Origin of the sequence: Nocardioides pelophilus, assembly GCF_014180685.1 — a bacterium.
Lineage (GTDB): Bacteria > Actinomycetota > Actinomycetes > Propionibacteriales > Nocardioidaceae > Nocardioides > Nocardioides pelophilus.
In genome coordinates this window covers 1-56,203 of sequence record NZ_JACEHF010000008.1, presented here as the reverse complement: position 1 = coordinate 56,203, position 56,203 = coordinate 1, and the positions used below count along the sequence as shown (strand labels likewise).

At 71.9% G+C, this 56,203-nt stretch carries 57 protein-coding genes (1 of these 57 cut by a window edge); 32 read left to right on the top strand and 25 right to left on the bottom strand.

Going from position 1 to position 56,203, the window contains the following annotated elements; translation table 11 throughout:
* Window positions 1-213, bottom strand: partial view of an ABC transporter ATP-binding protein gene (locus H0488_RS03620; RefSeq protein ID WP_246371409.1) — the start only. The gene continues 690 nt to the left of window position 1, outside the view; only the first 213 of its 903 coding nucleotides appear in the window; it begins with the start codon at window positions 211-213; its stop codon lies beyond the left edge, outside the window.
* Window positions 214-303: 90 nt separating this feature from the next.
* Between H0488_RS03620 and H0488_RS03615 the strand changes: the two genes are divergently transcribed.
* The 6 genes from H0488_RS03615 to H0488_RS03590 all read left to right on the top strand — a co-directional run bounded on the left by H0488_RS03615 (window position 304) and on the right by H0488_RS03590 (window position 4,456).
* On the top strand, window positions 304-489 hold the full coding sequence (locus H0488_RS03615; RefSeq protein WP_183097911.1) for a DUF1918 domain-containing protein: 186 nt from the start codon (window positions 304-306) through the stop codon (window positions 487-489).
* Between the two features lie 165 nt (window positions 490-654).
* Complete coding sequence (gap, locus tag H0488_RS03610) at window positions 655-1,653, top strand: type I glyceraldehyde-3-phosphate dehydrogenase (RefSeq protein ID WP_183097910.1); 999 nt, start codon at window positions 655-657, stop codon at window positions 1,651-1,653.
* 5 nt (window positions 1,654-1,658) lie between these two features.
* The gene (locus tag H0488_RS03605) at window positions 1,659-2,867 is read left to right on the top strand and encodes a phosphoglycerate kinase (protein ID WP_183097909.1); all 1,209 of its coding nucleotides are present in this window, start codon (window positions 1,659-1,661) and stop codon (window positions 2,865-2,867) included.
* A gap of 7 nt (window positions 2,868-2,874) precedes the next feature.
* Window positions 2,875-3,699: a triose-phosphate isomerase gene (gene tpiA, locus H0488_RS03600; protein WP_246371407.1), complete on the top strand. Its 825-nt coding sequence runs from the start codon at window positions 2,875-2,877 to the stop codon at window positions 3,697-3,699.
* Window positions 3,700-3,795: 96 nt separating this feature from the next.
* Window positions 3,796-4,035 (top strand): preprotein translocase subunit SecG, encoded by a 240-nt coding sequence (gene secG / locus H0488_RS03595; RefSeq protein ID WP_183097908.1) that lies wholly within the window; start codon window positions 3,796-3,798, stop codon window positions 4,033-4,035.
* A 61-nt stretch (window positions 4,036-4,096) separates the two neighbouring features.
* Window positions 4,097-4,456: an RNA polymerase-binding protein RbpA gene (locus H0488_RS03590; protein ID WP_183097907.1), complete on the top strand. Its 360-nt coding sequence runs from the start codon at window positions 4,097-4,099 to the stop codon at window positions 4,454-4,456.
* A gap of 307 nt (window positions 4,457-4,763) precedes the next feature.
* On the opposite strand, the gene pgl is transcribed toward H0488_RS03590, so the two are convergent.
* The 4 genes from pgl to tkt are packed head-to-tail and all read right to left on the bottom strand — an operon-like array spanning window position 4,764 to window position 10,408.
* A complete protein-coding gene (gene pgl, locus H0488_RS03585; protein WP_183097906.1) occupies window positions 4,764-5,495 on the bottom strand; it encodes a 6-phosphogluconolactonase in 732 nt (243 codons plus the stop codon).
* 5 nt (window positions 5,496-5,500) lie between these two features.
* Entirely contained in the window at window positions 5,501-7,150 is a 1,650-nt protein-coding gene (gene pgi / locus H0488_RS03580; protein ID WP_183097920.1) for a glucose-6-phosphate isomerase, read from the bottom strand.
* Window positions 7,147-8,253 (bottom strand): transaldolase, encoded by a 1,107-nt coding sequence (gene tal, locus H0488_RS03575; protein ID WP_183097905.1) that lies wholly within the window; start codon window positions 8,251-8,253, stop codon window positions 7,147-7,149. The genes pgi and tal overlap by 4 nt, the downstream gene beginning before the upstream one ends.
* 43 nt (window positions 8,254-8,296) lie before the next feature.
* Window positions 8,297-10,408 carry a transketolase gene (gene tkt / locus H0488_RS03570; protein WP_183097904.1) on the bottom strand — a complete coding sequence of 704 codons (2,112 nt, stop codon included), beginning with the start codon at window positions 10,406-10,408 and terminating at the stop codon, window positions 8,297-8,299.
* A 104-nt stretch (window positions 10,409-10,512) separates the two neighbouring features.
* Here tkt and H0488_RS03565 point away from each other — a divergent pair, with 104 nt between their 5' ends.
* Window positions 10,513-11,496 carry a heme o synthase gene (locus H0488_RS03565; RefSeq protein WP_376768447.1) on the top strand — a complete coding sequence of 328 codons (984 nt, stop codon included), beginning with the start codon at window positions 10,513-10,515 and terminating at the stop codon, window positions 11,494-11,496.
* Here H0488_RS03565 and H0488_RS03560 read toward each other — a convergent pair.
* From H0488_RS03560 to H0488_RS03550, 3 genes are read right to left on the bottom strand one after another with little or no spacing between them, the layout of a single operon-like run.
* A complete protein-coding gene (locus H0488_RS03560; protein ID WP_312856200.1) occupies window positions 11,474-12,415 on the bottom strand; it encodes a COX15/CtaA family protein in 942 nt (313 codons plus the stop codon). The genes H0488_RS03565 and H0488_RS03560 overlap by 23 nt on opposite strands.
* Window positions 12,397-13,161: an ABC transporter permease gene (locus H0488_RS03555; RefSeq protein WP_183097902.1), complete on the bottom strand. Its 765-nt coding sequence runs from the start codon at window positions 13,159-13,161 to the stop codon at window positions 12,397-12,399. Before H0488_RS03555 ends, H0488_RS03560 begins: the two co-directional genes overlap by 19 nt.
* A complete protein-coding gene (locus H0488_RS03550; protein ID WP_312856199.1) occupies window positions 13,158-14,114 on the bottom strand; it encodes an ABC transporter ATP-binding protein in 957 nt (318 codons plus the stop codon). Before H0488_RS03550 ends, H0488_RS03555 begins: the two co-directional genes overlap by 4 nt.
* A gap of 29 nt (window positions 14,115-14,143) precedes the next feature.
* On the opposite strand from H0488_RS03550, the gene H0488_RS03545 reads away from it, so the two are divergent.
* From H0488_RS03545 to H0488_RS03500, 10 genes are read left to right on the top strand one after another with little or no spacing between them, the layout of a single operon-like run.
* Window positions 14,144-14,506, top strand: a complete 363-nt coding sequence (locus H0488_RS03545; protein WP_183097901.1) for a hypothetical protein — start codon at window positions 14,144-14,146, stop codon at window positions 14,504-14,506.
* A complete protein-coding gene (locus H0488_RS03540) occupies window positions 14,503-14,922 on the top strand; it encodes a hypothetical protein (protein WP_183097900.1) in 420 nt (139 codons plus the stop codon). Before H0488_RS03545 ends, H0488_RS03540 begins: the two co-directional genes overlap by 4 nt.
* A 56-nt stretch (window positions 14,923-14,978) precedes the next feature.
* Window positions 14,979-15,656, top strand: coding sequence for a helix-turn-helix transcriptional regulator (locus tag H0488_RS03535; RefSeq protein ID WP_183097917.1), 678 nt, complete (start codon window positions 14,979-14,981; stop codon window positions 15,654-15,656).
* Window positions 15,653-17,071 carry a Fe-S cluster assembly protein SufB gene (sufB, locus tag H0488_RS03530; RefSeq protein ID WP_183097899.1) on the top strand — a complete coding sequence of 473 codons (1,419 nt, stop codon included), beginning with the start codon at window positions 15,653-15,655 and terminating at the stop codon, window positions 17,069-17,071. Before H0488_RS03535 ends, sufB begins: the two co-directional genes overlap by 4 nt.
* On the top strand, window positions 17,068-18,234 hold the full coding sequence (gene sufD / locus H0488_RS03525) for a Fe-S cluster assembly protein SufD (RefSeq protein WP_183097898.1): 1,167 nt from the start codon (window positions 17,068-17,070) through the stop codon (window positions 18,232-18,234). Before sufB ends, sufD begins: the two co-directional genes overlap by 4 nt.
* Entirely contained in the window at window positions 18,231-18,605 is a 375-nt protein-coding gene (locus H0488_RS03520) for a non-heme iron oxygenase ferredoxin subunit (RefSeq protein WP_183097897.1), read from the top strand. The genes sufD and H0488_RS03520 overlap by 4 nt, the downstream gene beginning before the upstream one ends.
* Window positions 18,602-19,357, top strand: coding sequence for a Fe-S cluster assembly ATPase SufC (gene sufC / locus H0488_RS03515; RefSeq protein WP_183097896.1), 756 nt, complete (start codon window positions 18,602-18,604; stop codon window positions 19,355-19,357). The genes H0488_RS03520 and sufC overlap by 4 nt, the downstream gene beginning before the upstream one ends.
* A 1-nt stretch (window position 19,358) precedes the next feature.
* On the top strand, window positions 19,359-20,639 hold the full coding sequence (locus tag H0488_RS03510) for a cysteine desulfurase (RefSeq protein WP_183097895.1): 1,281 nt from the start codon (window positions 19,359-19,361) through the stop codon (window positions 20,637-20,639).
* A gap of 2 nt (window positions 20,640-20,641) precedes the next feature.
* Window positions 20,642-21,097 (top strand): Fe-S cluster assembly sulfur transfer protein SufU, encoded by a 456-nt coding sequence (gene sufU, locus H0488_RS03505; RefSeq protein WP_183097916.1) that lies wholly within the window; start codon window positions 20,642-20,644, stop codon window positions 21,095-21,097.
* Window positions 21,090-21,482 (top strand): metal-sulfur cluster assembly factor, encoded by a 393-nt coding sequence (locus tag H0488_RS03500; protein ID WP_183097894.1) that lies wholly within the window; start codon window positions 21,090-21,092, stop codon window positions 21,480-21,482. Before sufU ends, H0488_RS03500 begins: the two co-directional genes overlap by 8 nt.
* Here the strand turns inward: H0488_RS03500 and H0488_RS03495 are convergent, their stop codons facing one another.
* The 3 genes from H0488_RS03495 to H0488_RS03485 all read right to left on the bottom strand — a co-directional run bounded on the left by H0488_RS03495 (window position 21,483) and on the right by H0488_RS03485 (window position 23,585).
* Window positions 21,483-22,511 (bottom strand): hypothetical protein, encoded by a 1,029-nt coding sequence (locus H0488_RS03495; protein WP_183097893.1) that lies wholly within the window; start codon window positions 22,509-22,511, stop codon window positions 21,483-21,485.
* Entirely contained in the window at window positions 22,508-22,999 is a 492-nt protein-coding gene (locus H0488_RS03490; RefSeq protein WP_183097892.1) for an RNA polymerase sigma factor, read from the bottom strand. Before H0488_RS03490 ends, H0488_RS03495 begins: the two co-directional genes overlap by 4 nt.
* Before the next feature lie 73 nt (window positions 23,000-23,072).
* Window positions 23,073-23,585, bottom strand: coding sequence for an SRPBCC family protein (locus tag H0488_RS03485; protein WP_220794149.1), 513 nt, complete (start codon window positions 23,583-23,585; stop codon window positions 23,073-23,075).
* Between the two features lie 44 nt (window positions 23,586-23,629).
* On the opposite strand from H0488_RS03485, the gene H0488_RS03480 reads away from it, so the two are divergent.
* Window positions 23,630-24,238 carry an acVLRF1 family peptidyl-tRNA hydrolase gene (locus H0488_RS03480; protein WP_183097891.1) on the top strand — a complete coding sequence of 203 codons (609 nt, stop codon included), beginning with the start codon at window positions 23,630-23,632 and terminating at the stop codon, window positions 24,236-24,238.
* A gap of 12 nt (window positions 24,239-24,250) precedes the next feature.
* Here the strand turns inward: H0488_RS03480 and H0488_RS03475 are convergent, their stop codons facing one another.
* Window positions 24,251-24,997, bottom strand: a complete 747-nt coding sequence (locus H0488_RS03475) for a hypothetical protein (RefSeq protein ID WP_183097890.1) — start codon at window positions 24,995-24,997, stop codon at window positions 24,251-24,253.
* A gap of 26 nt (window positions 24,998-25,023) precedes the next feature.
* Window positions 25,024-25,482, bottom strand: a complete 459-nt coding sequence (locus H0488_RS03470) for a GNAT family N-acetyltransferase (protein ID WP_183097889.1) — start codon at window positions 25,480-25,482, stop codon at window positions 25,024-25,026.
* A 50-nt stretch (window positions 25,483-25,532) separates the two neighbouring features.
* Between H0488_RS03470 and H0488_RS03465 the strand changes: the two genes are divergently transcribed.
* The 4 genes from H0488_RS03465 to H0488_RS03450 are packed head-to-tail and all read left to right on the top strand — an operon-like array spanning window position 25,533 to window position 29,908.
* On the top strand, window positions 25,533-26,465 hold the full coding sequence (locus H0488_RS03465) for an ABC transporter ATP-binding protein (RefSeq protein WP_183097888.1): 933 nt from the start codon (window positions 25,533-25,535) through the stop codon (window positions 26,463-26,465).
* A complete protein-coding gene (locus tag H0488_RS03460) occupies window positions 26,462-28,063 on the top strand; it encodes an ABC transporter permease (protein WP_183097887.1) in 1,602 nt (533 codons plus the stop codon). Before H0488_RS03465 ends, H0488_RS03460 begins: the two co-directional genes overlap by 4 nt.
* 10 nt (window positions 28,064-28,073) lie before the next feature.
* Window positions 28,074-28,973, top strand: coding sequence for a phosphotransferase (locus H0488_RS03455; RefSeq protein WP_183097886.1), 900 nt, complete (start codon window positions 28,074-28,076; stop codon window positions 28,971-28,973).
* Window positions 28,970-29,908: an exonuclease/endonuclease/phosphatase family protein gene (locus H0488_RS03450; RefSeq protein WP_183097885.1), complete on the top strand. Its 939-nt coding sequence runs from the start codon at window positions 28,970-28,972 to the stop codon at window positions 29,906-29,908. Before H0488_RS03455 ends, H0488_RS03450 begins: the two co-directional genes overlap by 4 nt.
* Window positions 29,909-29,920: 12 nt before the next feature.
* Here H0488_RS03450 and ypfJ read toward each other — a convergent pair whose 3' ends face one another.
* A complete protein-coding gene (ypfJ, locus tag H0488_RS03445; RefSeq protein WP_312856198.1) occupies window positions 29,921-30,835 on the bottom strand; it encodes a KPN_02809 family neutral zinc metallopeptidase in 915 nt (304 codons plus the stop codon).
* A gap of 109 nt (window positions 30,836-30,944) precedes the next feature.
* Between ypfJ and H0488_RS03440 the strand changes: the two genes are divergently transcribed.
* Window positions 30,945-32,543 (top strand): ABC-F family ATP-binding cassette domain-containing protein, encoded by a 1,599-nt coding sequence (locus H0488_RS03440; RefSeq protein WP_183097884.1) that lies wholly within the window; start codon window positions 30,945-30,947, stop codon window positions 32,541-32,543.
* 15 nt (window positions 32,544-32,558) lie between these two features.
* Here the strand turns inward: H0488_RS03440 and H0488_RS03435 are convergent, their stop codons facing one another.
* The 5 genes from H0488_RS03435 to H0488_RS03415 form a co-directional block, all read right to left on the bottom strand.
* Window positions 32,559-32,810 (bottom strand): hypothetical protein, encoded by a 252-nt coding sequence (locus H0488_RS03435; RefSeq protein ID WP_183097883.1) that lies wholly within the window; start codon window positions 32,808-32,810, stop codon window positions 32,559-32,561.
* A 40-nt stretch (window positions 32,811-32,850) separates the two neighbouring features.
* Complete coding sequence (locus H0488_RS03430) at window positions 32,851-35,394, bottom strand: ABC transporter permease (protein WP_183097882.1); 2,544 nt, start codon at window positions 35,392-35,394, stop codon at window positions 32,851-32,853.
* Between the two features lie 2 nt (window positions 35,395-35,396).
* On the bottom strand, window positions 35,397-36,170 hold the full coding sequence (locus tag H0488_RS03425; protein WP_183097881.1) for an ABC transporter ATP-binding protein: 774 nt from the start codon (window positions 36,168-36,170) through the stop codon (window positions 35,397-35,399).
* 99 nt (window positions 36,171-36,269) lie between these two features.
* Complete coding sequence (locus H0488_RS03420; protein ID WP_183097880.1) at window positions 36,270-37,367, bottom strand: S-adenosylmethionine:tRNA ribosyltransferase-isomerase; 1,098 nt, start codon at window positions 37,365-37,367, stop codon at window positions 36,270-36,272.
* Window positions 37,368-38,102 (bottom strand): SDR family NAD(P)-dependent oxidoreductase, encoded by a 735-nt coding sequence (locus tag H0488_RS03415; protein WP_183097879.1) that lies wholly within the window; start codon window positions 38,100-38,102, stop codon window positions 37,368-37,370. It abuts the gene before it with no gap.
* Window positions 38,103-38,270: 168 nt separating this feature from the next.
* Here H0488_RS03415 and H0488_RS03410 point away from each other — a divergent pair, with 168 nt between their 5' ends.
* The 4 genes from H0488_RS03410 (at window position 38,271) to H0488_RS03395 (ending at window position 46,147) form a co-directional block, all read left to right on the top strand.
* Window positions 38,271-40,013, top strand: coding sequence for a glycoside hydrolase family 9 protein (locus H0488_RS03410; RefSeq protein WP_183097878.1), 1,743 nt, complete (start codon window positions 38,271-38,273; stop codon window positions 40,011-40,013).
* A 61-nt stretch (window positions 40,014-40,074) separates the two neighbouring features.
* A complete protein-coding gene (glpK, locus tag H0488_RS03405; RefSeq protein WP_183097877.1) occupies window positions 40,075-41,595 on the top strand; it encodes a glycerol kinase GlpK in 1,521 nt (506 codons plus the stop codon).
* Between the two features lie 37 nt (window positions 41,596-41,632).
* Window positions 41,633-43,552, top strand: a complete 1,920-nt coding sequence (locus H0488_RS03400; RefSeq protein ID WP_183097876.1) for a glycerol-3-phosphate dehydrogenase/oxidase — start codon at window positions 41,633-41,635, stop codon at window positions 43,550-43,552.
* 1,839 nt (window positions 43,553-45,391) lie between these two features.
* Complete coding sequence (locus H0488_RS03395) at window positions 45,392-46,147, top strand: SDR family oxidoreductase (protein ID WP_183097875.1); 756 nt, start codon at window positions 45,392-45,394, stop codon at window positions 46,145-46,147.
* An 18-nt stretch (window positions 46,148-46,165) separates the two neighbouring features.
* Here the strand turns inward: H0488_RS03395 and H0488_RS03390 are convergent, their stop codons facing one another.
* Window positions 46,166-46,945, bottom strand: a complete 780-nt coding sequence (locus tag H0488_RS03390) for an SURF1 family cytochrome oxidase biogenesis protein (protein WP_312856197.1) — start codon at window positions 46,943-46,945, stop codon at window positions 46,166-46,168.
* Between the two features lie 71 nt (window positions 46,946-47,016).
* On the opposite strand from H0488_RS03390, the gene moaA reads away from it, so the two are divergent.
* Complete coding sequence (gene moaA / locus H0488_RS03385) at window positions 47,017-48,009, top strand: GTP 3',8-cyclase MoaA (RefSeq protein ID WP_183097874.1); 993 nt, start codon at window positions 47,017-47,019, stop codon at window positions 48,007-48,009.
* A 7-nt stretch (window positions 48,010-48,016) separates the two neighbouring features.
* Here moaA and H0488_RS24905 read toward each other — a convergent pair whose 3' ends face one another.
* The 3 genes from H0488_RS24905 to H0488_RS03370 are packed head-to-tail and all read right to left on the bottom strand — an operon-like array spanning window position 48,017 to window position 51,698.
* On the bottom strand, window positions 48,017-51,181 hold the full coding sequence (locus H0488_RS24905) for a glycoside hydrolase domain-containing protein (RefSeq protein WP_183097873.1): 3,165 nt from the start codon (window positions 51,179-51,181) through the stop codon (window positions 48,017-48,019).
* A gap of 20 nt (window positions 51,182-51,201) precedes the next feature.
* A complete protein-coding gene (locus tag H0488_RS03375; RefSeq protein ID WP_183097872.1) occupies window positions 51,202-51,414 on the bottom strand; it encodes an acetone carboxylase in 213 nt (70 codons plus the stop codon).
* The gene (locus tag H0488_RS03370) at window positions 51,411-51,698 is read right to left on the bottom strand and encodes a DUF3099 domain-containing protein (protein ID WP_183097871.1); all 288 of its coding nucleotides are present in this window, start codon (window positions 51,696-51,698) and stop codon (window positions 51,411-51,413) included. Before H0488_RS03370 ends, H0488_RS03375 begins: the two co-directional genes overlap by 4 nt.
* 51 nt (window positions 51,699-51,749) lie before the next feature.
* Here H0488_RS03370 and H0488_RS03365 point away from each other — a divergent pair, with 51 nt between their 5' ends.
* The 3 genes from H0488_RS03365 to fabI all read left to right on the top strand — a co-directional run bounded on the left by H0488_RS03365 (window position 51,750) and on the right by fabI (window position 53,603).
* Window positions 51,750-51,962: a dodecin gene (locus tag H0488_RS03365; protein WP_183097870.1), complete on the top strand. Its 213-nt coding sequence runs from the start codon at window positions 51,750-51,752 to the stop codon at window positions 51,960-51,962.
* 95 nt (window positions 51,963-52,057) lie between these two features.
* Window positions 52,058-52,792, top strand: coding sequence for a 3-oxoacyl-ACP reductase FabG (fabG, locus tag H0488_RS03360; RefSeq protein WP_183097869.1), 735 nt, complete (start codon window positions 52,058-52,060; stop codon window positions 52,790-52,792).
* 1 nt (window position 52,793) lies between these two features.
* On the top strand, window positions 52,794-53,603 hold the full coding sequence (fabI, locus tag H0488_RS03355) for an enoyl-ACP reductase FabI (protein WP_183097868.1): 810 nt from the start codon (window positions 52,794-52,796) through the stop codon (window positions 53,601-53,603).
* On the opposite strand, the gene H0488_RS03350 is transcribed toward fabI, so the two are convergent.
* Window positions 53,548-54,264: a YwaF family protein gene (locus H0488_RS03350; RefSeq protein ID WP_183097867.1), complete on the bottom strand. Its 717-nt coding sequence runs from the start codon at window positions 54,262-54,264 to the stop codon at window positions 53,548-53,550. The genes fabI and H0488_RS03350 overlap by 56 nt on opposite strands.
* Before the next feature lie 28 nt (window positions 54,265-54,292).
* Between H0488_RS03350 and H0488_RS03345 the strand changes: the two genes are divergently transcribed.
* A complete protein-coding gene (locus tag H0488_RS03345; RefSeq protein WP_183097866.1) occupies window positions 54,293-54,823 on the top strand; it encodes a SixA phosphatase family protein in 531 nt (176 codons plus the stop codon).
* 26 nt (window positions 54,824-54,849) lie between these two features.
* On the opposite strand, the gene serB is transcribed toward H0488_RS03345, so the two are convergent.
* The gene (serB, locus tag H0488_RS03340; protein WP_183097865.1) at window positions 54,850-56,061 is read right to left on the bottom strand and encodes a phosphoserine phosphatase SerB; all 1,212 of its coding nucleotides are present in this window, start codon (window positions 56,059-56,061) and stop codon (window positions 54,850-54,852) included.
* Between the last annotated feature and the right edge of the window lie 142 nt (window positions 56,062-56,203).

Genomic DNA, 56,203 nt, shown 5'->3' with positions numbered 1-56,203 from the left:
CCCGCCGAGCAGGGCGAGGAGCGTCGACTTGCCGGACCCGCTCGGACCGAGGAACGCCACCCGCTCGCCGGGTTGGATCTCGAGATCGACGCCCTGCAGCGCGACCACGTCGTGACCCTCGAAGGTCCGGTAGAGGTGGACCACGCCCGCGCACCGCAGCCCGATCCCGCCGGCGCCGGCTCTCAGCCCCTCGCCCATCTCGACCTGCGTCATGCGCGTCATCATGCCTCTTGCCTACCGCCGCAGCGGAGAGCATCGTGGTCACTGACTCGTAACGATGCGCGCGGCACCGGAGGTGACCACATGCGAGCGAACGTGGGCGACCGACTCGTCGTCGAGGGCCGGACCGATTCGATGCACCGGCGCGAGGCCGAGGTGCTGGAGGTGCGGGGGGACGACGGCGGTCCGCCGTACCTCGTGCGGTGGGAGGACGGCCACGAGGCGCTGACCTTCCCGGGCGCCGACGCGCACGTCGTTCCCGGTCCGTGACAGCCGCGCGGAGCACGTGATCGTTGTTACCCGCACGTACGGCGGGACTGGCCGGTGTGCGGCGCGAGGGCGCTTGTAGGGTGACGGACGCGGGTGACTGAACGCCCGCGATCCAGTCAAGGCGGGCGACCGAACGCCCACCACCGAGACAAGGAGCACAACGCTGTGACCGTACGGGTAGGCATCAACGGATTCGGCCGCATCGGCCGCAACTTCTTCCGCGCAGTCCGCGCGAGCGGCCTCGACATCGAGATCGTCGGCGTCAACGACCTGACCGACAACGCCACCCTGGCGCACCTGCTGAAGTACGACTCGATCCTCGGTCGGCTCGACGCCGACGTGAGCTCGACCGACGAGGCGATCCTCGTCGGCGGCACCGAGATCAAGGCGTTCGCCGAGCGCGACCCGGCCGCCCTGAAGTGGGCCGACCTGGGCGTCGACGTGGTCGTCGAGTCCACCGGCTTCTTCACCGACGCGACCAAGGCCCGCGCCCACGTCGACGGCGGCGGCGCCAAGAAGGTCATCATCTCCGCGCCCGCCTCCCACGAGGACATCACCATCGTGATGGGCGTCAACCACGAGCTCTACGACGCCGAGCAGCACACCGTGATCTCCAACGCGTCGTGCACCACCAACTGCCTCGGCCCGATGGCCAAGGCGCTCAACGACGGCCTCGGCATCAACAAGGGCCTGATGACCACCATCCACGCCTACACCGCCGACCAGAACCTGCACGACAACATCCACAAGGACCCGCGCCGCGCCCGCGCCGCCGCCCTCAACATCGTGCCCACCTCGACCGGCGCCGCGAAGGCCATCGGCCTGGTGCTGCCCGAGCTCAAGGGCAAGCTCGACGGCTACGCCCTGCGCGTCCCGACGCCGACCGGCTCGCTCACCGACCTCTCGTTCGAGGCGGGTCGCGAGACCAGCGTCGAGGAGGTCAACGAGATCGTGAAGGCCGCGGCCGACGGCAGGATCCTGCGCTACTCCACCGACCCGATCGTGTCCTCGGACATCGTCACCGACCCGGCGTCGTGCATCTTCGACGCACCGCTGACCAAGGTCATCGGCAACCAGGTCAAGGTCGCCGGCTGGTACGACAACGAGTGGGGCTACTCCAACCGCCTCGCGGACCTGATCGTCCACGTCGGCGCCACCCTCTGATCTCGGTGTCGGAGTACGCCGGGCTCGGCGAGGTCAGCGGCAAGACGGTCCTCGTCCGGTCGGACCTGAACGTGCCCCTGGACGGGACGACGATCACCGACGACGGCCGGATCCGCGCCAGCGTCCCGACCATCAAGGCGCTGGCCGACGCCGGCGCCCGGGTGGTCGTGACGGCACATCTCGGCCGTCCCAAGGGTGCGCCCGACCCGGCGTACTCCCTGGGGCCGGTGGCCGCGCGGCTGGGCGAGCTGCTCGGCCAGGACGTCGCGTTCGCGACCGACACCGTCGGCGACTCGGCGCGCGAGACCGTGGCGGCGTTGCAGGACGGCCAGGTCGCCGTGCTCGAGAACGTGCGGTTCAACGCGGGGGAGACGAGCAAGGACGAGGCCGAGCGCGGTGCGTTCGCCGACCAGCTGGCGGCGCTGGCCGACGCCTTCGTGTCCGACGGCTTCGGTGTCGTGCACCGCAAGCAGGCCTCGGTCTACGACGTCGCGCAGCGGCTGCCGCACGCGATGGGCGGCCTGGTGGCGGCCGAGATCGACGTGCTGCGCCGGCTGACCGTCGAGCCCGAGCGTCCCTACGTGGTGGTGCTCGGTGGCTCGAAGGTGTCCGACAAGCTGGGCGTGATCGACAACCTGCTCGGCAAGGCCGACAAGCTGCTGATCGGCGGCGGCATGGTCTTCACCTTCCTCGCCGCCGAGGGGCACGAGGTCGGCAAGAGCCTCCTCGAGGAGGACCAGCTCGACATCTGCCGCGGCTACCTCCGCCGCGCGCACGAGGCCGGTGTGGAGCTGCTGCTCCCGACCGACGTCGTGGTCGACACCGCGTTCCCGTCCCACGACCGGGCCCCTGAGCCCGAGGTCGCGCTGTCGTCGGAGATCCCGGCCGACCGGCTCGGGCTCGACATCGGCCCGGAGAGCGCGGACCGGTTCGCGCACGCGCTGGCCGACGCGCGGACCGTCTTCTGGAACGGCCCGATGGGCGTGTTCGAGGTCGACGAGTTCGCGGCCGGCACCAGGTCCGTGGCGGAGGCGCTCACCAAGGTCACCGCCGCGGGCGGGCTGACCGTGGTCGGCGGCGGCGACTCCGCGGCCGCGGTCCGCAAGCTCGGCTTCGACGAAGCCGCGTTCGGCCACATCTCGACCGGAGGCGGCGCGAGCCTCGAGTACCTCGAGGGCAAAGAGCTCCCCGGCATCACCGTCCTGGAGGACTGAAGAACCGATGGCAAGCACAGGGTCGAACGCAACTGGGTCGAGCCGCGGCCGCACGCCGATCATGGCGGGCAACTGGAAGATGAACCTCAACCACCAGGAAGCGGTGGTGCTGGTCCAGAAGCTCGCGTGGACGCTGTCCGACAAGCGCCACGACTACGGCAAGGTCGAGGTCGTCGTACTCCCGCCGTTCACCGACATCCGGTCGGTGCAGACCCTGGTCGACGGTGACCGGCTCTCGATCGAGTACGGCGCGCAGGACGTCTCCGTGCACGAGTCCGGCGCCTACACCGGCGAGATCTCGGCCGGGATGCTGGCGAAGCTGGGCTGCTCCTACGTGACCGTCGGTCACTCCGAGCGCCGGCAGTACCACGCCGAGACCGACGAGCTGGTGGCCGCGAAGGCCAAGGCGGCGCTCGGTGCGGGGATCACCCCGATCGTCTGCGTCGGCGAGGGCCTGGCGATCCGGCAGGAGGGCACCCACGTGCCCTACAACACCGCTCAGGTCGTCGGCTCGCTCGCCGGCCTCACGGCCGAGCAGGTCGCGGGTCTCGTCATCGCCTACGAGCCGGTCTGGGCGATCGGCACGGGCGAGGTCGCCACCCCTGACGACGCGCAGGAGGTCTGCGGGGCCATCCGCAACCAGGTCAAGGAGTCGTACGGCGCCGATGTCGCCGCCGCCGTACGCATCCAGTACGGCGGCTCGGTGAAGGCCGCGAACGTCTCCGGGATCATGTCCCAGCCCGACATCGACGGCTGCCTGGTCGGTGGGGCGAGCCTGCAGGCCGACGAGTTCGGCGGCATCTGCCGGTTCTACGACATGCCGGCCTTGTGACGCCTCCGGCGTTGTGACCGACAGCCAGACCGATTGCCCTGTCCGTAGCCGTGTCCCGGGTTCGAGACACGCTCGACGCTGACGTAGGATCCTGCCGTGCTCGAAACTGTGTTCACCGTCCTCCTTGTGCTCACCAGCGTGTTGATGATCCTGCTGGTGCTGCTGCACAAGGGACGCGGTGGCGGACTCTCGGACATGTTCGGCGGCGGGGTATCGAGCTCCCTGGGCGGATCGTCGGTCGCCGAACGCAACCTCGACCGGTTCACGATCGGCGTCGGCGTCATCTGGTTCGCCACCGTCATCGCGCTGGGCCTCTTGCTTGCCTACCAGAACTGATTGACCCCCGAGTCTGAACAACCTGTCCGGCCCCGCCGGATCGAGCTGAGGAGATAGTCCGTTGGCAGGTGGTGGCAACGCGATCCGCGGAAGTCGCGTCGGCGCAGGTCCGATGGGCGAGGCCGAGCGTGGCGAGGCCGCGCCCCGGCAGGCAGTGACGTACTTCTGCGCGCACGGGCACCGTTCGGTGATCGCCTTCTCCGTCGAGGCCGTCGTCCCCGGCTCCTGGGACTGCCCGAAGTGCGGTCTCCCGGCCGGTCTCGACTCCGAGAACGCCCCTCCGGCGCCGAAGATCGAGCCCTACAAGACCCACCTCGCCTACGTGAAGGAGCGCCGCTCCGACAAGGAGGCCGAGGTCATCCTCGACGAGGCGATCCAGCTCCTCCGCTCCCGCCGCAAGTCCGGCGAGATCATCTTCTGATCGACCCGTCACAAACTCCGGCCTGAGGTCCGCCGACCCGGCTCGAACTCGGCCCCAAAACGGGCCGACCCGTCCCCAAGTTGGCGACGGGTCGGGCATTTCAGGGTCGCCCGCGGCGTCGCCGCGCCTCGGCGATCCCCTCGTGCAGCAACCGGTCTGCGTTCTGGTGGTGGCCGAAGAGGTTCTCCGCGACGAACGGCGTGATGTGCCAGCCCGCACGTTCCTCCGCCGCAGTCCGTCGCTGGCGGTCGTGCGCGATCTGGTCGGGACTGGAGTGCCACTCCGCGCCGTCGTACTCGGCCGCGGGTCAGAGGCGGGAGGCGGCGTCGTGGTCGAGGAACCACGTCGTCTCCGCGGTGCCCTTGACGCCGCGGGCGGGGGTCTCGGCGACGGTGCCGTCGTCGGCGAGAGCGCGGGCGACGGCGTCGGCCTTGGCCTCGCCGGTGGCGACGAACCACACGGCGTGGGAGCGGTCGAGGGCCTCGAAGGTGAGGGTGACCCGGTCCGGCGGGGGCTTGGGGGAGTCGTGCACGGCGGTCGCGACCGCGTCGGTGACGTCGAGCGCCGGGTGGCCGGGGAAGAGGGACGCGATGTGTCCGTCGGGGCCGACGCCGAGCATGAGCACGTCGAACGCACCGGCACCTTCCTCCCGCACGGTCGTGGAGTACGCCGTCGCGGCCGCCTCGGCGTCCGCGACCTGGTCGGAGGCCGGCACCTCGTGCACGCGGGTCGCGCCGACACTGTCGAGGAACGCCGCCCGGGCCTGGCCCGCGTTGCGGTCGGGGGAGTCGGCCGCGACGAACCGCTCGTCGCCGAACCAGAAGTGCACGGCGCCCCAGTCGACGCCTGATGCGGGCGCCATCCGAGCCACCTCGTGGTGGATGGCGTCCGCGACGGTGCCTCCGGTCAGGCCGATGTGCGGGACGTGGCCGGCCGCCTGGGCGTCGGCGATCCGGTTCAGCAGCTCACCCGCGACCGCGGTCGCGAGGACCGTGGCGTCGGGGTGGACCTCGATCAGGGGAGCCGGTCGTTCGTCCATCACCATCAGTGCCGATGCCTCCGGTAGTAGTCGATGAGTGCCCTGGTCGAGGGGTCCTGCTGGGCGAGTGTCGCGTCGTCCCCGGCGACCGCGGGGGTGACCTGCTGGGCGAGCTGCTTGCCGAGCTCGACGCCCCACTGGTCGAAGCTGTCGATGCCCCACACGACCCCCTGGGTGAAGGTGATGTGCTCGTAGAGGGCGATCAGCTGGCCCAGCACCGACGGGGTGAGTGCGGGCGCCATGATCGAGGTGGTGGGCCGGTTGCCGGTGAACACGCGGGCGGGCACGATCGCGTCCGCCCCCGACTGCTCACCGCCCTCGGCCCGGACCTCCTCGGCCGTCTTGCCGAACGCGAGCGCCTTGGTCTGCGCGAAGAAGTTGGCCAGGAACAGCTCGTGCACGTCGACGTCGCCGTCCTGCAGCGGATAGGCCGGGTTGGCGAAGGCGATGAAGTCGGCGGGGATCAGCCGGGTGCCCTGGTGGATCAGCTGGTAGAACGCGTGCTGGCCGTTGGTGCCGGGCTCGCCCCAGTAGACCTCGCCGGTGTCGGTGGTGACGGGCGTGCCGTCCCACCGCACGCCCTTGCCGTTGGACTCCATCGTGAGCTGCTGCAGGTAGGCGGCGAACCTGTGGAGCGACTGCGCATAGGGGAGTACGGCGTGCGTGTGCGCCCCCAGGAAGTTGACGTACCAGATGTTCAGCAGGCCCATCAGCGCCGGGACGTTGCGCTCCAGCGGCGTGGAGCGGAAGTGCTCGTCGATCGCGCGGAACCCGCCGAGGAACTCGGCGAACCGCTCCGGCCCGACCGCGATCACCAGCGACGTGCCGATCGCGGAGTCGACGGAGTAGCGACCGCCGACCCAGTCCCAGAACCCGAACGCGTTGGCGGGGTCGATGCCGAACGCCGCCACCTTGTCCAGTGCGGTGGACACGGCGACGAAGTGCTTCGCCACCACCTCGGTGTCGCCACCGAGCCCGTCGATCAGCCAGGTGCGGCACAGCCGGGCGTTGGTGAGCGTCTCGAGGGTGCCGAACGTCTTGCTCGCGACGATGAACAGGGTGGTGGCCGGGTCGAGCCCGGCGAGCGTCTCGGCCGCGTCGGTGGGGTCGATGTTGCTGATGAACCGGCACTCGATGGCTTCGTGACGGTAGGGCTTCAGCGCCTCGTAGGCCATCACCGGGCCGAGGTCGGACCCGCCGATCCCGATGTTGACCACCGTGCGGATCCGCTGGCCGGTGGCGCCGAGCCACGCGCCCGACCGCACCTGCTCGGCGAACGCGTAGACCCTCTCGAGCACCGCGTGCACGTCGGCCACGGCGTCCTGCCCGTCGACCTCCAGCCGGGTGCCCGCAGGCAGCCGGAGGGCGGTGTGCAGGACTGCGCGGTCCTCGGTGACGTTGATGTGCTCCCCGGCGAACATGGCGTCGCGGCGGGCTTCGACCCCGACGTCGCGCGCCAGGTCGACGAGAGCGCCGAGGACGCCGTCGTCGACGAGGTTCTTCGACAGGTCGACGTGGAGGTCGCCCGCAGCGAAGGTGAGCCGCTCGACCCGGCCGGGGTCGTCGGCGAAGGCGGTGCGCAGGTCCGGCGTGCCCGCGGCTGCAAGCCCGGCCAGCCGGGCCCACGCCGGGGCTGTCGTCGGGTCCACCGTCAGCCCATCTGTCCCTTGACGGTCTCGAGCAGCTCGACCCAGGAGGCCTTGAACTTCTCCACGCCCTCGGTCTCGAGGACGACGAAGACGTCGTCGAGGTCGACCCCGACGCCGGCCAGCTCGTCGAAGAGCGTCTGGGCCTCCGCGGCCCGCCCGGTCACCTGGTCGCCGCCGTTGTCGGCGGCGAGCTCGCCGTGGTCGGCGAACGCCATCAGCGTCTTCTCGGGCATGGTGTTGACGGTGTTGGCGACGACCAGGTCGGTGACGTAGAGCGTGTCCGGGTACGCCGGGTTCTTGACGCCGGTGGAGGCCCACAACGGCCGCTGCAGGTTCGCGCCCGCCGCGGCGAGCTCCTGCCACCGCTCGGACGCGACGACCTTCTCGAACGCGGCGTAGGCCATCCGGGCGTTGGCCACGGCGGCCTTGCCTCGCAGGGCGAGCGCGGCGTCGGTGCCGATCTTCTCGAGCCGGCCGTCGATCTCGGTGTCGACCCGCGACACGAAGAACGAGGCGACCGAGCGGATCGTGGACAGGTCGATCCCGGCGTCCTTCGCGTGCTCGAGGCCGGCCAGGTAGGCGTCCATCACCGCCTGGTAGCGCTCCGTCGAGAAGATCAGGGTGACGTTGACGCTGATGCCGGCGGCGATGACCGCCGTGATCGCCGGCAGGCCTTCGACGGTCGCGGGGATCTTGATCAGCGCGTTGGGCCGGTCGACAGCCGCCCACAGGGCCTTGGCCGAGGCGATGGTGGCGGCGGTGTCGTTGGCGAGCGTCGGCTCGACCTCGATCGACACCCGGCCGTCGTCGGCGGTGGCTGCCGCGACCGGGGCGAGGATGTCGCAGGCGTTGCGTACGTCGTCGGTGGTCAGCTCGAAGACGACCCGGTCGACGTCGGCTCCGTCGGCGACGAGGGCGCGCACCTGGTCGTCGTACCGCTCTCCGTCGGAGATGGCGGCAGCGAAGATGGTCGGATTGGTCGTCACGCCGACCACCGACTTCTCGGCCACGAGCTCGGCCAGGTTGCCGGTCTCGATCCGCTCGCGCGACAGGTCGTCGAGCCAGATGGACACACCGGCGTCGGCCAGTGCCTTCAGACGATCACTCATGTGGTTCTCCTGGTGCGACGTTGGGACCGGGCTACTGGGCGGGCTACTTGGCAGCGGCCTCGATGCTGTCCTTGGCCGCCTGGGCGACCGCCTCCGCGGTGAATCCGAGCTCACGGAAGATCCGGGCGCCGTCCGCCGAGGCGCCGAAGTGCTCCAGGCTGACCATCCGGCCGGCGTCGCCGACGTACTCGCGCCAACCCTGGCGGATGCCGGCCTCGACGCTGACCCGCGCCTTCACCGTCGGCGGGATGACCTCGTCGCGGTAGGCCTGGGTCTGCTGCTCGAACCACTCGATCGACGGCATCGAGACGACCCGGGCGCTGATCCCGTCGGCGGCGAGCAGCTCGCGGGCCTGGACGGCGAGCTGGACCTCGGAGCCGGTGCCGATGAGGATCACGTCGGGCTGGGCACCGTCGGCCTCGACGAGGACGTAGCCGCCCTTGCCGACGTCGTCGGTGTGGGCGAAGCCTTCCTCGCCCCGCGGGAACACCGGCACGTTCTGCCGGGTGAGGATCAGGCCCGCCGGCCGGTCGGTGTTCTTGAGGATCTGCAGCCAGGCGGCAGCGGTCTCGTTGGCGTCGGCGGGGCGGACGACGTCGAGCCCGGGGATCGCACGCAGCGCCCAGAGGTGCTCGACCGGCTGGTGGGTCGGTCCGTCCTCGCCGAGCCCGATCGAGTCGTGGGTCCAGACGTAGATGACCGGCGCCTGCATCAGCGCGGCCACGCGGACGGCGCCGCGCATGTAGTCGGAGAAGGTCAGGAACGTGCCGCCGAAGACCCGGGTGCCGCCGTGGACGGCGATGCCGTTCATGATCGCGCCCATGCCGTGCTCGCGGATGCCGAAGTGCAGCACCCGGCCGTGGTGGGGGTCGGCCGGCCACTCCTCGACCGAGCGGTCCGGGGGGAGGAACGACGGGACGCCGGTGATGGTCGTGTTGTTGGAGCCGGCCAGGTCGGCGGAGCCGCCCCACAGCTCGGGCATGACCGGGGCGATCGCGTTGATCACCTTGCCCGACGCGGAGCGGGTGGCGACGCCCTTCGGGTCGGCCGGGAACGTCGGGAGGGCCGCCTCGAGACCCTCGGGCAGCGCGCGGCCCTTCATCCGGTGCAGCAGCGCGGCCCGCTCGGGGTGCGCGGCGGCCCAGGCGTCGTACTGGCGGTCCCACTCGGCGCCCCACGCCTTGCCGCGCTCCAGGAGCGAGCGGGTGTGCTCGAGCACGTCGTCGGGGACCTCGAAGGTCTGCTCCGGGTCGAACCCGAGGACGGTCTTGGTGGCGGCCACCTCGTCGGCGCCGAGGGCCGAGCCGTGCGCGGCCTCGGTGTTCTGAGCGTTCGGGGCCGGCCAGGCGATGATCGTCCGCAGCACGATGAGGGACGGCTTGTCGGTCACGGCGTCGGCGGCCTTGATCGCCGTGTGGAGCGCGGGGACGTCCTCGGCGTACGACGCACCGTCGGCGTGGTCGCCGCCGTGGGTCCAGTCGACGATCTGCACGTGCCAGCCGTAGGCCTCGTAGCGCTTGGCGACGTCCTCGTTGAACGCGATGTCGGTGTCGCCCTCGATCGAGATCCGGTTGGCGTCGTAGATGACGGTGAGGTTGCCCAGCTCCTGGGTGCCGGCGATCGAGGACGCCTCGCCGCTCACGCCCTCCTGCAGGTCACCGTCGGAGGCGATGGCGTAGATGTGGTGGTCGAAGGGGGACTCGCCGGGAGCGGCGTCCGGGTCGAGCAGCCCGCGCTCGCGCCGGGCGGCCATCGCCATGCCGACGGCGTTGGCGACACCCTGGCCGAGCGGGCCGGTGGTGACCTCGACACCGGCGGTGTGCCCGAACTCGGGGTGCCCCGGGGTCTTCGAGCCCCAGGTCCGCAGCGACTTCAGGTCGTCGAGCTCGAGGCCGAAACCACCGAGGTAGAGCTGGGTGTAGAGGGTGATCGAGCTGTGGCCGGCGCTGAGCACGAACCGGTCGCGTGACATCCAACCGGGGTCGGCCGGATCGTGGCGCATGACCTTCTGGAACAGCAGGTACGCAGCCGGCGCCAGGCTCATCGCCGTGCCCGGGTGACCGTTGCCGACCTTCTGCACGGCGTCCATCGCCAGCACCCGTGCGGTGTCGACCGCCTTGCGGTCGAGATCGGTCCACTCCAGCTCCGGGATCATGGCCCCGAGCCTACCCAGCGCCTTCCGCGGGCTGACAGGGGCCAGATGACGGAACCGGGCGCGATCACCGATACACTCGCCTCTGCCTGATCCCTCGCCGTGAGGTGCCTTTTGTGACGACCGTCGACCCTGACCGCCCAGCCGTCCGGCTGGTCGTCGGAGTGAACGGCGTCCTCGAGGGGGGCGACGTTCCCGCCCGGGCGTCCGCGCGCGACGTGGTGATGGCCTACGTCGGCCTCACCAAGCCCCGCGTGATCGAGCTGCTGCTGCTCACCACGGTCCCGGTGATGTTCTTCGCCGCGGGCGGGGTGCCGGACCTCGGGCTGGTCGTCGCGACCGTCCTCGGCGGCGCGCTCTCCGCGGGCTCCGCGTCGGTCTTCAACTGCGTCTACGACCGCGACATCGACGAGCAGATGCGCCGCACCCGGCGCCGGGCGCTGCCGCGCCACATCATCACCCCGCGGGCGGCGCTGGTCTTCGGCTTCGTGCTGGGGATCCTGTCCACGGTGGTCCTCTGGGCTTGGGTCAACGAGCTGTCCGCCGGGCTGTCGGTCGCCGCCATCGCGTTCTACGTCTTCGGCTACACGATGCTGCTCAAGCGCCGCACCACCCAGAACATCGTCTGGGGCGGCATCGCGGGCTGCTTCCCGGCGCTGATCGGCTGGACGGCGGTCACGGGCGAGCTCGCCTGGGCGCCGCTGGTCCTGTTCGGCGTGGTCTTCTTCTGGACCCCGCCGCACACCTGGGCGCTGGCGCTGCGCTACCGCGAGGACTACAAGCAGGTCGACGTGCCGATGCTGCCGGTCGTCCGCTCGGCCCGCAACGTCGCCCGGCAGATCGTCGCCTACAGCTGGGTCATGGTCGCGACCAGCCTGCTGCTCTGGCCGGTCGCCGGGACCGGACTCGTCTACCCGATCGCCGCCGCCGTCCTCGGCGCCGTCTTCCTGGTGCAGGCCCACCAGCTCGAGCGCCGGGCCCGCAACAGCGAGGACCTCGCAGTGATCCGGCCGATGCACCTCTTCCACAGCAGCAACCTCTACCTCTCGCTGCTGTTCGTCGCGGTCGCTATCGACCCGCTGCTGCGCTGACGCTCCGGGCGCGGGCTGCCAGCACCAGCGCGGTGAGGGCAGCGGAGGTGAGAGCGGCGCCGAGCATGTGGAGAGCGACGAGCAGCTCGGGCAGGTCGAGGAAGTACTGCGCGAACCCGATGACGCCCTGGACCAGCTCGACCACCAGCAGCGCGCGGGCCGCGTCGCGCAAGGGCTGGTTGCCGGCCCGGACGGCGAGCACGAGGCACGCCACGGTCAACGCCACCAGCGCGTAGACGGCCCAGGCATGGACGTGCGACATCAGCCGCGGGTCGAGGCCGGTACGCCGTGAGTCGAGGTCGCCGCTGTGTGGGCCGGAGCCGGTGACCACGGTGCCGAGGTAGAGCACGACCCAGCCGACGACGAACGTGGCGTGGACGAGCGCCCGGGTGCGCGGGGACGCCCAGCCGCGCGGCCGGCCGACCAGGTCGTCGACGAGCACCACGCAGACACCGATGATCGCCATCGACACCAGCAGGTGGAGCGCGACCACCCACGGGTTGAGGTCGGTCTGCACGGTGATGCCGCCGATCACCGCCTGGGCGGGGATGCCGAGTGCGATCACGGTCGAGAGCACCAGCGGCCGCCGGTCGGCCCGGCCGGTCGGGTCGGCGCTCTGGCGGTCGCGGAGGACCGGCAGCAGGGCGGCGACCCAGCAGGCGATCGCGATCGCCACCAGCACGAAGGTCAGGGTGCGGTTGCCGAACTCGATCGCGCCGTTGATCCCGAGCTCGCCGTGCGGGACGTAGGAGTCCTCGGTGCAGCGCGGCCAGGTCGGGCAGCCCAGTCCCGAGCCGGTGAGCCGCACGGCGCCGCCGGTGACCACGATCGCGATGTTGGCGACCAGGTTGGCGTAGGCCAGCCAGACCAGTGCCCGCGCCGGCGCGCGGCGCGCCGTCGTCACTCCCACTTGAACCACCGGGCAGCCGCGGCCCCGCCGACGACCGCCCAGCTCGCGAGCACCGCCATCTCGACCGCGGGCACCTCGCCGTTGAAGGCAGCACGCATCGCCTCGCCGAGCGCGCCCGAGGGGAGCCACTGCACGACATCGCCGAGGCCGCCGTACGCACTCGCCGGGAGTACGACGGCGCCGCCGGCCAGCAGCAGCAGGTAGACCAGGTTCGCGGCAGCCAGGGTCGCCTCCGCCCGCAGGGTGCCGGCGACGAGCATGCCGAGCCCGGCGAACGCCGCGGTGCCGAGGAGGACGGCCGGCACGACGCCGACCACCGAGACATCGGGCGACCAGCCGAGGAGCAGCCCGGCCGAGCCGAGCACGACGAACTGCAGCAGCTCCACGATCAGCAGCGCACCGACCTTGCCCGCGAGCAGTGCTCCGCGGGAGAGCGGCGTGGTGCCGAGCCGCTTGAGGACGCCGTACCTCCGCTCGAAGCCGGTCGCGATCGCGAGGGAGGTGAACGCGGTCGACATCACGGCGAGCGCGAGCACGCCGGGCGTGAGCACGTCGACCGTCGGGTCGTCGAAGGAGAGTCCGATCCGGTCGGCGGCGCTGACGGCGCCGACCAGCACGATGAGGGGGATCACGACGGCGAGCAGCAGCTGCTCGCCGTTGCGGAGCAGGAGTCGGGTCTCCATCCCGGCCTGGGCGAGGACCTGCCGGGCCAGGGGAGCGGCACCGGGTGCCGGCGCGAAGGTGCCCGCGCTCATGAGCCTGACACCTCGGGCTCCCGTCCGGTCAGCTCGAGGAAGACGTCCTCGAGGTTGCGCTGCCCCAGCGTCAGCGACTCGGGCAGCACCTCGTGCACCTCGCACCAGCGCGCCACCGTGGCCAGCGTGGAGCCGTCGGCCGGCCCGGACACCTGGAGGCTCAGGTCATCGAGCACGGTCAGCTCGGTCGTCGCGCCGAGCGCGGTGGCGAGCGCCTCGGGGGCGCCGGGTGGGAACGGCTGGGTCACGACCAGGCGGATCGTGGCGACCGTGCCGCCCCGGGTGAGCTCGAGGGGTGAGCCGCTGGCGACCAGCCGGCCGTGGTCGATGATGTGCACCCGGTCGGCGAGCCGCTCGGCTTCCTCCAGGTAGTGGGTCGTCAGGACCACGGTGACGCCGTCGGCGCGCAGCTCCTCCAGGAGCTCCCAGACGGTGCGTCGGATCTGCGGGTCGAGCCCCGCGGTCGGCTCGTCGACGAAGACCAGCTCGGGGCGCCCGACCAGCGCCATCGCCAGGCCGAGGCGCTGCTGCTGGCCACCGGAGAGCCGGCGGTACGGCGTACGCCCGCACTCGTGGAGCGCGAGCCGCTCCATCAGCAGGCCGGTGTCCAGGGGGTCGGCGTGCAGCCGGGCGAGGTGGCGCAGCATCTCCTCGGTGCGCGCGCCGCTCCACGCGCCGCCGGCCTGCAGCATCACCCCGATCCGCGGCATCAGCGCCCGCCGGTCCTTGACCGGGTCGAGGCCGAGCACGCGGACCGAGCCGCGCTGCGGGCGCCGGTAGCCCTCGCAGGTCTCGAGGGTGGTGGTCTTGCCGGCGCCGTTGGGTCCGAGGACCGCGGTGATGGTGTGCGGCTCGACCACCAGCGACAGGTCGTCGACGGCGGTCTTGTCGGCGTACCGCATCACCAGGCCGTCGATGCGCACGGCAGCCGACGGATGATGCGGTGCTGGCACGCCTGAATTGTCTCACTACGCTGTCGGCCGTGAGTCCCTGGGTGTACGGCCTGGTCCTGGTGCTGTGCGGGATCTCCGCGGTGGTCCTCGTCGTCCACCTGGTCCGCGACCAGCTCGTCGAGGACGGCATGTTCCTCCTCCTCGCCGTCACCGAGCTCGCACTCCTCGTCCAGCTGGTGTGGGGCTGCGTCGCGCTGGCCGGCACCGAGCGCGACGTCGAGGGCACCCTCTTCGTCAGCTATCTCGTCGGGACGACGCTGGCCCTGCCGATCGGCGCCTTCTGGTCGCTCGCCGAGCGCTCCCGCGCCGGCACCGCCGTCGTCCTGCTGGCCGTGGTCACGGTCGCCGCGCTCGAGGTCCGGGTGGACGCGATCTGGGCAGGTGCGGTGTGACCCAGGTCGGCGCTCCCGCGCCGCACGCGCTGGCGGTGGGCTGGGGACGCGCGCTCGTCTTCGGCTACGGCGTCTTCGCCGTCGCCGCAACCGGCCGCTCCGTGCTGCAGGTCAGCACCGAGTTCGACAACGCCCCGCTGGCGTACTCGCTGTCCCTCCTCGCCGCAGTCGTGTACCTGGTCGCCACCACCTCCCTGCTTCTCGGCGGCCGCACCGGCTGGCGGGTCGCCGGCATCGCGGTGTGCATCGAGCTGCTCGGCGTGCTGTCGGTCGGCGCGCTGAGCTATGCCGCGACCGACCTGTTCCCGGACAAGACGGTGTGGTCGCACTTCGGCCAGGGCTACGGCTTCCTCCCGCTGGTGCTGCCGTTCGCCGGGCTGGCCTGGCTGCGCCACACGCGGCCCCGCGCTACTTAGGGTGACCTTGCTTGAAGGGCCGGAAGCATTAACGGCACACTGGTGTTGTGGAAATCGTGACCGACTCCGACCAGCCGACGCGCCAGCGCGTCGCCCGGTCGATCCTGGTCAACGGTCCCTCCACCGCGGCGGCCCTCGCTGAGCGCCTCGACCTGACCCCGGCCGCCGTCCGTCGCCACCTCGACCACCTGGTCGAGGAGGGTGCCGTCGAGGCGCGCGACCAGCGCCCGGCCGGTCACCGCGGGCGCGGACGTCCGGCGAAGGCGTTCGCCCTCACCGAGCGTGGGCGCGACGGCTTCGAGGCGTCGTACGACGACCTCGCCAACGAAGCACTCCGGTTCCTCGCGGAGACGGTCGGTCCCGAGGCCGTCAAGGCCTTCGCCGAGCGCCGGGCGGCCTTCATCGAGGAGCGGTTCCCGCAGGTCGCGGCCCTGCACCCGGAGGCGTCGCCCGCCGAGGTGCTGGCGATGGTCTTCACCGACGAGGGCTACGCGGCCTCCGTCCGCGAGCTGCCCCTCGCCGACGGCCACAGCGTGGGCGAGCAGCTGTGCCAGCAGCACTGCCCCGTGTCCCACGTCGCCCACGAGTTCCCCCAGCTGTGCGAGGCCGAGACCGAGGCCATCAGCCGGGTCCTCGGCACCCACGTCCAGCGCCTGGCGACCATCGCCCACGGCGACGGCGTCTGCACCACCTGCATCCCGATCACCCGAGAGAAGGAGAAGGTCACGTCATGACCTCCATCGAAGACCTCAACCCTGAGCTGAAGGGGATCGGTCGCTACGAGTTCGGCTGGTCGGACAAGAACGACGTCGGCGCGAACGCGCAGCGCGGCCTGAGCGAGGACGTGGTGCGAAACATCTCCTCGCTCAAGAGCGAGCCGCAGTGGATGCTCGACCTCCGGCTGAAGGGCCTCAAGCTCTTCGGCCGCAAGCCGATGCCCACCTGGGGCTCGGACCTGAGCGCGATCGACTTCGACAACATCAAGTACTTCGTGCGCTCGTCGGAGAAGCAGGCCGCCACCTGGGACGACCTGCCCGAGGACATCAAGAACACCTACGACAAGCTCGGCATCCCGGAGGCGGAGAAGCAGCGCCTGGTCTCCGGCGTCGCCGCGCAGTACGAGTCCGAGGTCGTCTACCACTCGATCCGTGAGGACCTCGAGGCTCAGGGAGTCCTGTTCCTCGACACCGACACGGCGCTCAAGGAGCAGCCGGAGCTGTTCCAGGAGTACTTCGGCACCGTGATCCCGGTCGGTGACAACAAGTTCGCCGCGCTGAACACCGCGGTGTGGTCGGGCGGCTCGTTCATCTACGTGCCGAAGGGTGTCCACGTCGACATCCCGCTGCAGGCCTACTTCCGGATCAACACCGAGAACATGGGCCAGTTCGAGCGGACCCTGATCATCGTCGACGAGGGCGCCTACGTGCACTACGTCGAGGGCTGCACCGCGCCGATCTACTCGTCCGACTCGCTGCACTCCGCGGTCGTCGAGATCATCGTGAAGAAGGGCGGCCGGTGCCGCTACACGACCATCCAGAACTGGTCGAACAACGTCTACAACCTGGTGACCAAGCGCGCCGTCTGCGAGGCCGGCGCGACCATGGAGTGGGTCGACGGCAACATCGGCTCCAAGGTGACGATGAAGTACCCCGCCGTCTACCTCATGGGCGAGCACGCCAAGGGCGAGACGCTGTCGATCGCGTTCGCGGGCGAGGGCCAGCACCAGGACGCGGGCGCCAAGATGGTGCACGCCGCCCCGAACACCTCGTCGTCGATCCTGTCGAAGTCGGTGGCGCGCGGCGGCGGCCGTACGTCGTACCGCGGCCTGATCCAGATCAACGAGGGTGCGCACGGCTCGAAGTCCAACGTGTTGTGCGACGCGCTGCTGGTCGACCAGATCAGCCGCTCGGACACCTACCCCTACGTCGACATCCGTGAGGACGACGTGTCCATGGGCCACGAGGCCTCGGTCTCGAAGGTCTCCGACGACCAGCTCTTCTACCTCATGTCGCGGGGCATGGCGGAGGACGAGGCGATGGCGATGATCGTGCGCGGCTTCGTCGAGCCGATCGCCAAGGAGCTGCCGATGGAGTACGCCCTCGAGCTCAACCGGCTCATCGAGCTGCAGATGGAAGGAGCTGTTGGGTGACCGCGGCTGTACTGAACGACGCGCTCGAGCAGGGCCACGTCGAGAGCCACCTCCACCCCGAGCCGACGTACGACGTCGACGCTCACCCGGTCCCGAGCGGACGTGAGGAGATCTGGCGGTTCACGCCGCTCAAGCGCCTCCGCGGCCTGCTCGACGGTGCGCCGTCTGATAGCCACCTCGACATCAAGGAGGAGCTGCCCGCTGGTGTCACGGTGACCACGATCTCCACCGAGGAGGCCAAGGCGCTGGGTGTGACGCCCGCGTTCGACCGCCTCGGCGCGCTCGCGGTGGCCAACGCCGGGGGAGCGATCCTGGTGGACGTCGCAGCCGAGGCCGACCTCGACGGGCCCGTGCGCCTGCTCCTGAGCGGTGCCTCGGTGGACGACGTCGTGTGGGGTCACCTCGTGCTCCGGGTGGGCGCCCATTCGCGGGCGACGATCCTGGTCGAGCACACGGGCAGCACCACGTTCGACGCGTTCACCACCGTGCTCGTCGGCGACGGCGCCCAGCTCGACCTGGTCCACGTCAACGACTGGGCCGACGACGCCGTGCACGCCGAGCAGATCAACATCCGGGTCGGTCGCGACGCGACGCTGCGGCAGTTCGAGTTCACCCTCGGTGGCGACCTCGTCCGCACCAGCACCAACGTCGACTACGCCGGCCCCGGCGGGTCCGCCGAGCTCTTCGGGCTGTACTTCGCCGACGCCGGCCAGCACTTCGAGCACCGGCTCTTCGTCGACCACAACGCTCCCAAGACCAAGAGCCACGTGGTCTACAAGGGTGCCCTGCAGGGCGCGAAGGCGCACACCGTGTGGATCGGCAACGTGCTGATCCGCAAGGTCGCCGAGGGCATCGAGACGTTCGAGGAGAACCGCAACCTGGTGCTCACCGACGGCTGCCACGCCGACTCGGTGCCCAACCTCGAGATCGAGACGGGCGAGATCGCCGGTGCGGGCCACGCCTCGGCCGTCGGCCGCTTCGACGACGAGCAGCTGTTCTACCTGCGCTCGCGCGGCATCTCCGAGCCCGAGGCCCGGCGACTGGTCGTGCACGGCTTCTTCAACGACCTGATCCGCCGCGTCGGCGTACCGGAGCTGGAGGAGAAGCTGCTCGCGACCGTCGAGGACGAGCTCGCGAAGAACGTCCTCAAGGAGCTCGTATGACCCTTCGAGACGGCGCTGACGCGCCTCCTCAGGACGACGGCTTCAAGCGCGCCTGCGCGCTGGCCGACGTACCCAAGGACGAGGCGCTGGCCGTCACCGTCGGGGAGTACGACGTCGCCATCGCCCGCGACGGCGACGAGTTCTTCGCGCTCCAGGACCAGTGCTCGCACGCCAACGTCCAGCTGTCCGAGGGCGAGGTCGCCGACGGCACCGTCGAGTGCTGGCTGCACGGCTCGTGCTTCGAGCTGCGCACCGGCAAGCCCACCCACTTTCCCGCGACGGAGTCCGTCGCCACCTTCCCTGTCGAGGTGCGTGGAGACGAGATCTTCGTCGACACCACCACCACGTTGAACGGAGTCACCCCCGCATGAGCAAGCTGGAGATCAAGGACCTCAGGGTCCAGGTCCAGACCGAGGACGGCCCGAAGGAGATCCTCAAGGGCGTCACGCTGACCATCAAGGACGGCGAGACCCACGCGATCATGGGCCCCAACGGGTCGGGCAAGTCCACGCTCGCCTACTCGATCGCCGGCCACCCGCGCTACGAGGTCACCGGCGGCACGGTGCTCCTCGACGGCGAGGACGTGCTGTCGATGACCGTCGACGAGCGGGCGCGGGCCGGTCTGTTCCTGGCGATGCAGTACCCCGTCGAGGTCCCCGGGGTCTCGGTCGCCAACTTCCTGCGCACCGCCAAGACCGCGATCGACGGCGAGGCGCCGAAGCTGCGCACGTGGACCAAGGACGTCAACGCCGTCATGGAGCGGATGAACCTCGACGCGACGTTCTCCCAGCGCTCGGTCAACGAGGGCTTCTCCGGTGGTGAGAAGAAGCGCCACGAGATCGCCCAGCTCGACCTGCTCGACCCGAAGGTCGCCGTCCTCGACGAGACCGACTCCGGCCTCGACATCGACGCGCTGAAGGTCGTCTCCGACGGCGTCAACCGGTTCCGCGAGCGCGACGGCAAGGGTGTCCTGCTGATCACGCACTACACGCGGATCCTGCGCTACATCAAGCCTGACTACGTCCACGTGTTCGTCGACGGCCGGGTGGCCGACGAGGGCGGTCCCGAGCTCGCTGACGAGCTCGAGGCGAACGGCTACGAGAAGTACCTCGCGACGGCCTGACATGACTGCCCCCAGCCTCCCCGGCCTGCTGCCCGAGCTCGAGGTGGTCCGCAAGGACTTCCCGATCCTCGAGCGCGTGCTTGCGGGCGGGGTGCCGCTGGTCTACCTCGACAGCGCGAACACCTCGCAGAAGCCGCAGGTGGTGATCGACGCCATGGTCGACCACCTCGAGCGGCACAACGCCAACATCGCGCGGGCGATGCACCAGCTCGGCGCGGAGTCGACGGTGGCGTTCGAGGAGTCGCGCGACAAGGTCGCCGCGTTCATCGGGGCTCCCGACCGCGACGAGGTGATCTTCACCAAGAACGCCTCGGAAGCGCTCAACCTCGCGGCCAACACCCTGGTCTGGGCGGGCGAGCGGCAGGTCCGGCCCGGTGACGAGGTCGTCATCACCGAGATGGAGCACCACTCCAACATCGTCCCGTGGCAGCTGCTCACCCAGCGCACCGGCGCGACCCTGCGCTGGTTCGGGCTCACCGACGACGGCCACCTCGACCTGAGCAACATCGACGACCTGATCACCGAGCGCACCAAGGTGGTCTCGCTGACCTGGGTGTCCAACATGCTCGGCACGATCAACCCGATCGCCGAGATCGCCCGCCGCGCCCACCAGGTCGGTGCGCTGGTGGTGGTCGACGCGTCGCAGGCCGCACCCCAGCTGCCGATCGACCTCGCCGCGATGCCGGCCGAGGAGCGCCCCGACCTGATGGCCTTCACCGGCCACAAGGTCGTCGGCCCGACCGGCATCGGCGTGCTGTGGGGGAGCCGCGCGGTGCTCGACCAGCTGCCGCCGTTCCTGGGTGGTGGCGAGATGATCGAGACCGTCCGGATGGAGGGCTCGACCTACGCCCCGATCCCGCACAAGTTCGAGGCCGGCACCCCGCCCATCGTCGAGGCGATCGGGCTCGGCGCCGCCGTGGACTACCTCGGTCACCTCGGCATGGACGCCGTGCACGCGCACGAGCAGGCGATCACGGCCTACGCGCTCGAGGGCCTCGCCAGCGTCCCCGGGATGACCATCCTCGGGCCCACCGACGCCGCGCAGCGCGGCGGTGCGATCGCGTTCGAGCTGGAGGGCGTCCACCCCCACGACATCGCGCAGGTGCTCGACTCGCGGGGCGTCGCCGTACGCGCCGGTCACCACTGCGCGAAGCCCGCGCACGCGCGGTACGGCGTGCAGAGCTCGACCCGGATGTCGTCGTACCTCTACACGACGCCGGCCGAGATCGACGCTCTGGTCGACGGCCTGGAATACACCCGCTCGTACTTCAAGTTGGGTTGATGATGACTGCACAGAACCTCGACGTCCTGTACCAGGAGATCATCCTGGACCACTACAAGAACCCCCACGGCAAGGGACTCCGCGACGAGTTCGAGGCCGAGGTCCACCACGTCAACCCGACCTGCGGTGACGAGGTGACCCTGCGGGTGCACCTCGACGGCGGCATCGTCGAGGACGTCTCGTACGACGCGCACGGGTGCTCCATCTCGCAGGCCTCGGCGTCGGTCCTCTACGACCTGGTCGTCGGCAAGCCTGTCGACGAGGCGCTCGCCGTGCACGAGGAGTTCCTGACCCTCATGCAGGGCAAGGGCGAGGTCGAGCCCGACGAGGACGTGCTCGAGGACGGCATCGCCTTCGCCGGTGTCGCGAAGTTCCCCGCGCGCGTGAAGTGCGCCCTCCTGTCCTGGATGGCCTGGAAAGACGCGACGTTGCAGTCGAAAGGAAGCACCGATGACTGACCAGATCCAGCAGAGCAAGATCGACCACGGCGACCTGCCCGAGGTGCACGAGGCCGCCGGGTCCACCGGCACCTCGACCACCACCGTGGAGGACGTGACCGAGGCGATGAAGGACGTCGTCGACCCCGAGCTGGGCATCAACGTCGTCGATCTCGGGCTGGTCTACGACGTCCACCTCGACGAAGAGTCGAACGTCGTCCTCGACATGACGCTGACCTCGGCGGCCTGTCCGCTGACCGACGTGATCACCGACCAGACCGAGTCCGCGCTCGAGGGCATCGTCGGCGACGTCGCGATCAACTGGGTCTGGATGCCCCCGTGGGGCCCCGACAAGATCACCCCCGACGGCCGCGAGCAGCTGCGGGCGCTGGGCTTCAACGTCTGATCACCGCAGGGCAGGGAGAGCCGGCTCGAACGTGAGCCGCGCGTCGCCGCCGTGCTCCGTGCCCTGGCCGGACCACGAGCCGGTGCCGGTGTAGGTCTGCCCGTCGACCGTCAGGTCGACCCGGTAGTCGTACGGCGCTGGGCCGAGTCCGTCGATCCGCTGCTCGGGCGTGTCCTCCGGGATCGCGAGCTCGACGAACCCGTCGCCGTCGCAGTGCTGGTCGACCTCGGACAGCGCGAACGTGTCGGTGGCGCCGTCGGCTGCCTCCACCGTCACCTCGGCGCTCACGTCGCCGTCCACCGCCGCGTCGTCGATGACCAGCGTGAGGTCGGTCATGCCGCCCGAGCTCGGGCTGTTCTGGGTCACCGTCATCCACGACAGCGGTACGCCGTCGCGGGCGACCGTCCACCGCCAGAAGCCCGAGGTGTCGCCACCAGCGGCGTAGACGAAGTAGCTGGCGAAGCGATTCGCGGCCGGGCCACTCGGGGTGAGCTGAAGATGGGTCTCGTTGTCGGGCTCGATCAGCGCGGGATAGCTGGCGCAGCTGCGGCCGTCGGTCCCCTCGCGCAGGTTGATCGACCACTGGCCCGGCCGGGGGAACGCGACGTTCAGCGGAGAGACCGATCCGACGTCCGGAGCGTCCTCGGCCTTCGGGAGCACCATGTCGCCACAGCCGTTTGCCCAGCAGTAGGAGCCCTGCAGCGCGTCCACGGCCCCACCCGGCGCGCCGAGTACCAAGGCAGGCGGCGCGCTTCCGGTGGCCGAGTTCGGCGTGAGCTCGACGACCGGGGAGCTGTCGGTCCCGTCGGTGGCGATCGGCGGTGCCGTCCGGCCGTCGTCGGGCCCGCCCACCGCGACCGCGACCGCGACCGCCGCGGTGGCCGCCCCGGCGGCGCCGACGGCAAGAGCTCCGCGAGTGCGCCGCCGGCGGCGGGCGTGCCGCTCGAGCACGTCGCCGAACGGAGGAGCGGAGTCCGGAGTGGCCGCTTCGACCGCTCCGGAGAGGGATCGCTGCAGGGGATCGGTCATGAGAGCTGCTCCGTGTCGAGGAGGAAGGGGGCGAGCGCGCCGCGGGCACGCGACAGCCTGGACTTGACGGTGCCCGCCGGCAGCCGGAGCGCGCGGGCGATCTCGTCGACCGGGCGGTCCTCGAGGTGGTGGAGGACAACGACCACCCGCTGGTCCAGGGGCAGCCGAGCGATCGCCGATGCGAGGTCGAGCCGGTCGTCGACGGCGTCCGGCGCCGCGGTGTCGCGGCTCGCGAGCCGGGGGAGGGCGAGGCGGGCCACCGTGTGCCGGCGGTGCCGCGAGATCAGGAGGCGCACGGCGACCGTCCGCAGCCACATCTCGGGGTCGTCGTACTCACGCAGCGTCGACCACCGCTGCAGGAGCCGTACGAACGCGTCCTGCGCGACCTCCTCGGCATCCGCCCGACTTCCACCGACGACGGTGAGGAAGCCGATCAGGCGCGGGCAGGCCGCGGCGTACAGGCTCGCGACCTCGTCCGTGGGATCCATGCGCACAACGATCACACGCGCCAGCAGGGCGCGAGGTTCCCTCTCGGGGCCAGCCGTCCCGCGCGTGCTCGGCTCAGCGGGCCGCGGCGACCCCGTATCGCTCGTCGGTGTAGCGCCGCAGCTTCTTGAGGAACCAGCGGAACGTCAGGTTCATGACCGGCTTGCTGACCGGCATGAAGAAGCGGGACGGTCCGGCGACGTCGAGGGCGAGGGTCCAGGTGAGTCGGCAGCCCCCAGGAGTCGGTTCGACGTCGTACCTCTCGGCGAAGGCCTGCACGGTCTTCTCCGACGACGCGTTGAACCGGAACGCCATCCGGGTCGGCGGCTCCCAGAGCAGGAACTCCTCGTCGCCGATCAGGCCCCCGCGCATGTCGACCAGGCGGGTGGTCCCGACGCCGCGCGGAGGGGCGCTGGTCCAGGTCACCTTCGTGATCACCTTGGCCCAACGCGGCCAGGAGTCGGCGTCCTCGAGCACCTCGAAGAGCTGCTCCGGGGTGATCGCGAGGTCGACGCTGTTGGCGTAGCGGAAGCGCGCGGCGTCGATGAAGTCGAGGTCGACGAGCTGGCAGGCGTGCATGTGAGGCATGCCCCCGAGACTAGAACACGTTCTCGTCGGTAGCGTCGGGTCTCGTGACCCGGATCCTCGTCCCGCGCGAGCGGCTGGTGCGCTGGGTGGACAACTTCGCCGGCCGCCACGGCGAGACCTCGGTCGCGGTGACCGCGGGGGCCCTGCGCGGCGAGGCCGCCGACGGCTCCTGGTTCGCCGCCCACCTCCCGTTCGCCCGGTCGTACGGCGGCGCGGCCGAGGTCGGCGACTTCCTCGCCGCAGCCGGTCCGCCGGAGGACTGGGGCGTGCTGCTCGTGCGCAAGGGAGGGTTCGCCGTGGCTCGGCTGGCGGGGGAGAGGATCACGGAGTCGAAGATCGGTCAGCGGCACGTGCAGGGGCGGACCAAGGCGGGCGGCCAGTCGCAGCAGCGGTTCGCGCGCCGGCGCGACAACCAGGCCCGGGAGGCGTACGGCGCCGCCGCTGACCACGCCGCGCGGATCCTGGCCGGGCTCGGCGGCCCGTTGGTGACCGGCGGTGACCACGCGGCCGTGGACGCGGTGCTCGCCGACGCCCGCCTGACCCCGCTGACCGTGGTCGACCCGTGGCTCGCCGTACCGGACCCGAGGCGGGCGGTCCTCGAGGCCGCGATCAGGGATGCGCAGGCGGTGCCGATCGAGGTCGAGAACGCCTAGCTCGCCAGCCGGCTAGTTCGCCAGGGCCTTGGCGAAGGCGGCGGTGGCGATGTCGACCGGGTTCGGCAGCGCGGAGGTGTCGGCGTCGGTGGCCGAGGAGAACGTGCACGCCATGACGATCCGGCCGCTGAGGGTCGCGACCAGCAGCACCTCGTAGCCGTCGCCGGTGACCTGCCAGGCCGTGCTGGTGCCGATGCCGTTGGCGTTCACCTGCGAGGAGACGTCCTCCGGCGCAGAGATCGTCGCAGTCGAGCCGTCGGGCAGCGTGGCCGTGGTGCAGTCGAGTCCGGCGGAGCCGAGGGAGAACGCCTCGTTGGCGAGATCCTCGGTCTCGTAGATCGCGATCTCCTCCGACATCGCGATCTGGCCGTCGGAGGTGCCCATCTCGACGCCGCCCTCGACCGACGGCGGGACGGTGACGTCGACCGGCGTCCCCGCCGGCTCGCACGGCGGGGGAGAGTCCTCGTTCGTCCAGTTGCCGAGCACGAAGTCCGGGCTCACCTCCGCCGGCGTGAGGAGGGCCGCGTTGACCTGCTCCAGCGTGATGTCACCGGTCGGGTCCATCGGCGTCGCCGAGGTCGGCGGCGCCGTGGTCGGGGAGGTGGTCTCGGAGGCCGACTCGCTGGCCGACTCGCTGGCCGTGACCGTCTCCGTGACCTGCTCGTCGGAGTCGGAGTCCTTGTCGTCGCCGCCGCAGGCGGCCAGAACGGTGGAGAGCGTCAGCAGGGTCGCCGCAGCGGCGACGCGGGGGGTGCGCATGGCGGGACGCTACTGGATCCGGGGTGTCAGCGAAGCGGTCTTGAGAAGAACGCGCTGTGCGGATCCGGGACGTACGAGGCGAACGGCCCGCACTCCTCGAACCCCCGCGACACGTAGAGCGCCCGGGCCGGCGCGAAGAAGTCCTGGGTCCCCGTCTCCAGGCTCAACCGCTCGTAGCCGCGCTCGCGGGCCGTGGCGAGGACGTGGTCGAGCAGCCGGCTGGCGACGCCGCGCCGGCGCGCGACCGCAGCGGTCCGCATCGACTTGATCTCGGCGTGCCGGGGATCGAGCTCCTTCAGCGCCGCGCAGCCGAGCAGCCGGCCCTCCTCCCGCAGCGTCCAGAAGGTCAGCCCCGGCCCGGTGAGCGCGGTCGGGTCGAGGGCGTGGACGCTCTCCGGGGGCGACGTCGCCCGCATGTCGGTGAGGTGCTCCTCCAGCAGCCGGAGGACGTCGTCGCGCAGCGGGTCGTCGGTCCCGATGATCATGGACCTAAGCCTCCCATCGCCGACGCGCTCGCCTCGGTACGGTCGGTGGTGTGACGACCGAGACCGCTGCGCCCGTGATCCAGGTCGAGGGCCTGGTCAAGAAGTTCGGATCCCTCCGTGCGCTCGACGGACTGGACCTCGAGGTGGCGCCGGGCGAGGTGCACGGGTTCCTCGGGCCCAACGGCTCCGGCAAGTCCACGACGATCAGGGTCCTGCTGGGCCTGCTCCGCAAGGACGCCGGCACCGTGCGCATGCTCGACGGAGACCCGTGGCGTGACGCCGCGCGGCTGCACCGGCGGCTCGCCTACGTGCCCGGCGACGTCAGCCTCTGGCCCAACCTCACCGGTGGCGAGGCGATCGACCTGCTCGGCAGGCTGCGCGGCGGCCTGGACAACCGGCGGCGCCAGGAGCTGCTGGAGCGGTTCGAGCTCGACCCGACCAAGCGGGGGCGCAGCTACTCCAAGGGCAACCGGCAGAAGGTCGCGCTGGTCGCGGCGCTGGCGTCCGACGTGGAGCTGCTGCTGCTCGACGAGCCGACCTCGGGTCTGGACCCGCTCATGGAGGGCGTCTTCACCGAGTACGTCGACACCTTCCGCGACCGCGGCGGCACCGTGCTGCTCTCCAGCCACATCCTCGCCGAGGTGGAGAAGCTCTGCGAGCGGGTGAGCATCATCCGCGCCGGCCGGATCGTCGAGTCCGGCACCCTCGCCGACCTCCGGCACCTCACCCGCACCTCGATCGACGCCGAGCTCGCCGGGCCGCCGGACGGCCTCGCTCGGCTGGCGGGGGTGCACGACCTCGACGTACAGGGCAACCGGGTGCGGTTCGACGTGGAGACCGACGTCCTCGACGAGGCGATCGGCGCGTTGCACCGGATCGGTCTCCGCACCCTGGTCTCCCAACCGCCGACGCTGGAGGAGCTCTTCCTCCGTCACTACGGCGACGTGGTCGCCGACGTGCCCGCGGAGGCCGAGCACCCGTGACCGGCGTCGGCATCCTCCTACGCAGCCACCTGCGCCGGGACCGCTGGATCATCCTGTGGTGGTGCCTCGGCGGCGTGCTCCTGTACTGGTCGCAGGCCGTCAGCATCGAGGGCCTCTACGCGACCCAGGCGGAGTTCGACCAGGCCGCCGCGGCGATGGACGACAACGCCGCGTTCATCGCGATGGCCGGTCCGGCGCGTGCCCTCGACACCGTCGGCGGTCAGGTCGCGTGGCAGGCCACGGCGTTCGGTGCGGTCGTCGCCGGGCTGATGAGCATGTTCCTGATCGGTCGCCACTCGCGGGCCGAGGAGGAGTCGGGCCGCGACGAGCTGGTGCGCAGCGCCGCCATCGACCGTCGGGCTCCGGTGTCGGCCGCGCTGATCGTCGCCCTGGTCGCGAACCTGCTGCTCGGCGTGCTGGTCACGCTCAGCCTGCTGACCGTTCGCTCCGAGGACGCGGTCCTCAAGGGCCTGCCGCTCCCCGTCGCCGACTCGATCGGTATCGGCCTCGGCCTGACGGCGTGCGGCTGGGTGTTCAGCGGTGTCGCGCTCGTCGCGGCGCAGCTCACCCAGAGCACCCGGGCGATGTACGGCCTCGCAGGCTCGGTGATCGGCGTGGCGTACGGTCTGCGCGCGGTGGGCGACGTCGGCAACGAGGCGCTGAGCTGGCTGTCGCCGATCGGGTGGTACCAGGCGATGCACCCCTACTCCGGCCTGCGGTGGTGGCCGGCGCTGCTCATGATCGCTGCCGCGTGCCTGACCGCAGCGGCGGCGTTCGCCGTCTTCGGGCGCCGCGACATCGGTTCCGGCCTGCTCGCCGACCGGCCCGGCCCGGCCGAGGCCGGCTCCGGCCTGCGGTCCGGCCTCGGCCTCGCCTGGCGGCTGCAGCGAGGCTCGGTCTACGGGTGGTCGGCCGGACTGTTCCTGACCGGCCTGTCCTACGGCTCCATCGGCGACAGCGTCGAGGACCTGGTGGGCGACAGCGAGTTCGCCGAGGCGTTCGGCGCCGGCGTCACCGACAGCCTGGTCGAGGGGTTCTACGCCGTGGCGATCGTCCAGCTGGCGCTGATCGCGTGCGGGTTCGCCATCTCGTCCACGCTGCGGCCGCGCGCCGAGGAGGACGCGGGGCACAGCGAGGTGCTGCTCGCGACCGGGCTGTCCCGCCGGAGCTGGCTCGCCGGTCACGTGCTGGTGACCGTCGCCGGTACGGCGGCGCTGCTCACCCTCGGCGGGCTCGGCCTCGGCATCGGGTATGCCGCCACGACCGGGGACAGCGGCGCCGTGCTCCGCTACCTGGGGCCGGTGCTGCCCTACCTCGCACCGGTGCTGGTGCTCAGCGCGGTCGCCCGCCTGCTCTACGGCCTCTGGCCGCGCGCGTTGGTGGCGGCGTGGCTGCCGCTGGTGCTCGCCGTCGTGGTGCTGATCTTCGGCGACGTGCTGCAGCTCCCGGAGTGGCTGCAGGCCCTCTCCCCGTTCGAGCACCTGGCGCTGGTGCCGGCGGAGGACTTCGAGGTCGCACCGGTCGTCGCGGTGGCGCTGCTCGCCACGCTGCTCTCCGTCGGGGGCCAGATCGCCTTCCGACGGCGTGATATCGGCTAGTTTGCCGATCATGTGGCAGCCCGAGCCGGACTGGGTGGCGCTCCCGGGCGGGACCGGGACCTCCACCGTCGGCGTCTGGCGTACGGCGCTCGGCGGTCGGCCGGTCGTCGTGAAGCGGCTGGCTGCGCCGCAGCCGGGTGACCCGGGCGCCCTCAGCGACGCCGGCCACATCGGCTACTGGCGTCGTGAGGCGGACGTGATCATCACCGGCCTCACCGACGCGACCCCGGGGCTGCGCGGCGGCGCGGCGTCGGCCGAGGAGGACCCGGAGGGCGTCACGATCGTCCGCGACTGGGTCGAGGACGCCTCGTCCAGTGGGCTGTTCCTCGCGCTCTGCATGGGCCGGTTCGCGGCAGCCGACCTGCCCCGCCCGCGCTTCCTCGCGCGCCATCTCATGCGCGACCGGATGGAGCGGGTCACCCGCAACGGAGGGTGGCCGACCCTCGAGCGGACCACGGTCGCCGACGTCGCCGACCACTTGTGGCGCCACCGGGGCACGATGCTCGACCTGCTCGACGGGCTGCCCCAGGTGCCGCAGCACGGCGACCCGACCAGCGCCAACATCCCGGGGCGGGTCGACGACAAGGCGATCGCCATCGACTGGGGCACCCTCGGCACCGGGCCGGTCGGCGGCGACCTCGGCTACCTCTCGCTGTCAGCGAGGGAGGGCTTCGAGCCGCTGCTGGACGCCTATCTGCTCGGGCTGCCGGACGCCGACCGCGACCAGGTCGTCCTCGGCGCCCAGATCGTCGCCGTCTACACCGCGCTCAGCCGGGCCGAGTGGGCGCTCGCACGGGCCGCGACAGGGGAGGGCGCGCTGGCCTCGAAGTACCGCCACCCGGCGGTGGCTCCCCACCTGCGGACCCTGCAGCGCCAGTTCCCCCACATGGAAGCGCTGCTCCAGCTGTGACCAGCCGGCTCGCCGCCCTCGTCGCCTGTGGCGTCCTCCTGCTCGGGTGCTCCGGGCCGGACGACGCCCCCGAGGACGACGCCCCGGTCGGGCTGCCGCGGCCCGCCCCGGCCGACCGGCTCCCCGGTCGCGTCGTCGACACCCTCGGCGTGGCGACGTTCAACGTCTACCGGCACCTGCCGCGCCGGGCGGCGATGGAGGACGCGCGGCGGCTCACCCGCAACGAGCGGGTCGATGTCATCGGGTGGCAGGAGACCAGGGCCGACTACTTCCCCGACGTGCGGGACCGGCTGTCGCGGCGCGGCTGGGACACCTGGCAGCTCTGGGAGCCGGACGGGCCGTTCTGGCTGGCGGTGTCGTGGCGGCGCGACCGCTTCGAGCTGGTCGACGGTTCGTGGACGGAGGTGCACGGCGGGGCGGGCAAGCAGCGCACCGACCTGCCGTTCCCGCCGCGCGGCTACGTCGTCGTGACCCTGCGCCACCGCGACAGCGGGCGGCTCCTGACCGTCGTCGACACCCACCTCAACCCGGGGATCGAGACCGGCGACGGGTTCCAGGACTCGGTCAACGCCGACTACGCGAAGGAGCACCTGCGCGAGCTCGCCGAGGTCTGGGACTCGGTGCCGGGCGACCTCGTGGTCGGCGCCGGCGACTTCAACTTCGACTTCCACGACGACTTCGAGGCCCGGCCCGAGGGCGGGGTCTGGGACACCCAGCACGAGCACGCCGCGTCGTCGTACGAGGTCTTGGGGCTGGACGGCGTCGAGCCGACCCGCGGCTCCCGCTGGATCGACTACGTCTGGATCGCCGACCGGACGCTGCGGGTCGACGCGAAGGACGCCGGGTCCGGGCAGTACGTCGCGCACCGCTCGCTCGGCGGCTTCCACTCCGACCACCGGCCGCTGGTGGCGCGGATCCGGTGGTACGCCCGCTGACGGCCCGCCGGATCAGCTCTCGGCGCGGACCTCGTCGTCGGAGGCGGAGAAGGTGTCGCAGTCGTCGAGGGAGCCCTGCTCGTAGCCGATCAGGAACCAGTGCTTGCGCTGGCCGGCCGAACCGTGGGTCCAGGACTCCTCGTTGACCTGGCCCTGGGTCTTGCGCTGGATCCGGTCGTCGCCGACCGCCTCGGCCGCCTCGATCGCAAGGTCGATGTCCTCCTGCGACAGGTCCTCGATGAGCACCTCGCCCGCCTCGTCCTCGGTGGTCGTCGCGTGGTGTGCCCACATGCCGGCGTAGCAGTCCGCCTGCAGCTCCAGCCGGACGCCGGGAGAGGTGGGGCCGGTCTCCTGCGTCCGCACCTGCGCCATGAAGCCGAGCAGGTTGGAGATGTGGTGGCCGTACTCGTGGGCGAGGACGTAGAACTCGACGAAGCCGCCGTCCGGACCGCCGAGCTGGCGCTCGAGGACCTGGTCGAAGAACGTGGTGTCGAGATAGATGGAGTCGTCCGCCGGGCAGTAGAACGGTCCCACCGAGGAGTCGGCCCCGCCGCAGCCCGTGTCGACCGACCCGGAGAACGTGGTGAGCGTCTCGATCGGGCGGAACTTGCCGCCCAGCTCGGAGTCCCAGTAGTCGGTCAGCGAGTTCTCGATCGCGACCCGGGCGCAGTCGTGGTCCTCGTTGGCGTCCTCGCCGGTCTCGCAGTGGTCGTAGCGGCCGCTGTCCTCCGCGTCGCTGAGGCGCGAGGGTGAGTAGGGGTCGCTCCCGCCGAACGGGTTGGCGCCGGTGACCAGGCCGATGACCACGACGACCACCACCAGGATGAGCCCCCCGACGCCACCCTTGCCTGCCATGCCTCCGGGGATCGGGATGCGCATGCCGGCGCCGCCCATGCCGCCCCCGCCGCCAGATCCGGTGTCCCGCACGCGGGACCGGTCGAGCCGAGCCTTCGGATTGAATCTGACCACTCCAGCACCCTAGAGGACGCTGCTCGTTTGGGCGTGGGGCGCGACCCCGTGGGAGACTTCGCACGTCATGATCACGGTTCACCAGCTCGAGGTCAGAGCCGGTGCCCGGCTGCTGATGGAAGACGTGACCTTCCGCGTCGCCGCCGGTGACAAGGTCGGCCTGGTCGGCCGCAACGGCGCCGGCAAGACGACGCTCACGAAGATCCTCGCCGGCGAGGCGCTGCCCGCCAGCGGCTCGGTGACGGCCAGCGGCGAGGTCGGCTACCTGCCGCAGGACCCGCGCTCCGGTGACCCCGACCAGCTCGCCCGGGAGCGGATCCTCTCCGCGCGCGGACTCGACGACGTCGTACGCCGGCTGCGGGCCTCCGAGGTCGAGATGGGCAGTGACGACCCGGCCGTGCGCGAGAAGGCGATGCGGCGCTACGAGCGGGCCGACGCCGAGCTGCACGCGGGCGGCGGCTACGCGGCGGAGTCGGAGGCGGCGACGATCGCGCACAGCCTCGGCATCACCGACCGGCTGCTGGGACAGCCGCTCAAGACGCTCTCGGGCGGGCAGCGACGGCGCGTCGAGCTGGCCCGGATCCTGTTCTCCGACGCCCAGACCCTGCTCCTCGACGAGCCCACCAACCACCTCGACGCCGACTCGATCGTGTGGCTGCGCGACTTCCTCAAGGCGTTCCCGGGCGGGCTGGTCGTGATCAGCCACGACACCGACCTGCTCGAGGCCACGGTCAACCGGGTGCTGCACCTCGACGCCAACCGGGCCGCGATCGACACCTACAACATCGGCTGGAAGGCCTACCTCCAGCAGCGCGAGACCGACGAGAAGCGGCGCAAGCGCGAGCGGACCAACGCCGAGGCCAAGGCCAAGACGCTCACCGACCAGGCCAACAAGATGCGGGCCAAGGCGACCAAGGCCCAGGCGGCCCAGTCCATGCTCAAGCGGGCCGAGCGGATGCTCGCCGGCCTCGAGGGCGAGCGTCAGGCCGACAAGGTGGCCCGGATCGCGTTCCCCAAGCCCGCCCCGTGCGGCAAGACGCCGATCACCGCGGCCGAGCTCTCCAAGTCCTACGGCTCGCTCGAGGTCTTCACCGACGTCGACCTCGCGATCGACAAGGGCTCACGCGTCGTCATCCTCGGCCTCAACGGCGCCGGCAAGACGACCCTGCTGCGGATCCTCGCCGGCATCGACAAGCCCGACACGGGCGAGGTCGTGCCGGGCCACGGACTCAAGCTCGGCTACTACGCGCAGGAGCACGAGACGCTCGACGTCGGCCGCACCGTGCTCGAGAACATGCAGTCGGCCGCCCCGCAGCTCACCGACACCGAGGCCCGCTCCGTCCTGGGGTCGTTCCTGTTCTCGGGCGAGGACGCGCACAAGCCGGCCGGCGTCCTCTCGGGCGGCGAGAAGACCCGCCTCGCACTGGCCAGCCTGGTGGTGTCGCAGGCCAACGTGCTGCTCCTCGACGAGCCGACCAACAACCTCGACCCGGCCTCCCGCGAGGAGGTGCTGGCGGCGATCCGCTCCTACGAGGGCGCGATCGTGCTGGTCACCCACGACGAAGGCGCCGTCCACGCGCTCGAGCCCGACCGGGTGCTGATCCTGCCGGACGGTGTCGAGGACCTCTGGAACGTCGAGTACGCCGACCTGGTCGCCCTCGCCTGAGGGCTGACCGACCGGTCAGCCGGTCGAGCGAGGCAGCGGGTTCGGGCCGGTCGCGGTCACGAGCCGCTGGGGCACCCAACCGTCGACGTGGTGGAACCCGTCCTCGAACGGGCCGGCACCGAGCTCGACGGACGCCCTCAGCGAGAGTCGGTAGAACTTCACGTGGGTGAAGTCCTCGAACAGGATGCCCCGGTCAAGCAGGCGGTCGCGCTGCTGGGCGGCGAACGTCCGGCAGTCCCCGATGATGTCGCCGATCGGATCGACCATCGCCGCCCCCTCTCGGCGGCCATCGTACGGCGGCCGGCCGCTACTCGGTGGCGATCGCCTCGAGCACGTTCATCCGCGACGCCCGGATCGACGGGAGCACCGCGGCGAGCACTCCGACCACCACGGAGATCACCATGAACACGACGAGCTGGGTGATGGGGAGGCCGAGGCTGGTGAGGTCGCCCTTGAGCGACTCGCGCAGCGCCACGCCGACGACCAGACCGAGGCCGAGCCCGAGCACGGCGCCGAGCACGGCGATCGCGACCGACTCGAGGGTGATCATCCGGCGCAGCCGCGACCGGCTCATCCCGATGGCGCGCAGCAGGCCGACCTCGCGGGTGCGCTCGATCACGCTCAGGCCGAGCGTGTTCACGATCCCGAAGACGGCGATGATGATCGCGAGCGCCAGCAGGCCGTAGATGATGAAGAGCAGCTGGTTGACCTGGTCGCGGATCGAGTCGCTGAACTCCTCCTTGTCGTAGACGCCGACGATCGGTGCGTCTGCCGCGGCGTCCTCCAGGGCGTCGTGGACGACGCCGGCGTCGGCGCCGGGCTCGAGGAGGATGCTGATGCTGGTGTCCTGGCGGGTCAGCCCAGCCGCCGCGAGCTGGTCGAGCGGCAGGCTGATCGGCGCGGTCACCTCGGACGACTTCACGATGCCGACGACCTCGAGCTCGAGCTTCTTGCCACCGGGGAAGGTGAGGTCGAGCCGGTCGCCGAGGCCCACGTCGTGCTCGTCGGCGTAGTCGTCGTAGACGAAGGCCTCCGGCCCCCTCAGCTCGATCCGGCCCGCCTCGACGTCGAGGTCGTAGACGTCGGGGAAGGCGGCGTCGTTGCCGGCGACGTACTCGGTCTCGCCGTCGATGCGGGCACCGACGAACTGCTGCCGGCTGGCGACGGCGACCCCGTCGACGTCCTCGATCGCGTCGCCGATGGTGGTCGAGAACGGCGTGAACGTCGTGCTCTGGACCAGGAAGTCGGCGGTGAACTCCTCGTCGACGACGTCGTCGATCGACGCGTTGAGCGAGGCCGCCAGGACGCCGATCGTCGACACCAGAGCGAGCCCGATCATGAGCGCGGAGGCGGTGGCGCCGGTGCGCCGCGGGTCGCGGAGCGCGTTCTCGCCCGCCAACCGGCCGGTGGTCCCGAACAGCCTCGCGAAGAGCTCGCGGCACGCGACGAGGACCGGCTTGCCGATGATCGGGCTGATCACGGCGACCGTGACGATCCAGATCACCGCGCCGAGGCCGACCCACAGGGCGTCGGAGCCGGGTGCGCCGACCACGCCCGAGACCAGCAGCACCGCACCGACCGCCAGGAGCGCGCCGCCGACGACGGTGCGGCGCCCGAGCGAGGTGAGGGCCTGCGGCGCGTCGGCCCGCATGGCGGCGATCGGCGCGACCCGGCCGGCCCGGCGGGACGGCACGTAGGCCGCGATCATGGTGATCACGATGCCGACCACGTAGCTGGCGACGATCGCGAGCAGGGTGAGGTCGAGGGCGTTGCCGGCGATGTCGAGCCCGATCCCGCGGAACACCGCCGCGAGCCCGCGGGCGAGCAGCCAGCCGAGACCGATGCCGATCGTGGTCGCGACGACCGAGAGCACCAGCGCCTCGAGCAGCACCGAGCGGGTGACCTGCTCGCGGGCCGCCCCCAGCGCCCGGAGCAGCGCCAGCTCGCGGGAACGCTGGGCGACCAGGATCGAGAACGTGTTGAGGATGATGAAGCCGCCGACGAGCACCGCGATGCCGGCGAAGATCAGCAGGAAGATCGTGATGATGCCGAGGAACTCGCCGATCGCTGCCTGGGACTCCTTGGCGACCTTGTCGCCGGTCACCGCCTCGAACCCGTCGGGGAGGACCTCCTGCGCCGCGTCGGCCAGCTGCTTCTGGGACACCCCGTCGGCAGCGGTCAGGCTGATCCGGTTGAAGGCGTCCTGCCCGCCGAGGAAGATCTCCTGCGCGCCCTCGGTGGAGAAGATCAGCAGGGTGGCGCCCGCCGTACCGCCGCCGTTGAACTCCGCGGTGCCGACCAGCTCCGCGGTGCGGTTCAGCTCGCCGTACGGCGCCAGCAGCTGCACGTCGTCGCCGAGCTCGTAGTCGCCCGCCTCGACCGCGGCGCTGTCGAGCGCGATCTCGTCGGTGCCCTCCGGCCAGCGGCCGCTCTCGAGCTCGAGGACCGAGCCGCCCTCCATGTTGGGGCCGTCGTGGTAGTTGAAGGCGAGCGTCGGGGCGCCGGTGCCACCGACCACGGTGCCGTCGGACGCGAGCAGGTTCATGCCGAAGCCCGCGACGTCGCCGTCCGCGCGGTCGACCTCGGGCAGCGCGGCGAGGTCGTCGACGACCTCGGGGGTCAGCACCGCGGTGGGCGTGCCGGAGAAGCCACCGTCGAACTCCTCCGACGACTCGGCCCGGACCACGCCGTCGGGCGTGGATCCGTTGATGATGCCGTCGAAGGTGGCGGACAGCCCGTGGTTGAAGACGAGGACGCCGGAGAGGAACGCGACGCCGAGCACGATGGCGAGCCCGCTCATGACGAGCCGGAGCTTGCGCGCGAAGAGGTTGCGCAGGGTGAGCTTGAACATCGTCAGGCGGTCTCGACCGCGGCCGCGACGAGGGTCTGGAGCGCGGTCATGTGCTCGAGGACCTGCTCGCGGTCGGGGTCCTGGATCTCGTCGACGACCTTGCCGTCGGCGAGGAACACGACCCGGTCGCAGTGCGACGCGGCGAGGGCGTCGTGGGTCACCATCACGACGGTCTGGCCGAACTCGTCGACGCTGCGGCGCAGGAAGGAGAGGACCTCCGCGCCCGACGCGCTGTCGAGGTTGCCGGTGGGCTCGTCGGCGAAGACGATCGTGGGTTTGCTCGCGAGCGCCCGGGCGCACGCGACCCGCTGCTGCTGGCCGCCCGACATCTCGCTCGGTCGGTGACCGAGCCGGTCGTGCAGCCCGACCGCGTCGACGACGGTGTCGAACCAGGCCTGGTCGGGCTTGGTGCCGGCCAGGTCGAGCGGGAGCAGGATGTTCTCCCGCGCGGTGAGCGTCGGGATCAGGTTGAACGCCTGGAAGACGAAGCCGATCCGCTCCCGCCGCAGCGCTGTCAGCGCCTTGTCGCTCAGGCCCGAGAGGGACGTGCCGGCGACCTCGATCGACCCCGAGGTCGGGGTGTCGAGCGCAGCGAGGCAGTGCATCAGGGTCGACTTGCCGGAGCCGGACGGACCCATGATCGCGGTGAACTTGCCCGCTTCGAGATCGATGGTGACGCCGTCGAGGGCGCGGACCTCGGACTGGCCGGAGCCGTAGACCTTGGTGAGGTCGACGGCCCGCGCGGCGACCGTGGTGTGGGGGGAGTCGCTCGTCATGGGGGACACGCTGCCTGATCGTAGGTGAAGCCGCATCCGGATAACCCCTGAGGACGACCCTGAGTCGACGCCGGACCCGTGCCTCGCCGTACGCGCGCCTCAGCGGCCGGCGGGCAGGAGCAACGCGGAGTCGCCGAACTCGTGCCAGAGGTACCGCGCGTCGACGGCAGCGGCGTAGGCCTGCTGGGTCAGCTCGGGCCCGGCGACCGCCTCGACCAGCAACAGGTGGGACGCCTCGGGGTCGTGCCAGCCGGTGACCAGCCCGTCGACGACCCGGGGCGGGTCCGCGGGGCTGACGACCCGCGAGGTCCAGCCGCGCGCGGCCACCAGTCGGGCGCCACCGTCCGCGACCTCGACGGCGGACTCGAGAGCCCGGGTCGCCGTGGTGCCGACCGCGATGACCCGCCCGCCGCCGCTCCGGGCGGCGTTCACGACCGCCGCGGTGGCGGCGGTGACCTCGAACCGCTCCGGCTGCGGCGCCTCGCCGGCCTCCTGCGAGGACACGCCGGTGTGCAGCGTGACCGGAGCGACCATCACACCGCCGGCGACCAGGCGGGTCACCAGCTCGGCCGTGAACGGTCGCCCGGCCGACGGCATCTCGGCGCTGCCGGGGCGGTGCCCGAAGACGGTCTGGTAGTCGCTGAGCGGGTAGCGGTCGGCGAGGTAGCCGTAGGAGATCGGCCGGCCGTACCTGCGGGCGGCCGAGGCCAGGTCGCCGTCCGCGTCCGCCTGCCACAGGCGGTTGCCGACCGCGGTCGGGGAGGAACCGCGCTCCGGGTACGGCGCGCGCAGCCGCAGCCGCACGATCCCGGCCGCGATCTCGAGCACGTCGTCGGGTTCGGCGTCGAGCACCGATCGGTCGGCGTCCGGCGCACGCCGTACCTCCACGACCCAGGAGCCGTCGGGGAGCGGAGCGGCCAGGTGGACGACCACCGGGCGGCGCCGGTCCGCCGACCCGACCAGCTGGGCGTCGAGCTGCGCGGCCAGGGTCGCCGAGTCGTTCACGACGACCACGTCGCCGGGCCGGAGGTGCTCGGCGAGATGGGTGAAGCGGGTGTGCGTCAAGCCGCGTTCGCCGTCGGCGACCAGCAGCCGGACCCGGTCGCGGGCGACCCCCCGGCGCTCTGCCGGGGCCGGCGCGAACACGCTCCGGGGCGCGGTGAAGCTGGTCGCGGGGCGTTCGTCGAGGAGCGGCATTCAGACCGCCGCCCCGGAGTGGGAGCCCGCAGGGGCGCGAAGGGCCGGGAAGTCGGCAGCGCGGTAGCGGCCGGAGGGTGGTCGGCTGGCGAGCAGCGCCAGGAGGTGCGGCACGACCGTCTCCGGGAGCGGACGGTCCGAGATGTCCTCGCCCGGGAACCAGTCCTGGTGCATCTGGGTGCGCATGTCGCCCGGGTCGACGGCGTACGCCGTGATCGCGTCGTTCTCGGCCGCGAAGGTCAGCGTCACGTGGTCGAGCCCCGCCTTCGACGCGCTGTAGAGACCCCAGCCGGCGTAGTGCTCCACGGCCGCGTCGGACGAGATCGACAGCAGGACGCCGCGCGAGGCGACCAGGGTCGGCAACAGCAGTGAGGTCAGTACCAGCGGGGCTCCGACGTTGTGGCGCCAGACGTACTGGAGGTCCTCGGGGGTGGTGTCCGCGAGCAGTCGGCGACGGGTCTCGCCCGTGACCGGACCCAGCGCGCTCGCGTTGTGGATGAGCAGGTCGAGCCGGCCGTCCGCGTCGACGGCGGCGCGGAGCGCGGCGCGGTGCTCGGCGTCGGTCACGTCCCCCGCGATCGCCGTGATGCGGTCCGCGCCGGGCAGCCGGCGCAGCTGGTCGAGCCGGTGCGCGTCGCGGCCGTCGGTGATGACGTGCCAGCCCTGGTCGGCAAGGGCGGCCACGAGGGCGCGGCCGAGGCCGGCGCTGCCGCCGGTGATGAGTGCTGTGTTCATCGAAAGCAGTCCTTCAGGTCGTCGGTGGTCGAGGAGGTCGCTCTGCGACCGTCACGAGACCATCGTGAAACCTCAAGTTCGCTTGAAGTCAAGGGAGGCTGCTCGGGTTCATGGAATCTGGTCCGATTCGGGGGACACGAGGGCGTCCGGCGCGCCACGATCGACCTTGTGGACTCATCGGTACGACGGACGGCGGTGCTGGGAGCGGTCCTGCTCGCCCTCGTGGCGTCGCTGACGGCGTGCGTCCTCCCGGCCCAGGGCCAGGCCGCGCTCCGGATCCGGGTCCCCCTGGTCGCGGAGCTCGGCGACGTCCCGCCCGCGATCATCGGGAGCCCCGTGCCGGCGATGGACGCGACCTACGAGGTGGTCGACGCCGACGGCGCCGTGGTGCTGTCGGGCACCGTCGACGACGCGACCCTCGACCCGTCGGCCCACCGGGACGCCGAGGAGGCGTGGCCGTTCTTCTACCTGGCGCCGCTGGTCGAGCTCCCCGAGGGACGGTTCCGGGTGCGGTTCAACGGGGTGCAGTCCGCCTGGTTCGAGGTGCGGAGCGGCGCCTGGCAGGAGGTGGTGCGGACGCTGCTGCCGCTCTACCGGGCGAACGCCGACGGCCGGGAGCCGGCGACGCCGTTCCACGGTCCCAGCCACCTCAATGACGCCCGGTCCCGGATCGTGAACGGACCGCAGAAGGGGGAGCGGGTCGACGTCCGCGGCGGCTGGATGGATGCGGGGGACCAGCTCAAGTTCACGGTGACCACGGCGTTCGCGACGGCGATGCTCGAGCTGGCCGGACGCAACGAGCCCGGCCTGCGCGCCGCCCTGTGGCGACGCGCGGACATCGGAGTGCGCTACCTGCTGCGGGCCCACCCGCGCCGAGGGATCTTCGTCGCCCTGGTCGGCGACGTCGAGGCCGACCACAGCGACTTCCGTGACCCGGCGAGCGACGACGAGTCCGACAATCCGCTGCTCGCCCGCCGCCCGAGCCACGTCCTGACCCGCCGTACCGGTGGCTCCGACGTGGCCGCGATGGCCGCCGCCGCGCTCGCCCTCGCGGCCCGGCACCGCACCGGCGACGCACGCGCCCGGCTGGTCCGCGCGGCCCGGGACTGGCTCGCCGAGGCCGAGGCGCTCGGCAAGGTCTGGCGGAACTGCTGCTACCAGCAGGACACCTGGCAGGACGACGCAGCCTTCGCTCACGCAGCGCTGTGGCGGGTCACCGGCCGCGAGCGTCACGCGGCGGCCGCCGTGCGGTTGCTGAGGGCCGGCACCGACGACGGCGACAGCGGCTGGCTCGTGTCCGCGGACGGCTACGAGGTGGCCGCACTGCCGGCTGCGGAGCTGTGCGGCGTCCTGGGAGCGAAGGCCGCCCCTGCTTCGTACCGCCGGCCGGCCTGCCGGATCCTCCGCGCCGGCGGCGACCACTGGGGCTGGGAGGTCGGCCATCGCACCGCCTTCGGCCGGGCCGGACCCCCGCTCTGGGGCGCGGCCCGCAACCACGAGGCAGCCGCCGTCGCGCTGGTGCTCGCCGATCGCGTCGGTCCGACGGACTACAGCCGGCCGCTGGGGCGGGCCACCGGCTGGTTCCTCGGTGTGAACCCGTGGGGCGTGCGGCTGCAGGTGGAGGGCACCACCGGCGGCGCCGCGGTCGTCGACGGCGTCACCGGCCCGTACCACTGGACCAAGGCGCTCGGCCGGCCGCTGCCGGTCGGCGCGGTGCCGGGCGGACCGGCGGACCAGGCGACCATCGACGGCCAGCGGTCCTACTGCTGCCCTCCCATCGAGCTGCGGGCCCACGACACGCCCCAGCAGGTCTACCACCGCGGTGACACCCAGGACTACGTGATGAACGAGATCGGGCTCGCCTACAACGCACCCGCCCTGCTCCACTTCGCGTTGCTGTCACCGCAGTGAGTTCCGAGGCTCGCTGCGGTCGCACCTCACCCGCCGGCGCCAGTCGTGGCAGGCTGCTCGCATGAGCTTCGTGGGGGCCATCGACCAGGGCACGACCAGCACCCGGTTCATGGTGTTCGACCATGAGGGAGCCGAGGTGGTGCGCCACCAGCTCGAGCACGACCAGGTGCTGCCGCGGGCGGGCTGGGTCGAGCACAACCCGGTCGAGATCTGGGAGCGGACGTCGGCGGTCGTGCAGTCCGCGCTCGGCAAGGCCGGGCTCCACCACACCGACCTGGCGGCCGTCGGCATCACCAACCAGCGCGAGACCACCTTCGTCTGGGACCGGCGGACCGGCCGCCCGCTGCACAACGCGATCGTGTGGCAGGACACCCGCACCGACGCGATCGCGGCGGCGCTGGACCGCGACGGGCGCGGCGACGTGATCCGCCACCGCGCCGGGCTGCCGCCGGCGACGTACTTCTCGGGCGGCAAGCTGCAGTGGATCCTCGACCACGTCGACGGCGCACGCGAGGCCGCCGAGCGAGGCGACGCCCTGTTCGGTACGGCGGACACCTGGCTGCTGTGGCACCTGACCGGCGGCCCGGACGGCGGGGTGCACGTCACCGACGTGACCAACGCCAGCCGCACCATGCTCATGGACCTGGAGACCCTCGACTGGGACGACGAGCTGCTCGGCTTCTTCGGAGTCCCGCGGGCGATGCTGCCGCAGATCAGGGAGTCCTCGGCGTCGGCGGCGGGCGGCCCGTTCGGGGTGACCCGGACGACCGGGCCGTTCGGGGGAGAGGTGCCGCTGACCGGGATCCTCGGCGACCAGCAGGCCGCGACCGTCGGCCAGGTGTGCTTCGCCCCCGGCGAGGCCAAGAACACCTACGGCACCGGCAACTTCATGCTCCTCAACACCGGCACCGAGATCGTCCGGTCCAAGGCCGGCCTGCTCACCACGCCTGCCTACCGCTTCGGCGACGACCCGTGCGTCTACGCGTTGGAGGGCTCGATCGCGGTCACCGGCTCCGCGGTCCAGTGGCTGCGCGACCAGCTCGGCATCATCAGCGGCGCGGCGGAGTCGGAGTCGCTGGCCCGGCAGGTCGACGACAACGGCGGCGTCTACTTCGTGCCCGCCTTCTCCGGGCTCTTCGCCCCCTACTGGCGATCGGACGCGCGGGGCGCCATCGTCGGGCTCTCGCGCTTCAACACCAATGCCCACCTGGCCCGGGCCACCCTCGAGGCGATCTGCTACCAGTCCCGCGACGTCGTCGAGGCGATGACCGCCGACTCCGGCGTCCGGCTCGAGGTGCTCAAGGTCGACGGGGGAGTGACGGCCAACAGCCTCTGCATGCAGATCCAGGCCGACGTCCTGGGGGTGCCCGTCAGTCGGCCGGTCGTCCCGGAGACGACGGCACTGGGCGCGGCGTACGCCGCCGGACTGTCGGTGGGCTTCTGGGCCGGCACCGACGAGCTGCGGCAGAATTGGCGCGAGGACACCCGCTGGGAGCCGCAATGGGGCGAGGACCGGCGGGCCGAGGGCTACGCGCGGTGGCAGAAGGCCGTGCAGCGCACCCTCGACTGGGTCGACGTCTGATGGGTCGACGTCCGATGCCGCGACGACAGGGAGACCGATGACGCCCGCAGCACTCTCGCCCCGCGCCCGCTCCGCCGCGCTCAAGCGGCTCTCGACGCAGCACTTCGACGTGCTCGTGATCGGCGGTGGGGTGGTCGGCTCCGGCGCCGCCCTCGACGCGGCCACCCGTGGCCTCAAGGTCGGGCTCGTGGAGGCGCGCGACTTCGCCTCCGGCACGTCGAGCCGCAGCTCGAAGCTGATCCACGGCGGCCTGCGCTACCTCGAGATGCTCGACTTCCGGCTCGTGGCCGAGGCGCTCAAGGAGCGCGGCCTGCTCATGCAGCGGCTGGCGCCGCACCTGGTCCGGCCGGTGCCGTTCCTCTACCCGCTGACCGGGCGCGGCTGGGAGCGGTGGTACGCCGGTGCCGGCGTCGCGCTGTACGACGCGCTGGCCAAGGCCAGTGGGTACGGCGACGGCACGCCCGTCCACCGCCACCTGACCCGCCACGGCGCGCGCAAGGCGTTCCCCTCGCTGCGCAAGGACGCGCTGGTCGGCGCGATCCGCTACTACGACGCCCAGGTCGACGACGCCCGGCACACCATGTTCCTGGCCCGCACGGCGGCGACGTACGGCGCGGCCGTGGCGAGCCGGGTCCGCGTCATCGGCCTGATCAAGGAGAGCGAGCGGGTCGTCGGCGCGGAGGTGATCGATCTCGAGACCGGCCACCGGTTCGAGATCCGCGCATCGCAGGTGATCAACGCCACCGGGGTGTGGACCGACGAGACGCAGGCGATGGCCCGCGAGCGCGGGCAGTTCAAGGTGCGCGCGAGCAAGGGCGTCCACGTGGTGGTGCCGCGCGACCGGATCCGCGGCGAGACCGGGTTGATCCTGCGCACCGAGAAGTCGGTGCTCTTCGTGATCCCCTGGAAGCGGCACTGGATCATCGGGACGACCGACACCGACTGGGAGCTCTCGAAGGACCACCCGGCGGCGAGCTCGATCGACATCGACTACCTCCTCGACCGCGTCAACGCCGTGATCGAGGTGCCGCTGACCCGTGACGACGTCGAGGGGGTCTACGCCGGCCTCCGGCCGCTGCTCGCCGGGGAGGACGCGGCGACCTCGAAGCTGTCGCGCGAGCACGCGGTCGCGCACTCGGTGCCCGGCCTGGTGGTGGTCGCCGGCGGCAAGTACACGACCTACCGGGTGATGGCCGCCGACGCCGTCGACGAGGCGGTGCGCGGCCTGGAGACGACGGTGGGCAAGACGGTCGGGCCGTGCGTGACCGAGAACATCCCGCTGGTGGGTGCCGACGGCTACCACGCGCTGTGGAACCAGCGGCGCACCCTCGCCACCCAGTCCGGCCTGGCGATCAACCGGATCGAGCACCTCCTCGAGCGCTACGGCTCGCTCGTGCTCGAGGTGCTCGACCTGATCGCCGCCGAGCCCGACCTGGCGCAGCCGCTGCCCGGTGCCGAGGACTACCTCCAGGCCGAGGCCGTCTACGCCGTGACCCACGAGGGCGCCCGCCACCTCGACGACGTGCTCACCCGGCGGCTCCGGGTCTCCATCGAGACCTTCGACCGTGGCGTCGCGGCGGCCCCGTGCGTCGCCGACCTGGCCCGCGGCTACCTCGGCTGGGACGCCCAGCAGCACGCGCGCGAGCTCGAGCACTACCTCAAGCGGGTCGAGGCGGAGCGCGAGAGCCAGCGGCAGCCCGACGATCACACCGCCGACGCCGCCCGCAAGGGCGCGCCCGATGTGGTGCCGGTCTCGCACGTCGCCGACTCGATCGGCGACGTCGTCAGCTGGCCCGGCGTCACCCGGCGGTGTGCAGGTCGTCGGCCAGCGTCGTCGTGCGGCCCAGGGTCACCGCGACGTCGTCGGCGTCCCGCAGCCGCGCCGTCGTGCCGCTGGCGGAGTCGCTGTCGTGGAACAGGGCGGCCGGCGATCCGCTGCAGGCACGGACGACCATGACGACGTACGACGCGGTGCTCAGCCCGCCGATGGCGAAGCTCCCGTCCGCACCGGTGACGGCGGTCCGGATCGCGAGGGAGCCGTCGCGACCGCGGGCCTGGATGACGCAGCCGGCGACCGGGTCGTCTGCCGGGTCCAGCAGCCGGCCGGTAATGACGCCGCCCTGGTCGAGCGTCGCGCCGATCCCGCCGACGACCGCGCCGTCGACCGTGATCGGGGCAGCGCCGGAGGGCCCGACCCCGTCGGGGCGGTTCTGCCACCACTCGGCGGCCAGTGCCGTCCGGGCGGTCGCGCGGTGGAAGCCCAGCCGGTAGTCGCCGGCCGGTAGGTCGCCGAACCGGAAGAACCCGTCGGCGTCGGTCGTCCTGCTCAGGGCCAGTCGGCCGGACGGGGCGTAGAGGTCGACCCGCACGCGCGACGGCGCACCGGGGACGCGGCCCCGGATCCCGCCGGCCCGGCCGGTCGCGATGTCGACGCCGGTCGTCGTCGCGCCGGCGACCACGTCGAAGGGGATGCCGCCCTGCGGCGTCGGGCTGTCGCCGGTGCACGTGTGGGGGAACGCGGGGACGAACTCGGGGTCGACGTGCTCGACGCACACGACGTAGGTCCCCGTCGGCAGCGATCCGATCTCGTAGGTCCAGGCGTTGTCGATGCCGGTCGGGACGGCCTCGCCGGTCGCCACGGCCTCGAAGCCACCGTCGACCGAGCGCCACGCGGTGACGCCCGGGTAGCCCTCGGCGCCGAGGTAGACGTCCGGCAGGGTGCCGCTGACGTAGCCGGCCGGCCCCGGCGTCAGATCGATGCCGGCGCGGGACTGGGTGGCTCCCAGCGCGATGTCCGTGGCCGCGCCGGGCTCCGCACCCCCGCGCCAGCAGGTCGTGACCACGTCGTAGCCGTGGGCGCAGACCCGGTAGGTGTCGGCGTCGAGGCCGGTGATCCGGTAGCCGCCGTCCGGGGCGACCGCGCCGTAGGTGGCCGGCTCCCACCGCTCGTTGCGGTAGCGGTAGGCGGTGACGCCGAGGTACGACGTCGCCCCCGCCGGCCGGGTGACCCTGCCGGTGATGTTGGCCCGGCGGGGGAGCCAGAACGACAGGACCCGGCTCCCACCCGGAGGCAGCGTCACCTCGGTCGCCGCTGCGACGTCGGGGGCGTCCTTCCAGCACTCGGGGACGAACTCACGGGGGACGTCGGCCAGGCAGAAGCGGTAGCTCCCGGGATCGAGGTCGGTGAGGACGTAGGAGCCGTCGGCGAGGCTCTGTGCCCCCGACTCCATCTGCCAGGTCCCGTTCGGTGCGCGGCGGTAGGGCGCGACGTACGCCGAGATGCCGACGCCGCCGGGACCGACGATCCGCCCGCGGAGCGTGGACTCCGGGGGGAGCCGGGGCGTGATCCTCGTCGTACCGCTCTCGGCGATCACGATGTCCGTCGCCGCGAAGACGTCGAAGCCGCCGTCCCAGCAGGTGCGGCCGACGGTCTCCGAGCTCTCGAAGGTGAGAGCCCGGAAGCAGGCCCGGTAGGTGCCGGCCGGGAGCGCGATCGAGAAGTCCCCGACCGGGAGCCCGCTCTCCCAGGACGCGATCGTGCGCGGCGGGATGGCGGGCTTCCAGGCATCGGGCCCGTCGGCTTCGAAGACCGAGACCTCGAAGAACTCGAACCGACTGCCGTCGGGTCCGGTCAGGGTCCCGTCGAGGGTGCCGCCGGCGGCCTGGGCCGGGGCGGCGACGAGCAGCGACGCGAGGAGTGCCAGCACGAGAGCGACGCCCGAGGCCGGCGCCCGCGTGACTCGGGGGCGCCGGGTCGTCTCGAGCATTGCGACAGGCTACGTCGTAACCTCGCGCCATGGATCTCGATCTGCACGACCGCGTCTACCTCGTCACGGGTGGGTCCCGCGGTCTCGGCCGTGCCACCGCCGAGTCCCTGGTGGCCGACGGCGCCCGGGTGGTGGTGTCGAGCAGGTCGCAGGAGTCCGTGGACGCCGCCGTCGCCGCCCTCGGTGACCGGGCGGCCGGGGTGGTGGCGGACAACGCGGACGCGGACACCGCGGCCCGGCTGCTGGCCGCCGGGCGCGATCGGTGGGGTCGGGTGGACGGCGCCCTGGTCAGCGTCGGCGGTCCGCCGCCCGGTCCGGTCAGCGCGATCGACGACGAGCAGTGGGAGGGCGCGTTCGCCTCGGTGTTCCTCGGTTCCGTCCGGTTGCTCCGCGAGATCGGCGCGGCGCTCGACAGCGGCGGCGCGCTGGCAGTCGTGCTGTCGACCAGTGTCCGCCAGCCGGTCCCGAACCTGGCCGTGTCGAACGGCTTCCGCCCCGGTCTGGCGATGGTCGCCAAGGACCTCGCCGACGAGCTGGGACCCCGCGGCGTCCGGGTCAACGGCCTGCTGCCGGGGCGGGTCGGCACCGAGCGGGTCGCCGAGCTCGACGCGGCCACCGGCGACGCCGTGGCGGCCCACGACCGGTGGGTCCAGCAGATCCCGCTGCGCCGGTACGGCGATCCCGCCGAGTTCGGCCGGGTCGCGGCGTTCCTGCTGTCCCCGGCCGCGTCGTTCGTGACGGGCGCGATGGTCGCGGTGGACGGCGGGATGACCCGCGCACTCTGACCTCGGAGGTGGGGTGCGTCAGTGGCCGGCCCGGGGCGACCGGACCCGGGAGCCGCGCGGACCGTGCTTGCGCTCGTCCCACGCCAGGTAGCCGAACCCTCCGAGCGCGAGAACCCCGAAGAACCACCACTGCAGACCGTAGAAGAAGTGCGGCCCCTCGCCGGTGTCCGGTTCCTCGGGCGGGTCGAGCGACTCCGCCGGTGCCGGGTCCTCGGACAAGAGCTCCACGAACCCGCCGTACACCTCGAGGTCGAGGGCCTCGCCCACGGCCGTGCTGGAGATCGCGCGCATGCCCCCGTCGGAGACCTCGGTGCTGTCGCCCTCGCCGTCGACGCGCACCCAGCCGGTGATCGTCACCTCGCCGGCCGGCGGCTCCGGTGCCGCGTCGCGGGCCTCGTCGGTCGGGCCGTCGAACGCCAGCCAGCCCCGGTCGACGACGAGCGCCGTGCCGTCCGCGAGCACGAGGGGTACGACGACCTGGACTCCTGGCGCGCTGTCGCGGGTGCGGTAGCGGACGATGAGCGTGTCGTCGACGGCGTACGTGCCGGTCGCCTCGACGACGGTGTACTCCTCGCCGTCGGCGACCGGTGTGCCCGGGGCCAGCACGTCGGTCACGGGCACGGGGTCCTCGTGGGCGTTGGCCTCGATCACCGCGTTGCGCTCGCGCTTGTCGTCGAGCCGGCCGAACTGCCACTCACCGAGCCACCAGGTGCCGATCCCGAGGACGATCACGGCGAGGAAGAAGGAGAGCCACCGGCGGCTGATCAGGAATCGCCACGACGCCAGCCACTCACGCACGGGGACCACCGTAGTGCGGGGCGGACGCGGACCGACCGGGGGCTGTCGCACCACCGGCCTATCCTGTGGGGATGCAGCCCCTTGTCGACCGGTACGGCCGGGTCGCGACCGACCTCCGGGTCTCGCTGACCGATCGCTGCAACCTGCGCTGCACCTACTGCATGCCGGCCGAGGGCCTCGACTGGATGCCGGGCGACGACCAGCTCACCGACGACGAGGTGGTCCGGCTGATCGGGGTCGCGGTCCAGCGGCTCGGCGTGCGCGAGATCCGGTTCACCGGCGGCGAGCCGCTGGTCCGGCGCGGGCTGGTCGACATCGTGCGCCGCACCCGTGCGCTCGACCCCGAGGTCGAGATGTCGATCACCACCAACGGGATCGGTCTGGCCCGCACGGCGGGCGCCCTGGCCGAGGCCGGGCTCGACCGCGTCAACGTCAGCCTCGACACCGTGCGTCCCGAGACGTTCCGGGAGATCACCCTGCGCGACCGGTTCGACGACGTCGTCGAGGGCCTCGCCGCCGCCGAGGCCGCGGGCCTCGGGCCGGTGAAGGTCAACGCCGTGCTGCTCCGCGGCGTCAATGACGACCAGGCTCCCGAGCTGCTGCAGTGGTGCCTCGAGCGTGGCTACCAGCTGCGGTTCATCGAGCAGATGCCGCTCGACGCCCAGCACGGCTGGTCGCGCGAGGGCATGGTGACCGCCGACGAGATCTTCGGGCGCCTCGACCAGGTGTTCACGCTCACGCCGGCGTCCGAGCCCCGGGGGAGTGCCCCCGCCGAGCTGTTCCTCGTCGACGGCGGCCCGGCCACGGTCGGCGTGATCGCCTCGGTCACGCGACCGTTCTGCGGTGATTGCGACCGGGTCCGACTCACCGCCGACGGCCAGGTCCGCAACTGCCTGTTCGCGCGCACGGAGTCCGATCTCCGGGCTGCGCTGCGCGCCGGCGCCTCCGACGAGGCGCTCGCCGACCGGTGGCTGGTCGCCATGGCCGGCAAGGCGGCCGGTCACGGGATCGACGACCCCACGTTCCTCCAGCCGGACCGCCCGATGTCGGCGATCGGCGGCTGAGACCCCGCTACGGAATGCCGGACTTCGACTCGCAGGTCACGCCGGCCGTGTCCGTGCCGGCGCCGCCCACGCACGAGTCGGTCCCGGCGCCGCCGTTCAGGACGTCGTTGCCGTCCCAGCCGACCAGGGTGTCGTTGCCGGAACCACCGGTGAGCCGGTTCGCCCCGGCGTTGCCTGCCAGGCGGTCGGCGCCGGACCCGCCGATCAGGCGCTCGACCGCGCGCAGCGTGTCGGACCCCGTCCCGGCCCCTGTGTTCTGAGCGGCCGTCGTGCCGAGGGTGACGGAGACCGGTGTGGTCGACCCGGAATAGCTCGCCGTGTCGAAGCCGGTCCCCCCGATGATCAGGTCCGCTCCCGCGCCGCCCTGGATGACGTCGTCGCCACCCTGCCCGCAGATCACGTCGTCACCCGCGCCCGCGTGGACCGAGTCCGGGCCCGCCGTACCGAGGATGACGTCGGCCCGTGCCGTCGGCCTCTGCCCGGCGCCGAGGTCGACGGTCACCGTCCGCCCGGCACACTTGGCCGGGGCGCCCGGCGGTGCGCCCCAGTCCGGGTCCTGCTTGAGGCCGCCCGCGGTGGTGATCCTCGTCGGCGACGACCCGTCGACGCCGGCTCGCCAGAGCTGCGAACCGCCGGCGTCGGACACGTAGACGAGCTGGGCTCCGGTGGGCGAGAACGCGCTCTGGTAGGCGTTGCCTGCGACCTGTACGACCGGACTGCCGTTGCCCGGTCCGGCGACGCTCTCGCGCACCCACACCGTGTAGTCCGCGGAGTAGGCGTTGTTGGTCTTGCTGTAGGTGATCCAGTCCCCGTCGGGGCTCACGTCGACGGCCTCGTCGACCTCCCCGTAGGTGATCTCCTGGTCGAGTCCTCCCACGGTCTTCGCGTAGACGTGCTGACCGCCGAAGATCGCGTGGCTGTAGTAGACCCGGCCGTCGGGATGGATGGACGGGTCGTAGCCCGCGACGATCGACGCAGGGGCGCCGCCCGCAGCGGGAATCCGCATGATCTGGCGGGCACCGCCGATCGTGCGGACGTAGTAGATCCAGGCACCGTTCGCGGACCAGGCGGGCTTGCTCGCCGAGGTCCCGGCCGGGCTGCTGGTGAGCTGCACCGCGCCGGTGCCGTCGGCGTTCATCACCCAGATGTCCGCCCCTGTCGCCTGGGTGCCCCGCGAGAACGCGATCTTCGTGCTGTCGGGGGACCACACCGGGAACCCGTCGGGCACCGTGTTGGTGGTCAGCTTCTGGTCGCCGGTGCCGTTGGGCGCGATCGTGTGGATCTCGCTGTCGCCGTCGACCGTGGTGCTGTAGGCGATCCGGCCGGACGCCGGCGGAGGAGTGACGGGGTTGGCCTGGCGAACCAGGTCGACCAGCTGCTGGCGGGCTGCGAGGAGGGAGCCGGCGCCGTGGCCGTCCTTGGCCCAGGTGGCGTCGTACATCCGGTGGTAGAGGCCGTCGACGATCGCGTCGACCTGGGCGCCGTACCCCCGCTGACGCAGGAAGCTGATGTACTCCCAGTCCTCGCGACCGTCGCGGATCCGCTTGAGCCGGATCGACTCGACGGGGATGTCGTGGACGCCGCCGATCTCAGCGGTGGTCCCGGGGTAGAACAGGGTTCCGTCGCCGTTCATCCCGTCCCAGTACGACCCTCCCGGCTGCCACGCGGTGGCCAGCCTCTGCGTCGCCGCCCAGTGCAGCTCACCGGTCGCGTCGAACCGGTCGATGAACCACGGCATGGACCGGGCCTGGTTGGCAGGGGCGTCGATCGCGTAACCCGGCGAGCCGGTGTAGCTGGCGGGGGCGTAGAGGTCGTCGTTCTCGTCACCGCAGGCCCCGGCGTTGCAGGCGGTCACCAGCCACATCCGGTGGGCCGGGTCGGCGGCCAGGAAGGCGTCGTACTGACCGCGGGTGCCGGTCAGGTTGTCACGGTCGTTGTTCGGCACGACCTGGTCGAAGTACGGCGCGATCACGTCCATCCGCATCGCCGGCGCGCCGGCCGTGGCCGGTCGCGTGCCCGTGGCGGTGCCGCCGGCGGCCGCCCAGTGCGCCCACGAGCCGGAGACGACGACCCGGCGGTTCCAGCCGTTCTCGGCCAGCGCGAGCCCGGTGGCGCAGCTGTCCCACTTCACGTCGGTGTTGGCCTCGTCGCAGCCGTACCAGAGGAAGTCGCCTGCCCACACGTCGCCGGTGGCGCGGGTCTCCCAGCCGTTGGCGCAGGCGGTGCCGCAGTGGTCGCCGGAGCGGTAGGCGTACTGCGAGATCGCGGTCTGGCGGGCACCGGTCAGGTGGAAGCCGGCCGTGGCGGGGAACGGGTCGCCGCCCTCGAGGAGCGGACCCTCGAACGCCGCGTCCCAGTCCGCCTCGGAGTACGTCGTGGGCGGCGTCGAGTAGCTGAGCCCGAACCCGTTGGCGAGGCTGATCCGGTTCTCGATCGCCACGCGGGCGTAGAGCGAGTTCAGGGTGCGCAGCTTCGCCGGGTCACCGGCACAGGCGTGGGCCACGCACACGTGGTTGTTGCCGCCGTCGGCCGACGTCATGAACTGACCCGGCAGCGTCGAGGTCGCCGGCATCGTCCAGTTGAGGACCTCCAGCTGCACCGGCACGGTCGTGGCGCCTCCCGTGCTGGTGACGGTGATGCTGCCCGTGTGGGCACCGACGGGCGCGGACGGCGGCACGAAGATGTCGACCCAGATCGCCCCGTACTGGCCGTTGGCCACGCTCATGGGGAACGCGTTGCGATCCTCTCCGTAGACGAGGTCCCGCTCGGGCACCAGCGCGTCGAACCAGAGACCGGTCGGCGCCCAGTCGTTGGCGGGTCCGCGGGACTCGGCGTCGGTGGGTTGGACCTTGTTCTGGCCCGGCCCCTCGTCCACGACCGAGTAGCCGCGCTCGGCGTAGACCTCGGCCTCACCCCAGGCGCCCAGGTCGGCGGTGACTCCGGTGATCATGGCCGGTCCGGTGACGACGAGCTGGACGGACTCGTACTCACCGCGCGCCGCGACCAGGTCCGCAGAGGCGGTGAGGCCGGTGGGCGCGATGGTGGGCCGGATGACAGTGACGGAGTCGGCGACCGCGACGGTCGGGCCGACAGCGGCGGCCGGCGTCGCCGGCACGAAGATCCCGGCGACCACGGCAGCGAGGAAGGCTAGGGCGGCGATCGGGCGGGTCACCGCGCCGACGGTAACTGCGATCAGGGCGCGCCGTGGGGGATTGTCTCGATCAGGAACCCGCGGGCCCCGAGGAACGTCTCGAGCGACCCCTTGTGGTCGTCGCACGCGAGCCAGACCTTGCGGCGGTCAGGGGTGTGGATCCGCGGGTTGTTCCACAGCACCTGCCAGGCCGCGTCGGCGCGGCAGCCCTTGGCCGAGCAGAAGTCGGGCTCGCTCTCGGGAGCCTGGTTCACTTCTGGCCCAGCTGCCGGTCGCTGCGGCCGCCGCCGGTGAGCGGCAGCTCGTCGGACCGGGTGTTGGCCGCGTTGGCGGTGACGACCGCGACGTAGGGGAGGACCACGGCAGCCAGGATCAGGAACGGCCACAGCCAGTTGATCCCCGCCATCCCGGCGATCGCGGCGCCGATGAAGCACAGCGTGCGGATCGACATCGAGATGATGTAGCGACGCTGCCGCCGGGCCAGGTCGGCCTGCGGGTTGGACCCAGCCGTGGTGATCCGGATCGGGGCGTCGGACATGCCTGCAGCCTACGCCGCGCCCGGGCGGACGAGCGGGGCTAGGGTGATCTCATGAGCAACCGCACCTACCGGGTCACCGAGATCGTCGGCACGTCGCCGGACGGCGTCGACCAGGCCGTCCGCAACGGCATCGAGCGCGCCAGCAAGACGCTGCGCCACCTCGACTGGTTCGAGGTGATCGGAACCCGGGGTCAGATCAAGGACGGCCAGGTCGAGCACTTCCAGGTCACCATGAAGGTCGGCTTCCGCCTCGAGGACGACTGAGCCACCTCTTTTGTGGGGTTCCCACAAAAGATCGTCGGTAAGTTGCACGGTGCTGGAGGCGAGGGCTGTCGTCCGCGACGGCTAGCGTCGAGAGCGTGAACTCAGCGCAAGCCCCCGAAGCCCCCGAGCCTCGCTCGGTCCTCGTCACCGGCGGCAACCGCGGCATCGGCCGCGCGATCGCCGAGGCGTTCCTCGCGCAGGGCGACCGCGTCGCCGTGACCACCCGCAGCGGCGGCGCGCCCGAGGGTGCGCTCGAGATCAAGGCCGACATCACCGACCCCGCCGACGTCGAGGCCGCGTTCGCCGCAGCCGAGGAGGCGCACGGCCCGGTCGAGGTCCTCGTCGCGAACGCCGGGATCACCGCCGACACCCTGCTGCTGCGGATGTCGGAGGAGGACTGGTCGTCGGTCATCGACACCAACCTGACCGGTTCGTTCCGGCTCGCGAAGCGGGCGTCCAAGAGCATGCTGCGGCTCAAGCGCGGCCGGATCATCTTCATCTCCAGCGTGGTCGGCATGCTCGGTTCGCCGGGCCAGGTCAACTACGCGGCGTCCAAGGCCGGCCTGGTCGGGATGGCGCGGTCGATCGCCCGCGAGCTGGGCTCCCGCTCGATCACCGCCAACGTCGTCGCCCCCGGCTATGTCGAGACCGACATGACCGCCGTGCTGAGCGACGACCAGAAGGACGCCATCCGGGGACAGATCCCCCTGGGCCGTTACGCACGGCCCGAGGAGGTCGCCGCGGCGGTGACGTGGTTGGCCGACCCCGCGTCGGCGTACGTCACCGGCGCGGTGATCCCCGTCGACGGCGGACTCGGAATGGGGCACTGACATGACAGAGCAGCAGACGCCCGAGACGCGGGGCGGCATCCTCGCGGGCAAGAACATCCTGGTCACCGGGGTCACGCACAACACCTCGATCGGGTTCGCGGTGGCCAGGTTCGCCCAGGAGCAGGGCGCGACGGTGCTGATCTCCAACTTCGGCCGCGCGCTGGGGATCACCCAGCGGATCGCGAAGCGGCTGCCCGAGACGCCTCCGGTGCTCGAGCTCGACGTCACCGACCCTGACCATCTCGCGGCGCTGCCGGCGATGGTGCGCGAGCACCTCGGAGCCGACGCGACCCTCGACGGCGTGGTCCACTCGATCGCCTACGGCAACCCCGAGACGCTGCTCGGCGGCAACTTCCTCGACGGGCCGTGGGAGGACGTCGCGCAGGCGGTCCAGGTCTCGGCGTACTCGCTGAAGTCCCTCGCCGTGGCCTGCCGCCCGTTGATGCCGGCCGGCGGCTCGATCGTCGGCCTCACCTTCGATGCGACGGTGGCGTGGCCGGCCTACGACTGGATGGGCGTCGCGAAGGCCGGGCTCGAGTCGTGCTCGCGCTACCTCGCCCGCGACCTCGGCCCCCACGGGATCCGGGTCAACCTGGTCTCCGCGGGCCCGCTGCGGACGCTGGCCGCCAAGGCGATCCCCGGCTTCGGTGACCTCGAGGACATGTGGAAGACGCGGGCGCCGCTCGGCTGGGACAACACCGACACCGAGCCCACGGCGCGCGCCGTCGGGGCCCTGCTGTCCGACCTGTTCCCGGCTACGACGGGAGAGATCGTGCACGTGGACGGCGGCTTCCACGCGATGGGTGCGTAAGCGCCTTCCGGACTCCCCACGTCATCAGGGCCCAGCCGGCGACGACGACGGCGATCTCCTGCACGACGTACCACGGCCACGGGCCGAAGAGGTCGAGGATCGACGAGCCGCCGGGCTTGCGGACCAGGTAGCCGTAGTTGGTGTCGGCCGCGACGTTGAAGGCGTACGTCGCCACCGCCCACCCGAGCGTGGTCGCGACCGTCGCTCCGTAGTCCCGCCAGCGCGGCGCCTTGCCGAGCCCGACCACGAGGTAGACGGCCGCCCACACGATCAGCAGGTGTAGCGCCCAGAACGCGAAGTAGCGCGGGTGGGGGAGATCCTCGCCGAGCGACGGCGTGATGATCCCCTGGATGGTGAGCGTCAGCCCCCAGAAGAACGTCAGCGCGACCGGGAACGGTCGGTGCGTCCACAACGCCCACGTCGCGGCGATCCAGGCGAGGTCGCACAGGTGCAGCGGCAACGTCACGTCGATGTCGAAGTTGAGCACCAGGTCGATGAGCTGGAACGGCACGGTCACCGCCGGTATCAGGAGCGCCGTGGTGCGGCTGAACCGGGTCGGGCCCTCGACCGCCCGGTGCCGACGACCCAGACGGACGGCCGCGACCAGCCCGACGACGAACACCGCCAGCGGCACCAGGTGGGTCACTCCGTACGGCGACACCACTCCATCCTCCCTCTAGCATTCACGAATGGTCAGCACCCCGCACCGGCTCGTCGTGGCCCGGCACTCCAAGGCCGAGCCGTACGGCCCGACGGACTTCGAGCGCGAGCTCGCCGCTCGCGGGCGCGCCGACGCCGCCGCCGCGGGTGAGTGGCTGGCAGGCCAGGGTGTGCGCGCCGACGCGGCCCTGGTGTCCGCGGCCGCCCGCACCGTGGAGACCTGGGAGGTGCTCTCGGAGGCCGCCGGGTGGTCGGTCGACGCCCAGCTCGACCACGCGCTGTACGGCGCCGACGAGGACGGGGTGCTCGACCTGGTCCGGCTGACCGACGAGGAGGTCGGCACCCTGGTGATCGTCGGCCACAACCCGACCGTGGGCATGCTCGCCCAGCTGCTCGACGACGGCGACGGCCCGCCCGACGCGGTCGACCGGCTGATGCGCGGCTTCCCCACCAGCGCGACCGCGGTGTTCGAGCTGCCGGCGACCTGGGCGCGGGCGGCGATGGGCCGGGCCAGGCTGACGATGTTCAACGTCGGCCGGGCCGGCGACGCGGACTCCTAGACCGGAACCACCTGGACCGGAACCACCTAGACCGGGGGAGCGGGGGTCACGATGCCGACCTCGGCGTCGGCGGCCTCGATCTCCTCGCGGCTGATGCCGAGCAGGTACATGATCGCGTCCAGGTAGGGGACGTTGACGGCGGTGTCGGCCGCCTCGCGGACCACGGGCCGTGCGTTGTAGGCGATGCCGAGCCCGGCCGCCTCCAGCATGTCGAGGTCGTTGGCGCCGTCGCCGATCGCGATCGTCGCGGCCTCCGCGACGCCCGCCTGGGCCGCGAACTCGCGCAGCGCACGCGCCTTGCCGGCGCGGTCGACGACCTCGCCGACCACGGCGCCGGTGAGCTTCCCGTCGACGATCTCGAGGGTGTTGGCCCGGGAGAAGTGGATGCCGAGGTCGGCGGCGAGCCGGTTCGTGATCTGGGAGAAGCCGCCGGAGACGATCGCGAACCGGTAGCCCAGTCGGCCCAAGGTGCGGACCAGGGTGCGGGCACCGGGATTGATGACGATCTCGTCGTAGACCGCGTCGATGACCGACGCGTCGAGGCCGGCGAGCAGCTTCACCCGCGCGCGCAGCGACTCCTCGAAGTCGAGCTCCCCGCGCATGGCCGCCTCGGTCACGGAGGCGACCTCGGCCTCGAAGCCGGCGTGCGCCGCCAGCATCTCGATCACCTCGCCCTGGATCAGGGTGGAGTCGACGTCCATCACGATCAGCCGCACCGCGTGCCGCAGCAAGGACGCCGGCTGCACGGCCACGTCGACGGCGAGGGACGCCGCCTCGCGCGCCAGCAGGCTGCGCAGCGCCATCGGGTCGGCCCCGGAGACGTCCAGCTCGAGCGCTGTCACGGGGTAGCGCGCCATCCGCTCGATCCGGTCGATGTTGCCGCCGAGGTCGGCGATCCGGCCCGCGATGGCGCCCATCGCGGACGCCTTCAGCGGCGACCCGATCACGGTGACGTGCGATCGCCCGTCGCGGCGGGACTTGTTGTCGCCGGTGCCCTTCTCGATCTCGACCGCCATCCCGAGGTCCGCGGCCACCTTCTCGACGGACTGCCGGAGCCGCTTCACGTCACGCGGGGCGGACACCAGGACGCCGAGGACCAGGCGCCGGCGCAGCAGGATCTGCTCGAGGTCGATCACGTTGACGCCGGCCTGCGCGAGCACGCCGAAGATGGCCGAGGTCACCCCGGGGCGGTCCTTGCCCGTGAGCGTGATCAGCAGCGTGTCGTCAGGTCCGGTCATGTCGCGACGAGGTTAGTCGGTCGGGTCACCGGTCCGGCCAGCCGTCCGGCGAGCAGGCGGCCGTCAGGGCGCGCCGGGCTGCGGTGCCCAGGGGCACCAGGCCGGCCCGCCGGGCCGCGAGCTCGCCGACGCTCACCGCCCC

Bases quoted from the DNA above. Each gene is read 5' to 3' on its own strand.
- H0488_RS03615 (WP_183097911.1), top strand. From the start codon at position 304: ATGCGAGCGAACGTGGGCGACCGACTCGTCGTCGAGGGCCGGACCGAT.
- tpiA (WP_246371407.1), top strand. From the start codon at position 2,875: ATGGCAAGCACAGGGTCGAACGCAACTGGGTCGAGCCGCGGCCGCACG.
- pgl (WP_183097906.1), bottom strand. From the start codon at position 5,495: ATGGACGAACGACCGGCTCCCCTGATCGAGGTCCACCCCGACGCCACG.
- tal (WP_183097905.1), bottom strand. From the start codon at position 8,253: ATGAGTGATCGTCTGAAGGCACTGGCCGACGCCGGTGTGTCCATCTGG.
- tkt (WP_183097904.1), bottom strand. From the start codon at position 10,408: ATGATCCCGGAGCTGGAGTGGACCGATCTCGACCGCAAGGCGGTCGAC.
- H0488_RS03555 (WP_183097902.1), bottom strand. From the start codon at position 13,161: ATGAGCGCGGGCACCTTCGCGCCGGCACCCGGTGCCGCTCCCCTGGCC.
- sufB (WP_183097899.1), top strand. From the start codon at position 15,653: ATGACCTCCATCGAAGACCTCAACCCTGAGCTGAAGGGGATCGGTCGC.
- H0488_RS03520 (WP_183097897.1), top strand. From the start codon at position 18,231: ATGACCCTTCGAGACGGCGCTGACGCGCCTCCTCAGGACGACGGCTTC.
- sufC (WP_183097896.1), top strand. From the start codon at position 18,602: ATGAGCAAGCTGGAGATCAAGGACCTCAGGGTCCAGGTCCAGACCGAG.
- H0488_RS03510 (WP_183097895.1), top strand. From the start codon at position 19,359: ATGACTGCCCCCAGCCTCCCCGGCCTGCTGCCCGAGCTCGAGGTGGTC.
- sufU (WP_183097916.1), top strand. From the start codon at position 20,642: ATGACTGCACAGAACCTCGACGTCCTGTACCAGGAGATCATCCTGGAC.
- H0488_RS03500 (WP_183097894.1), top strand. From the start codon at position 21,090: ATGACTGACCAGATCCAGCAGAGCAAGATCGACCACGGCGACCTGCCC.
- H0488_RS03495 (WP_183097893.1), bottom strand. From the start codon at position 22,511: ATGACCGATCCCCTGCAGCGATCCCTCTCCGGAGCGGTCGAAGCGGCC.
- H0488_RS03490 (WP_183097892.1), bottom strand. From the start codon at position 22,999: ATGGATCCCACGGACGAGGTCGCGAGCCTGTACGCCGCGGCCTGCCCG.
- H0488_RS03485 (WP_220794149.1), bottom strand. From the start codon at position 23,585: ATGCCTCACATGCACGCCTGCCAGCTCGTCGACCTCGACTTCATCGAC.
- H0488_RS03475 (WP_183097890.1), bottom strand. From the start codon at position 24,997: ATGCGCACCCCCCGCGTCGCCGCTGCGGCGACCCTGCTGACGCTCTCC.
- H0488_RS03470 (WP_183097889.1), bottom strand. From the start codon at position 25,482: ATGATCATCGGGACCGACGACCCGCTGCGCGACGACGTCCTCCGGCTG.
- H0488_RS03455 (WP_183097886.1), top strand. From the start codon at position 28,074: ATGTGGCAGCCCGAGCCGGACTGGGTGGCGCTCCCGGGCGGGACCGGG.
- H0488_RS03440 (WP_183097884.1), top strand. From the start codon at position 30,945: ATGATCACGGTTCACCAGCTCGAGGTCAGAGCCGGTGCCCGGCTGCTG.
- H0488_RS03435 (WP_183097883.1), bottom strand. From the start codon at position 32,810: ATGGTCGATCCGATCGGCGACATCATCGGGGACTGCCGGACGTTCGCC.
- H0488_RS03430 (WP_183097882.1), bottom strand. From the start codon at position 35,394: ATGTTCAAGCTCACCCTGCGCAACCTCTTCGCGCGCAAGCTCCGGCTC.
- H0488_RS03425 (WP_183097881.1), bottom strand. From the start codon at position 36,170: ATGACGAGCGACTCCCCCCACACCACGGTCGCCGCGCGGGCCGTCGAC.
- H0488_RS03420 (WP_183097880.1), bottom strand. From the start codon at position 37,367: ATGCCGCTCCTCGACGAACGCCCCGCGACCAGCTTCACCGCGCCCCGG.
- H0488_RS03415 (WP_183097879.1), bottom strand. From the start codon at position 38,102: ATGAACACAGCACTCATCACCGGCGGCAGCGCCGGCCTCGGCCGCGCC.
- glpK (WP_183097877.1), top strand. From the start codon at position 40,075: ATGAGCTTCGTGGGGGCCATCGACCAGGGCACGACCAGCACCCGGTTC.
- H0488_RS03400 (WP_183097876.1), top strand. From the start codon at position 41,633: ATGACGCCCGCAGCACTCTCGCCCCGCGCCCGCTCCGCCGCGCTCAAG.
- H0488_RS03395 (WP_183097875.1), top strand. From the start codon at position 45,392: ATGGATCTCGATCTGCACGACCGCGTCTACCTCGTCACGGGTGGGTCC.
- moaA (WP_183097874.1), top strand. From the start codon at position 47,017: ATGCAGCCCCTTGTCGACCGGTACGGCCGGGTCGCGACCGACCTCCGG.
- H0488_RS03370 (WP_183097871.1), bottom strand. From the start codon at position 51,698: ATGTCCGACGCCCCGATCCGGATCACCACGGCTGGGTCCAACCCGCAG.
- H0488_RS03365 (WP_183097870.1), top strand. From the start codon at position 51,750: ATGAGCAACCGCACCTACCGGGTCACCGAGATCGTCGGCACGTCGCCG.
- fabI (WP_183097868.1), top strand. From the start codon at position 52,794: ATGACAGAGCAGCAGACGCCCGAGACGCGGGGCGGCATCCTCGCGGGC.
- H0488_RS03345 (WP_183097866.1), top strand. From the start codon at position 54,293: ATGGTCAGCACCCCGCACCGGCTCGTCGTGGCCCGGCACTCCAAGGCC.
- serB (WP_183097865.1), bottom strand. From the start codon at position 56,061: ATGACCGGACCTGACGACACGCTGCTGATCACGCTCACGGGCAAGGAC.